The organism is Marinobacterium sp. xm-d-579 (assembly GCF_013282935.1).
GTDB lineage: Bacteria > Pseudomonadota > Gammaproteobacteria > Pseudomonadales > Balneatricaceae > Marinobacterium_E.
In genome coordinates this window covers 1-57,671 of sequence record NZ_WBYP01000001.1, presented here as the reverse complement: position 1 = coordinate 57,671, position 57,671 = coordinate 1, and the positions used below count along the sequence as shown (strand labels likewise).

The 57,671-nt window shown below is 48.8% G+C and carries 60 protein-coding genes (1 of these 60 running past the window's edge); 40 read left to right on the top strand and 20 right to left on the bottom strand.

The features are described 5' to 3' along the window. The 7 genes from XMD579_RS00300 to XMD579_RS00270 form a co-directional block, all read right to left on the bottom strand. Positions 1-472, bottom strand: the 5' end (the start) of a protein-coding gene (locus XMD579_RS00300) for a valine--tRNA ligase (protein WP_173505619.1). The gene continues 2,384 nt to the left of window position 1, outside the view; the window shows 472 of its 2,856 coding nt (coding positions 1-472); the start codon lies at positions 470-472; its stop codon lies off the left edge, out of view. 125 nt (positions 473-597) lie between these two features. Continuing rightward, entirely contained in the window at positions 598-1,794 is a 1,197-nt protein-coding gene (locus XMD579_RS00295; RefSeq protein WP_173480672.1) for an ABC transporter permease, read from the bottom strand. Next, a complete protein-coding gene (locus XMD579_RS00290; protein ID WP_371731409.1) occupies positions 1,781-3,001 on the bottom strand; it encodes an ABC transporter permease in 1,221 nt (406 codons plus the stop codon). The genes XMD579_RS00295 and XMD579_RS00290 overlap by 14 nt, the downstream gene beginning before the upstream one ends. A 2-nt stretch (positions 3,002-3,003) precedes the next feature. Further along, a complete protein-coding gene (locus XMD579_RS00285; RefSeq protein WP_254443720.1) occupies positions 3,004-3,645 on the bottom strand; it encodes an ABC transporter ATP-binding protein in 642 nt (213 codons plus the stop codon). 32 nt (positions 3,646-3,677) lie between these two features. Then, complete coding sequence (locus XMD579_RS00280; protein WP_173483557.1) at positions 3,678-4,805, bottom strand: efflux RND transporter periplasmic adaptor subunit; 1,128 nt, start codon at positions 4,803-4,805, stop codon at positions 3,678-3,680. A gap of 23 nt (positions 4,806-4,828) precedes the next feature. After that, the gene (locus XMD579_RS00275) at positions 4,829-5,260 is read right to left on the bottom strand and encodes a DNA polymerase III subunit chi (RefSeq protein WP_173483558.1); all 432 of its coding nucleotides are present in this window, start codon (positions 5,258-5,260) and stop codon (positions 4,829-4,831) included. Between the two features lie 2 nt (positions 5,261-5,262). After that, positions 5,263-6,762, bottom strand: a complete 1,500-nt coding sequence (locus XMD579_RS00270; RefSeq protein WP_173505618.1) for a leucyl aminopeptidase — start codon at positions 6,760-6,762, stop codon at positions 5,263-5,265. 100 nt (positions 6,763-6,862) lie between these two features. Here XMD579_RS00270 and lptF point away from each other — a divergent pair, with 100 nt between their 5' ends. Both lptF and lptG read left to right on the top strand, forming a co-directional pair. Next, a complete protein-coding gene (gene lptF / locus XMD579_RS00265; RefSeq protein WP_173495062.1) occupies positions 6,863-7,975 on the top strand; it encodes an LPS export ABC transporter permease LptF in 1,113 nt (370 codons plus the stop codon). After that, positions 7,972-9,045, top strand: a complete 1,074-nt coding sequence (gene lptG, locus XMD579_RS00260) for an LPS export ABC transporter permease LptG (RefSeq protein WP_173498537.1) — start codon at positions 7,972-7,974, stop codon at positions 9,043-9,045. The genes lptF and lptG overlap by 4 nt, the downstream gene beginning before the upstream one ends. Here lptG and XMD579_RS00255 read toward each other — a convergent pair. The 3 genes from XMD579_RS00255 to XMD579_RS00245 form a co-directional block, all read right to left on the bottom strand. Further along, complete coding sequence (locus XMD579_RS00255; RefSeq protein ID WP_173495252.1) at positions 9,042-9,506, bottom strand: RDD family protein; 465 nt, start codon at positions 9,504-9,506, stop codon at positions 9,042-9,044. The two genes, lptG and XMD579_RS00255, sit on opposite strands and share 4 nt — an antisense overlap. A gap of 39 nt (positions 9,507-9,545) precedes the next feature. Then, on the bottom strand, positions 9,546-10,760 hold the full coding sequence (locus XMD579_RS00250; protein WP_173498924.1) for a YeeE/YedE family protein: 1,215 nt from the start codon (positions 10,758-10,760) through the stop codon (positions 9,546-9,548). Positions 10,761-10,910: 150 nt separating this feature from the next. After that, positions 10,911-11,705: a tetratricopeptide repeat protein gene (locus XMD579_RS00245; RefSeq protein WP_173495254.1), complete on the bottom strand. Its 795-nt coding sequence runs from the start codon at positions 11,703-11,705 to the stop codon at positions 10,911-10,913. A 188-nt stretch (positions 11,706-11,893) separates the two neighbouring features. Between XMD579_RS00245 and XMD579_RS00240 the strand changes: the two genes are divergently transcribed. The 3 genes from XMD579_RS00240 to XMD579_RS00230 are packed head-to-tail and all read left to right on the top strand — an operon-like array spanning position 11,894 to position 13,198. Then, positions 11,894-12,211, top strand: a complete 318-nt coding sequence (locus XMD579_RS00240) for a phasin family protein (RefSeq protein ID WP_173480682.1) — start codon at positions 11,894-11,896, stop codon at positions 12,209-12,211. Between the two features lie 3 nt (positions 12,212-12,214). After that, positions 12,215-12,721 carry a flavodoxin gene (locus XMD579_RS00235; RefSeq protein ID WP_173495063.1) on the top strand — a complete coding sequence of 169 codons (507 nt, stop codon included), beginning with the start codon at positions 12,215-12,217 and terminating at the stop codon, positions 12,719-12,721. A gap of 27 nt (positions 12,722-12,748) precedes the next feature. Then, entirely contained in the window at positions 12,749-13,198 is a 450-nt protein-coding gene (locus tag XMD579_RS00230; protein WP_173483564.1) for a cytochrome c, read from the top strand. Positions 13,199-13,206: 8 nt separating this feature from the next. Here the strand turns inward: XMD579_RS00230 and XMD579_RS00225 are convergent, their stop codons facing one another. Further along, positions 13,207-13,851, bottom strand: coding sequence for a cytochrome b/b6 domain-containing protein (locus XMD579_RS00225; protein ID WP_173505617.1), 645 nt, complete (start codon positions 13,849-13,851; stop codon positions 13,207-13,209). A gap of 28 nt (positions 13,852-13,879) precedes the next feature. Continuing rightward, on the bottom strand, positions 13,880-15,241 hold the full coding sequence (gene nhaD / locus XMD579_RS00220; RefSeq protein WP_254443719.1) for a sodium:proton antiporter NhaD: 1,362 nt from the start codon (positions 15,239-15,241) through the stop codon (positions 13,880-13,882). 147 nt (positions 15,242-15,388) lie between these two features. Between nhaD and prfB the strand changes: the two genes are divergently transcribed. From prfB to ung, 4 genes are read left to right on the top strand one after another with little or no spacing between them, the layout of a single operon-like run. Next, complete coding sequence (gene prfB, locus XMD579_RS00215) at positions 15,389-16,483, top strand: peptide chain release factor 2 (protein WP_173480687.1); 1,095 nt, start codon at positions 15,389-15,391, stop codon at positions 16,481-16,483. Positions 16,484-16,507: 24 nt separating this feature from the next. Then, entirely contained in the window at positions 16,508-18,007 is a 1,500-nt protein-coding gene (gene lysS, locus XMD579_RS00210) for a lysine--tRNA ligase (protein WP_173483567.1), read from the top strand. A 30-nt stretch (positions 18,008-18,037) separates the two neighbouring features. Beyond that, positions 18,038-18,472: a hypothetical protein gene (locus XMD579_RS00205; RefSeq protein WP_371739792.1), complete on the top strand. Its 435-nt coding sequence runs from the start codon at positions 18,038-18,040 to the stop codon at positions 18,470-18,472. Positions 18,473-18,478: 6 nt separating this feature from the next. Next, entirely contained in the window at positions 18,479-19,171 is a 693-nt protein-coding gene (gene ung, locus XMD579_RS00200) for a uracil-DNA glycosylase (RefSeq protein ID WP_173505615.1), read from the top strand. A gap of 3 nt (positions 19,172-19,174) precedes the next feature. Here ung and XMD579_RS00195 read toward each other — a convergent pair whose 3' ends face one another. The 3 genes from XMD579_RS00195 to rsgA form a co-directional block, all read right to left on the bottom strand. Beyond that, positions 19,175-20,044 carry a folate-binding protein YgfZ gene (locus XMD579_RS00195; RefSeq protein ID WP_173505614.1) on the bottom strand — a complete coding sequence of 290 codons (870 nt, stop codon included), beginning with the start codon at positions 20,042-20,044 and terminating at the stop codon, positions 19,175-19,177. A 33-nt stretch (positions 20,045-20,077) separates the two neighbouring features. Then, positions 20,078-20,938, bottom strand: coding sequence for an archaetidylserine decarboxylase (gene asd, locus XMD579_RS00190; protein WP_173480692.1), 861 nt, complete (start codon positions 20,936-20,938; stop codon positions 20,078-20,080). A 65-nt stretch (positions 20,939-21,003) separates the two neighbouring features. After that, complete coding sequence (gene rsgA, locus XMD579_RS00185) at positions 21,004-22,041, bottom strand: small ribosomal subunit biogenesis GTPase RsgA (protein ID WP_173483569.1); 1,038 nt, start codon at positions 22,039-22,041, stop codon at positions 21,004-21,006. A gap of 89 nt (positions 22,042-22,130) precedes the next feature. Between rsgA and orn the strand changes: the two genes are divergently transcribed. Next, positions 22,131-22,673 (top strand): oligoribonuclease, encoded by a 543-nt coding sequence (gene orn / locus XMD579_RS00180; RefSeq protein ID WP_173505613.1) that lies wholly within the window; start codon positions 22,131-22,133, stop codon positions 22,671-22,673. Here orn and queG read toward each other — a convergent pair. After that, entirely contained in the window at positions 22,662-23,795 is a 1,134-nt protein-coding gene (gene queG, locus XMD579_RS00175) for a tRNA epoxyqueuosine(34) reductase QueG (RefSeq protein WP_173505612.1), read from the bottom strand. The genes orn and queG overlap by 12 nt on opposite strands. Before the next feature lie 66 nt (positions 23,796-23,861). Here queG and XMD579_RS00170 point away from each other — a divergent pair, with 66 nt between their 5' ends. The 12 genes from XMD579_RS00170 (at position 23,862) to XMD579_RS00115 (ending at position 36,603) form a co-directional block, all read left to right on the top strand. Continuing rightward, entirely contained in the window at positions 23,862-25,337 is a 1,476-nt protein-coding gene (locus XMD579_RS00170) for an NAD(P)H-hydrate dehydratase (protein WP_173495067.1), read from the top strand. A 7-nt stretch (positions 25,338-25,344) separates the two neighbouring features. After that, on the top strand, positions 25,345-25,824 hold the full coding sequence (gene tsaE / locus XMD579_RS00165; RefSeq protein ID WP_173483573.1) for a tRNA (adenosine(37)-N6)-threonylcarbamoyltransferase complex ATPase subunit type 1 TsaE: 480 nt from the start codon (positions 25,345-25,347) through the stop codon (positions 25,822-25,824). Positions 25,825-25,850: 26 nt separating this feature from the next. Beyond that, positions 25,851-27,191: an N-acetylmuramoyl-L-alanine amidase gene (locus XMD579_RS00160; protein WP_254442794.1), complete on the top strand. Its 1,341-nt coding sequence runs from the start codon at positions 25,851-25,853 to the stop codon at positions 27,189-27,191. Between the two features lies 1 nt (position 27,192). Then, entirely contained in the window at positions 27,193-29,070 is a 1,878-nt protein-coding gene (gene mutL / locus XMD579_RS00155) for a DNA mismatch repair endonuclease MutL (RefSeq protein ID WP_173505611.1), read from the top strand. After that, positions 29,070-29,999: a tRNA (adenosine(37)-N6)-dimethylallyltransferase MiaA gene (gene miaA / locus XMD579_RS00150; RefSeq protein WP_371739797.1), complete on the top strand. Its 930-nt coding sequence runs from the start codon at positions 29,070-29,072 to the stop codon at positions 29,997-29,999. The genes mutL and miaA overlap by 1 nt, the downstream gene beginning before the upstream one ends. Positions 30,000-30,105: 106 nt before the next feature. Further along, complete coding sequence (hfq, locus tag XMD579_RS00145) at positions 30,106-30,345, top strand: RNA chaperone Hfq (RefSeq protein WP_173480700.1); 240 nt, start codon at positions 30,106-30,108, stop codon at positions 30,343-30,345. 9 nt (positions 30,346-30,354) lie between these two features. Beyond that, positions 30,355-31,659 (top strand): ribosome rescue GTPase HflX, encoded by a 1,305-nt coding sequence (gene hflX, locus XMD579_RS00140; protein ID WP_173483576.1) that lies wholly within the window; start codon positions 30,355-30,357, stop codon positions 31,657-31,659. A gap of 44 nt (positions 31,660-31,703) precedes the next feature. Beyond that, positions 31,704-32,906, top strand: coding sequence for an FtsH protease activity modulator HflK (hflK, locus tag XMD579_RS00135; RefSeq protein WP_173480702.1), 1,203 nt, complete (start codon positions 31,704-31,706; stop codon positions 32,904-32,906). A gap of 1 nt (position 32,907) precedes the next feature. Further along, positions 32,908-33,789 (top strand): protease modulator HflC, encoded by an 882-nt coding sequence (gene hflC, locus XMD579_RS00130; protein ID WP_173483577.1) that lies wholly within the window; start codon positions 32,908-32,910, stop codon positions 33,787-33,789. A gap of 103 nt (positions 33,790-33,892) precedes the next feature. Beyond that, positions 33,893-34,087, top strand: a complete 195-nt coding sequence (locus XMD579_RS00125; RefSeq protein ID WP_173480704.1) for a DUF2065 domain-containing protein — start codon at positions 33,893-33,895, stop codon at positions 34,085-34,087. 21 nt (positions 34,088-34,108) lie between these two features. Continuing rightward, entirely contained in the window at positions 34,109-35,284 is a 1,176-nt protein-coding gene (locus tag XMD579_RS00120) for an ATP phosphoribosyltransferase regulatory subunit (protein ID WP_173483579.1), read from the top strand. Positions 35,285-35,307: 23 nt separating this feature from the next. Next, positions 35,308-36,603 (top strand): adenylosuccinate synthase, encoded by a 1,296-nt coding sequence (locus tag XMD579_RS00115; RefSeq protein ID WP_173483580.1) that lies wholly within the window; start codon positions 35,308-35,310, stop codon positions 36,601-36,603. Positions 36,604-36,810: 207 nt separating this feature from the next. On the opposite strand, the gene XMD579_RS00110 is transcribed toward XMD579_RS00115, so the two are convergent. Further along, positions 36,811-38,331, bottom strand: a complete 1,521-nt coding sequence (locus tag XMD579_RS00110; RefSeq protein ID WP_173480707.1) for an aldehyde dehydrogenase family protein — start codon at positions 38,329-38,331, stop codon at positions 36,811-36,813. A gap of 191 nt (positions 38,332-38,522) precedes the next feature. Between XMD579_RS00110 and XMD579_RS00105 the strand changes: the two genes are divergently transcribed. Beyond that, positions 38,523-38,975 (top strand): GNAT family N-acetyltransferase, encoded by a 453-nt coding sequence (locus XMD579_RS00105; protein WP_173505610.1) that lies wholly within the window; start codon positions 38,523-38,525, stop codon positions 38,973-38,975. A 4-nt stretch (positions 38,976-38,979) separates the two neighbouring features. Then, positions 38,980-39,627: a response regulator transcription factor gene (locus XMD579_RS00100; RefSeq protein ID WP_173480709.1), complete on the top strand. Its 648-nt coding sequence runs from the start codon at positions 38,980-38,982 to the stop codon at positions 39,625-39,627. On the opposite strand, the gene XMD579_RS00095 is transcribed toward XMD579_RS00100, so the two are convergent. From XMD579_RS00095 to XMD579_RS00085, 3 genes are all read right to left on the bottom strand, one after another. After that, positions 39,624-40,958 (bottom strand): hybrid sensor histidine kinase/response regulator, encoded by a 1,335-nt coding sequence (locus XMD579_RS00095; RefSeq protein ID WP_173480710.1) that lies wholly within the window; start codon positions 40,956-40,958, stop codon positions 39,624-39,626. The genes XMD579_RS00100 and XMD579_RS00095 overlap by 4 nt on opposite strands. Then, positions 40,945-42,090 carry a nitric oxide-sensing protein NosP gene (gene nosP / locus XMD579_RS00090; RefSeq protein ID WP_173505609.1) on the bottom strand — a complete coding sequence of 382 codons (1,146 nt, stop codon included), beginning with the start codon at positions 42,088-42,090 and terminating at the stop codon, positions 40,945-40,947. The genes XMD579_RS00095 and nosP overlap by 14 nt, the downstream gene beginning before the upstream one ends. Positions 42,091-42,164: 74 nt before the next feature. Then, on the bottom strand, positions 42,165-42,965 hold the full coding sequence (locus XMD579_RS00085) for an inositol monophosphatase family protein (RefSeq protein WP_254443718.1): 801 nt from the start codon (positions 42,963-42,965) through the stop codon (positions 42,165-42,167). A 129-nt stretch (positions 42,966-43,094) separates the two neighbouring features. Between XMD579_RS00085 and XMD579_RS00080 the strand changes: the two genes are divergently transcribed. The 16 genes from XMD579_RS00080 to der all read left to right on the top strand — a co-directional run bounded on the left by XMD579_RS00080 (position 43,095) and on the right by der (position 57,365). After that, positions 43,095-43,844: an RNA methyltransferase gene (locus XMD579_RS00080; RefSeq protein WP_173480712.1), complete on the top strand. Its 750-nt coding sequence runs from the start codon at positions 43,095-43,097 to the stop codon at positions 43,842-43,844. Between the two features lie 89 nt (positions 43,845-43,933). Beyond that, positions 43,934-44,410, top strand: a complete 477-nt coding sequence (gene iscR / locus XMD579_RS00075; RefSeq protein ID WP_173480713.1) for a Fe-S cluster assembly transcriptional regulator IscR — start codon at positions 43,934-43,936, stop codon at positions 44,408-44,410. Between the two features lie 37 nt (positions 44,411-44,447). Further along, positions 44,448-45,662, top strand: a complete 1,215-nt coding sequence (locus tag XMD579_RS00070; RefSeq protein WP_173480714.1) for an IscS subfamily cysteine desulfurase — start codon at positions 44,448-44,450, stop codon at positions 45,660-45,662. A 22-nt stretch (positions 45,663-45,684) separates the two neighbouring features. After that, positions 45,685-46,065: a Fe-S cluster assembly scaffold IscU gene (gene iscU, locus XMD579_RS00065; RefSeq protein ID WP_173480715.1), complete on the top strand. Its 381-nt coding sequence runs from the start codon at positions 45,685-45,687 to the stop codon at positions 46,063-46,065. 42 nt (positions 46,066-46,107) lie between these two features. Continuing rightward, the gene (gene iscA / locus XMD579_RS00060) at positions 46,108-46,431 is read left to right on the top strand and encodes an iron-sulfur cluster assembly protein IscA (protein WP_173480716.1); all 324 of its coding nucleotides are present in this window, start codon (positions 46,108-46,110) and stop codon (positions 46,429-46,431) included. A 19-nt stretch (positions 46,432-46,450) separates the two neighbouring features. Beyond that, positions 46,451-46,984, top strand: coding sequence for a Fe-S protein assembly co-chaperone HscB (hscB, locus tag XMD579_RS00055; RefSeq protein ID WP_173505608.1), 534 nt, complete (start codon positions 46,451-46,453; stop codon positions 46,982-46,984). A gap of 2 nt (positions 46,985-46,986) precedes the next feature. Beyond that, positions 46,987-48,843, top strand: coding sequence for a Fe-S protein assembly chaperone HscA (gene hscA, locus XMD579_RS00050; protein ID WP_173480718.1), 1,857 nt, complete (start codon positions 46,987-46,989; stop codon positions 48,841-48,843). 9 nt (positions 48,844-48,852) lie between these two features. Continuing rightward, complete coding sequence (fdx, locus tag XMD579_RS00045) at positions 48,853-49,191, top strand: ISC system 2Fe-2S type ferredoxin (RefSeq protein ID WP_173480719.1); 339 nt, start codon at positions 48,853-48,855, stop codon at positions 49,189-49,191. 139 nt (positions 49,192-49,330) lie between these two features. Next, the gene (gene ndk / locus XMD579_RS00040; RefSeq protein ID WP_169450197.1) at positions 49,331-49,738 is read left to right on the top strand and encodes a nucleoside-diphosphate kinase; all 408 of its coding nucleotides are present in this window, start codon (positions 49,331-49,333) and stop codon (positions 49,736-49,738) included. Positions 49,739-49,795: 57 nt separating this feature from the next. Beyond that, positions 49,796-50,905 carry a 23S rRNA (adenine(2503)-C(2))-methyltransferase RlmN gene (gene rlmN / locus XMD579_RS00035; protein WP_173480720.1) on the top strand — a complete coding sequence of 370 codons (1,110 nt, stop codon included), beginning with the start codon at positions 49,796-49,798 and terminating at the stop codon, positions 50,903-50,905. Between the two features lie 62 nt (positions 50,906-50,967). Then, complete coding sequence (gene pilW / locus XMD579_RS00030; RefSeq protein ID WP_217363716.1) at positions 50,968-51,741, top strand: type IV pilus biogenesis/stability protein PilW; 774 nt, start codon at positions 50,968-50,970, stop codon at positions 51,739-51,741. Continuing rightward, the gene (locus tag XMD579_RS00025; RefSeq protein ID WP_173480721.1) at positions 51,738-52,724 is read left to right on the top strand and encodes a RodZ domain-containing protein; all 987 of its coding nucleotides are present in this window, start codon (positions 51,738-51,740) and stop codon (positions 52,722-52,724) included. Before pilW ends, XMD579_RS00025 begins: the two co-directional genes overlap by 4 nt. Positions 52,725-52,751: 27 nt before the next feature. After that, positions 52,752-54,029 (top strand): histidine--tRNA ligase, encoded by a 1,278-nt coding sequence (hisS, locus tag XMD579_RS00020; protein ID WP_173480722.1) that lies wholly within the window; start codon positions 52,752-52,754, stop codon positions 54,027-54,029. A gap of 13 nt (positions 54,030-54,042) precedes the next feature. Continuing rightward, a complete protein-coding gene (locus tag XMD579_RS00015) occupies positions 54,043-54,699 on the top strand; it encodes a tetratricopeptide repeat protein (RefSeq protein WP_173483754.1) in 657 nt (218 codons plus the stop codon). Beyond that, positions 54,699-55,847 carry an outer membrane protein assembly factor BamB gene (gene bamB, locus XMD579_RS00010; protein ID WP_173480724.1) on the top strand — a complete coding sequence of 383 codons (1,149 nt, stop codon included), beginning with the start codon at positions 54,699-54,701 and terminating at the stop codon, positions 55,845-55,847. The genes XMD579_RS00015 and bamB overlap by 1 nt, the downstream gene beginning before the upstream one ends. An 81-nt stretch (positions 55,848-55,928) precedes the next feature. Then, positions 55,929-57,365 (top strand): ribosome biogenesis GTPase Der, encoded by a 1,437-nt coding sequence (der, locus tag XMD579_RS00005; RefSeq protein WP_173480725.1) that lies wholly within the window; start codon positions 55,929-55,931, stop codon positions 57,363-57,365. The last annotated feature ends 306 nt before the right edge of the window (positions 57,366-57,671 follow it).

The window sequence follows — 57,671 nt, the reverse complement described above, 5'->3', positions numbered from 1 at the left end:
GGCGTACAAAGACCTCTTGAACGGCATGGTAAAAACCAGAGTCCATAGTGAAACGTTCGGTTGGCCAATCGACAGAGTTACCTAGACGACGCATTTGGCGGGTAATGGTGCCACCCGATTCGCCTTTCCACTCCCAGACTTTTTCAATGAACGCATCGCGACCAAGATCGTAACGACTCTCGCCGGTCTCAGCAGCTAGTTTGCGCTCAACTACCATCTGAGTGGCGATTCCTGCATGGTCTGTACCAACCTGCCAGAGCGTGTTGCGGCCCTGCATTCGACGGTATCGAATTAAAGTATCCATTAGGGTGTGCTGGAAGGCGTGACCCATATGCAAGCTGCCCGTGACATTTGGCGGTGGGATCATGATTGAGTAGGCATCACCTTCACCTGAAGGTGCGAAAAAGCCTTTCTCTTCCCAGTCTTGGTACCACTTTTGCTCGATTGCTTGCGGTTGATACGTCTTATCCATGAGGTGCTGTAGTCTCTGTTTTCAAGTTCGGTAGCAGAGGATAGCTCCTCTCTACTTTTGGAAAAAATTTAAAGGGTGGGAGTATACCCTTTGAGAGCCCTTATAGACAGTGGTTGAGCGGTTCTTTATTCGCTCTGCAACGCTTCTATAGGTTCGATTTTGGCGGCTTTCAGGGCGGGTATTAAGCCACTGAGTAGTCCTGTTGCTGCTGCAATCAGCAGTGAAATAACTAAGAAAAGAATATTCGGTTCAAGAGGTAAGCCTGGGAGGAGCTGCCTAAAGCCGTAAATTGCAGCATAAGCAGTCAAAATACCTCCGATTCCGCCGATGATTGAGAACATAATCGCTTCGGTCAGAAAGAGCGATGCAACTGTTTTTTTACTGGCGCCTAAAGCACGTAGCAGTCCGATCTCGCTGCGTCTCTCATCAACCAGTGTCGACATAATGGTTAGAATGCCGATTGACCCGACCAGTAGGGAAATGGCCGCTAACCCTATCAGTGCAATTTTTAATACGTCTAAAATCTTATTGAGCGTAGAGAGCATCTGATCTTGGGAGGTCAGTGTGAAATCCTCTGCGTTGTGGCGCAGGCTCAGGTGCTCCTTAATTGATTGCATCAGTTGATCCGTTTTGCTGTTGGCTGAAAACGTGACGTCAATCTCCATCACGCCATCTCTGTTGAATAGGGTGAGTGCTCTCTGGGTGTCGATATAGACAATATCATCGAGGTCAAAACCCAACATTTGTCCCTTAGATTCGAGTACACCTAACACCCGATAGCGCTCGCCACCAACCCTGATAAATTGCCCAAGTATTGGCTGGTTACCGAACAGTTCACTGGCTACTTTTGCACCAAGAACTGCGTAGGGTAGAGGGGTTCGCCCCCGGCTGTCAGGTAAGAAATGCCCCTTCTGAATGGTGAAATTCCAGGCGTCAGGCATGCTGTAACTGACGCCAAGAATATCCACATGACGGACGCGATATTGATACTCAATCGCTCCGCTACCCTGAATAACGGGCACTACCTGTCGGATACCCGATAAGGTTTTAAGTGATTGGGCGTCGTCTAGCGTGAGCGGGCGAGTATTGGCGATGAGGCCACCGACGCCCCCCGTCTGTGTACGTCCCGGTGTAATAGCGATGATTCGGGTGCCAAATTGAGAGAAGCTATTGAGCATATAGTTTTGCAGGCCACTGCCTAAGCTGGTGATCAATGTCACCATAAAGATACCGACTGTAATGCCTAAGGCGGTCAAAAAGCTCTTTCTAATATCGACGGTCAGTGTCCCCGCTGCCAGTTTGATGAGATCAGCGATAGGCATTCATCTCACCTCGCAATGCGGCAACGGGATCGACCGTTGCAGCCTTTTTGGCGGGTAGCCAGGTAAAAATCAGAGAGACCGTGAGTGATACTAAAAGAGCGGCCAGTGTTGCCATATAAGGGATAGCAAAAGGAAAGCTTGGCCAAGTCAGATGAATGGCATACAGCGAAGCTATGCCTAGACTAACACCGATTATGGCTCCGGTTGTGGCTACTAAAATGGAGTCCAAGAGGAAAATGGAAGTGACGGTGTTATGTGAGGCGCCAAGTGCTTTGAGTAACCCAATTTCTGGAACCCGTTGTGAGACACTGATCAGAGTGATGTTCATGATCAATATGCCAGCCACTAATAAACTGATGCTAGCAATCGCGATGACGACCAGGGTGAGCTTGTTCAATAGGTCACTGAAGGTGTTAAGTAGAGAGTTTTGAGTCACGATAGTGATGTCTCTTTCACCTTGATGTCGCTCCATTATCAGCTGCTCTATAAGCTGCTGACTCTCTTCAATCTGTTGATCTGATTGTAGTTTGATTAGCATCCTGAAGAGTCCGGGAGCGTTAAAAAGGGTTTGAGAAGAGGTGACAGGAATGAGGGCAGTCTCATTCATGTTGGTACCAAAGTTGATGCCGCTGGGCTCGATAATACCAATGACCCGGTAGCGTCGATCAGAAAATTTGACCCACCCACCTAAAGCGTTTCCATTAGGGAAAATCTCCTGAGCAAGCGTGCTACCTAGTAGGGTGACTGACGCTGCCGTATCAACATCCCTTTGCGTCAAATTGGTTCCGGTTTTTACGGGTATTCCAAAGATAGTAAGTAGGCTTTGGTTGGTCCCAAGTACGATGATCTCCCGATTTAAACCGTTGCTATGAGCCTCGGTAATACCTGCAATAATCGGAACGATTTCATTCACTTGTGGCAGTTTATGGATAGCCTTTGCATCATCAAGGGTTAAGTCGCGAGTTCCCTCCCCAGTCACTGGAGGGATGCCGCCTTCCGTCTCTTTGCGCCCTGGAAGAACGATTAATACCTCTTTCCCTAGCAGAGAGAACTCCTGATAGACAAACTGTCTTGCTCCCTCCGAAAGACCGGTTAATAGAACAACGGACATGACTCCGATGCTTACCGATAGAAGTATCATCAACGCTTTAAATGCCTGCCGAGAGTAGGTCGCTAGGCTGTACCGAAGATGATCAATCAAGAGCACGGCTATCCCCTCTTTTTGATCTCTAGGAGTTGACCATCAACCATAGTTATCTGGCGTTTTGCTCGGGCGCCAAGATCACTGTCATGAGTCACCACTACTAGAGTAATTCCTTGGCTGTTTAGCGTTTCAAGCAGGTTAATGACCTCCTGACCTGATGCGCGATCAAGATTACCGGTCGGCTCATCGGCGAGAAGTATTTTAGGTTGAGTGACCACAGCGCGCGCTATGGCAACACGCTGCCTCTGGCCACCAGAGAGTTGCTGTGGCTTGCGGTTAAGAAAATCTTTTAATCCCAGGGTTTTCAGTAACTCGGAGGCTTTTTCTCGGCGTTGGCTGGCAGGAATCCCTTTAAGAATTAACGGCAACTCAACGTTTTCCAACGCCGTTAGTCGATTGATGAGATGATAGGCTTGGAAAACGAAGCCGATATTGTCGTTTCGAAATCGAGCCTTTTCTGCTTCGTTTAATTCAGTCGTTGCAGTGCCATCCAGACAGTATTCACCGGAGTTTGGTGAATCGAGCAGTCCTAATTGATTGAGTAGTGTGGATTTACCTGATCCAGAAGGGCCCATGATACTGAGGTAGTCACCTGCCTCGATATCGAGTGTGAAATCCTGAAGCGCATTCACCGTTTCACTGCCCATTGGATAGCTTCTACAGAGATGCTTAAGCTCGATCATTGTGGAATAACTCGTCGATTTAGAAGGTTTTCAACATCATTGGTGTTCTTCAGGAAACGGTCATTTAAATCGAGTCCTTCCGTCACCTCGCTCCACGTCCAGTTATAGGCGCCGACTTTAATAGGTCGAATTTCAAGCTCATTGGTTTTTTCGTTGAATATCACGATTTCAGATCCGCCAATGACAGATTCGGTAGGGACCCTTAACACACTGCCTGTTGATGAGGTCACCACTTCGATATCAGCACTGTATCCCACTAAAAGCGTCATATCTTCATCAGGATTGATAAAGGCAGCCTCGACTTCAAGCGTTCTTGCCTGCTTCTCATTGTCAGAAATTCGAGAGCCTAATTTGCTGATGACACCATCAAAGATTTCACCTCTAAAAGCATCTAGGGTTATACGGGCGTATTGACCTATCTTAAGTCGGGAGGCCTCGACCTCATCAATTGGGGCGGTCACATAGAGGCAGCTGGTATCAAGCAACTCAACAGCCGCTGGCGTCATGATGCCTGGAGGTGAGGGGGTCAGGTATTCACCGACTTCACCGTTGATCTTGCTAACGGTACCGGCAAACGGAGATTTTAGAGTACGCTGGTTCTGATCAATGCTAAGAAGATTAATTTTGTCTGCCGCGAGTTTTGATAGTGAACTTTGATACTCGCAGATATGAGCACTGCTGGCTGATTCGCTATTTAGTTGATCAAATCGTTCGTTTGAAATGAGCCCTTTCTCTTTAAGGGACTGACCTCGGACGAGCTCGCGTTTTGCAAGATCCGCCAGTTCGCAGGCTCGTTCCTCTTCGATCTTAGCGGCTTGATACTCCCCTTTGGATAGTTTTATTTGAGCCCTTTGAACATCACTGTTTAATGTGAGTAGGGTCTGATCTTTTTCGACCACCTCGCCCTCAGCAACATTGATTGACTCTATGATGCCCCCAATGGTTAGGGATAAGCTCGACTGACGGCAGGGGGTGATGGATCCCGAACGACTGTTAGCGGCGATCTGCTCGACTGCGCCCTGTTCAACTTGGACTAACTCAACGCTGATTGGAGGCTCTGGCCAAAAGAGCGAGTAGCTGATCACCGCAGCAGCAAGAATGAGGAGAATAAGCAGTTTTTTCATTGAATATCCTCCAAAGGACAAATTTAAGATCGATCTCTAAGATCTTGCCTCTGTAACTCCCAGCCGGCTGCTTTTCGCATGGCCCATGAGTGTCGTGTGGCCGCTAGTACCGTTTCGGATTGAGTGACAATCTCGATGCAGCGAGAAGCTGATTGACAACCCTCTGGTGCGGTTAAACCTAGATTGATAAACAGATCAATAGGTTCTGAGGGCAATTCACCACAGGCTATAGAGACAGGCGATTTAAGTTCAGTACCCAGTATGGCATGCGGTACAAAGCTGTCCGATCGAAAATTCCACAAAGTCTGATCTAGCTGATGTAGATCAGCTTCATTTTCAGTGTGTATATGGATGCGTTGGCCAAGGGATAAGGCTTTTTCACAGAGTTTACACGCCAGCAGTTCACGACTGTCGTGATCACTGCTGGGGAGTATGTAGTAGTCTGCGCGAGGCACGTTTAGGCCTCAATCTGCTCAGCAATATCGAGAAGATATTGCGTCAGCATAGGAACACAACGTCCCGTTGCCCCTTTGGCTTTGCCGCTATTCCAAGCAACACCGGCTATATCTAGGTGAGCCCAGCTAACCTCTTTGGTAAAGCGTGATAGGAAGCAGGCCGCGGTAATGGTCCCTGCAGGTCGACCTCCGATGTTAGCCATATCGGCAAAATTGCTATCCAGTTGTGATTGGTACTCGTCCCATAAAGGTAGCTGCCAGCCACGATCGCCAGCAAATTCACCTGCATCAAGCAACTTAGCTGCAAGCTCATTATCGTTCGCAAGAACTCCCGTTGCTTGATGTCCAAGTGCAATAATACAGGCGCCTGTCAGGGTCGCGACATCGATGACGGCTTGAGGATTGAACTGTTGCACATAGGTCAAAGCATCACAAAGTACCAATCGGCCTTCAGCGTCGGTGTTAAGGATCTCTACTGTTTGACCTGACATGGTCGTTACCACGTCACCTGGTTTAGAGGCTTCACCTGAAGGCATGTTCTCAGCCGCAGCAACGATCGTAATAAGGTTCAATGGCAAGTTCATCTCTGCCACTGATTCGAAGGCACCTAACACGCTGGCTGCACCACACATGTCGAATTTCATCTCGTCCATCTCAGGGCCTGGTTTCAATGAGATGCCGCCGGTATCGAAGGTGATGCCTTTACCAACCAGAGCATACGGAGCCTCATTAGCATCCTCTGCACCTTGGTATTTCAATACAATGAGGCGAGGCGGAATGACACTGCCTTTGCCGACGCTTAGAAGCGCACCCATACCCAGCTCTTCTATCTGTTTCTCATCTAGAATGTCACAGGTGACACTGTCGAACTCTTCCGCAAGATTTTGAGCATGCTCTGCCAAGTAGAGAGGTGTACAGATATTGCCTGGCAAATTACCCAGCTCACGAGCAGTTGATACCCCATTGGCGATAGCAACGCCATCCAGAAGGGCACCCTCTCCAAATTCAGTATCTTCCTCAGGTAGGTGGATATGAATGTGCTCAAGTGTTAATGCAGGTGCAGACTTGGATTTGGTGGTGTCGTATTGGTAGAGCGCGGCCGACGAAGCTTCTACTAGAGTTCGTGTGTCACGGTAGATGTCGTCGCTATTGCCGCTGATCCGATCCAGGGCAAAGCAGAGTGTTTTAACACCCAGAGTTTTGATGGTATCCACCGCGCTTTTAATCAGTTGCTGCTGTTTGATGATGGTTCGTTCACTCTGTGCCCCTACACCAGCTAACAGGATGCGCTTAGTGTTGATACCAGGAAGGCTGCGCAATAGAAGCAGAGAGCCCTGTTTGCCGGAAAAATCACCCGATGCAACAACATCGCTTATGGCCCCTGAACTGGCTTTATCAATCGCTTTAGCCGAGTCCGAAAGTTCACCGTCTGCCGCAATCGCAATAACGATACAATCTGCTTCTACACTCTCAATCGATCCGTTAACGATCTCAAAATCCATTTCTGTTTCCTCTAACAAGACAAGCACTTAGGTTTAGGTGATAATGTGCCCTACAGTATCGCATCAGTTTGAAATCCATGCACCTAGTAGGAACGGCCGTTTGATTGTTTTTCGTTATCTTTCCCGTGAAGTGTTGACGACAACCTTTGCAGTAACGGCGATTTTGCTTCTTATCATTGTCAGCACCCGTTTAATTGGCTACTTAACCGACGCCGCTACGGGGGAGTTGGATACTGCTGTTATTCTGGATTTGGTTGTTAACCGAATCCCGCTCATCCTAGAACTTCTGCTTCCGCTTGGCTTCTTTTTGGGCATTTTGCTGGCCTATGGTCGTCTCTATCTTGAAAGTGAAATGGTGGTTCTTAAGGCCTGTGGCGCTGGGCCCTGGAAACTGATCGGGTATGCGATGGGGCCGGCTCTATTGGTCGCTGCAATCGTTGCTTCAATCAGTCTCTACCTGACCCCTACAGGCATGCATGAGGCGAAGCGTATCGTTGCCGAACAGCGCTCGAGAAGCGAACTCGATATGTTGGTACCCGGCGTATTCCAAGTGTCGAACTCTAACACTCAGGTCTCTTATGCTCGCAAAATTGATGAGGCTGGTAACCTGGTTGATCTGTTTGTCTCTGGTCGTGATCAACAGGGCCGATCCTACCTTCTGGTTGCCGGTGAAGGTCAGCAGCAGTTCATTGAGGATCAGGGCCGCTTTTTGGTATTTAACGAAGGATACCGTTACAACTTCCCTGAAAATTTCGCTTTAGAAGAGATAGGCTTTGAGCAGTACGGGCTGAAGATTGATGATCCAGAACTGTCGGTCAGGGTTGATCATCTAGATGCTATCCCTACGCTCGATTTGATAGGCAGTGATCGACCGGCGTATGTGAGCCGACTGCACTGGCGCCTCTCTCTGCCTTTTATCCCGATCATTGTGGTGTTGTTGGCCGTTCAATTGGCTAAAACCAGTCCGCGCCAAGGGCGGTACGCCAAATTAATTCCTGCAATATTGATGTATCAAATATACATCGGAAGTTTGACGGCTGCTCGATCAGCAGTAGAGCAGGGCGATGCAGGTAGTTGGATGATTTGGTTTGTGCATCTGATTGCTCTAGGTGTGGGCGTCAACATGGTGTTGTATGAGGGGGCTTGGGAGCGAGTTATGAATAAGCTACCTAAGATTCCAGCTCTCCCGTTTCGAAATAAGGAGGCATCGTGATCAGTCGAATCGATCGATACATTGCCGTTCATATTCTCTCTGCTATCGCCGTTGTTCTGTTAATTATCGTCGGTTTGATGGGAATTTCGCTCTATTTGGATGAGCTGGGAGAGGTTGATAAACACTACACATCCGGTGCGGCGTTCAGCTACACCTTATTAAGCTTACCGGGATTGGCCTATCAGCTATTACCCCTGAGTGCTCTTGTAGGGACGTTGATCGGTATGGGGGTGTTGGCCTCTAACTCCGAGTTAACGGTGATGCGAGCTGCAGGCGTTTCAATGATGCGTTTGATTCTATCGGTAGCAAAGCCGATTAGTTTGATCGCATTCATTGCTCTAATAGCAAGTCAGTTGGGCGTTCCTGAGTCTCAGCAGTCGGCTAGGGCCATTAAAGCTTCCGCTCAATCTGAGTCTGGACGAATAAATAACGGTGATGGCGGCTGGTATCGTCAACCGGGTGAATACATTCATGTCTCTGCAATCACTCCTGACGGGCAAATTTTAGGTGTCACTCGTCACCAATTTGATTCAGAGCTTAGGCTCAAACAAACCAGTTTTGCCAAGTCGGGGTATTACTCTGAAGAGCGTCAAGGTTGGTTGCTAACTGACGTTGAATTGACGGCACTGATCAATGATCAGCGTATTGAAAAAGGTCATTTAGATGAGACTTTTTGGTCAACCGAATTGACGGAAGAGATGCTGCGAGTCATTTTGGTGCCCCCTGTTGAACTCCCTATCTCAGGTCTATCTTCTTACTCTAGCTATCTGAATGATCAAGGGGTGGATTCAACCTCTTATGAGTTAGCCCTTTGGAATAAATTGCTACAACCCTTGTCAATTATCGCTTTGGTGATGATTGGCGTTGCGTTTATTTTTGGACCGCTGCGCGGTGTTACGGTAGGCCAAAGAATTATCACCGGTGTCGTGATTGGACTGGTATTTAAATTCAGTCAGGATCTTTTGGCGCCGGCCAGTCAGGTGCTAGGATTTTCTCCGTTACTGGCCGCGCTGTTACCCATTGCGATCAGCTTTGCCATCGCTTTATGGTTACTCTCTAGAGTTCGCTAACTCTTTTTGGCAGGTTTTGGTAGTCGAACGGTGACACTGTTTGACCAACGCTCATGCCAGGTTAGGCGCTCATCACTTAACAGCGTCGCCCAGTAACCGGCTCCTAGAGTGACAATAGAGATAGCGGCACCAAAAAAGCGAATCAGTGCCTGAGTCCAGGTTAACGAAAACCCCTTTTCACTCTGCGCACGCAGGCGCCAAGCCATCATGCCGATCGTCTGACCGGAGCGTGTCCAGGAGTACCCAAAGAATAGAAAGGTTGAGCAGAGCAGTGCCGACTTTAAGGCCGCTTGGCCGAGAAAGCTGTCGACCGCTTCACCTTGATTTAGGATGACTCCAATAGCACCAATTAAGAACCAAATGGCAAGAATGATCAGCGTGTCATAGACCATTGCCATCACTCTAATGATTAGAGAGGGTAGTTGATGTTGGTTAGCATCATCGTGAAACGGTTTGGGCATACTGAACTCCTTTGTCGGAGCCGTAGTGTACTGAAAAGTTTACTTTAAACGAAGCAGTGGACGAAGCTTAAGTCCGATCACTGAACCGGCAAACGCAAACAAGATCCATAGCCAGCCGTGTAAACTGCCAGAGACCACACCGCCTACAAATGCGCCAATGTTACACCCATAAGCGATGGTTGCACCGTAGCCCAATAGCACGCCACCCAGCAGAGAGGCTAAGAAGTTTTGAATCGGCATTTTCATCTTGAGTGTGAATTTGCCGGCGATCGCCGCCGCTAAGAAAGCGCCTAGGATGACACCACCATTCATCAATGATGCGGGGTCCTGGCTGAGACTGTTGTAGAGCGCCTCTTCACGGCCAGGTGACATCCAGTAGGTCCAGAAGTCGATCTCTAGATCGAGCTCTAACCATTGAGCAACTTTCGCACCCCATACAGGGTAGGCAAGGGCAACAGCCCATGGACGGCCCATTAATGCGAGTGTTGCGAAGTTTAGAATGGTGAGTCCAACCGCTCCCCAAATCAGTGGCCAGGGTCCAGCAATCAGTTTGCTTGCAAAGCTGGTCGTGCCAGTACTTTGACACTCTTCAAGCGAGCCGTGAGCTTTAATTTCAAGACGTTTAGTGAACTGATAGATAGCAGTGAATAACAGCAGGTTTAGACCGATGGCGGTGATTGGACCCAGCAGTTCGATCAATCCAATGGGCGCTAGTTGTGGCAAGGTTGTCCACCACTCATAGTCAGCTGTTGCCCATAGCGCACCGGCACTAAAGCCTGCCATGACGGGAATGGCTCTCAGTTGTCCACCGCCAAGATGGTAAAGATTACCCGAAGCACAGCCACTTGCGATCTGCATACCTACACCGAACATGAACGCGCCGGCAACAACGGAGAGGCCGAGAGGTCTAACAAATCCTGTGACCGATTGACCAAACAGCTCGCCTGAGGCCAGGGTCGGGAAAAATAGCAGTACACTCAGGGAGAGCATGATCATCTGAGCGCGGATGCCCGCACCACGACGTTTAGAGATAAGCTCTCTCCATGCGGTCGTGAAACCAAATGAAGCTTGAAGCAAACAGACACCTAGGGCTGCACCTAAAATGAGAGCAAGTAGTTCAAATGTGCCGTGCTCATTAAACACATAAACAGCGGAAGCAATCAACAAAGCAGAAGAGAGCATAAGCCAGAATAGCTTGTTTGGCTCAAGAAGCTGGGTTTTAAAGTCTGTAGATGTCGTGTTTAAAGTATTCATGCTCGACTCCTTTTAGGAGTGGCAATACTAATGATCTTTTAATAACTCTTCCAAGAATGTTTGGTGATTTTATATACAAATAAGTTATCAAAAATATTCCACTTATAAAAAAGAGCGCCGTAGCGCTCTTCATGGCCCATCTGATATTGGTTATTTTATGTACTGCTGTGAGAGCTTGTCAGCAAGTGCTTTGGCTTCGCTCTGTTCGGTATCAGACAGTTTCATCAGCAGGCGTGCCTCAATGGTTTGAGCCGTTGTTGAGCCAGCATTGGCTGCCGCTTTCATCCATGCGTAAGCAGTAATGTCTGGATTTACTGAAAGGTCATTACCATTACCCGTAGCGTACAGCGTGCCTAAGAAGAACATCGATTCAGTGTATCCCGATTCCGCAGCTTGCAGGTACAGCTTCTCAGCCTGTGCAAAGTTTTGCTCGGTCCCGCTTCCGAAGTTGTAGCTTCTAGCCAAGTTGTGAAGCCCGATCAGTGAGCCATTGTGAGAGGCTTTATCAAACCATTGCAGGGCAAGATTTAGGTCGCGTTCTACGCCTTGGCCAAATTCGTACATTTCACCAATTCGGTTTTGTGCATCGGCATCACCCGCTTCCGCTTTAGGAAGAAGTTGTGTGAACTCGGCAAGGTATACCTCATTTCGCATGACGCGAAGGGCGTTGATACTCTTTAGGTGGCCCTGGCGAGCGGCACTGCTGAAGTACTGCTTGGCATCCTCTTTGCTCTTTTCAACACCTTGGCCATCACGGTACAGCGTACCCATTAGATAGAGAGCATCTAAATCACCCTCTTTGGCTAGAGGCTTAAGCTCTTCAAGGGCTTTGGTGTAATCGGCTGACTGAATGGCGCGCTCAGCTGCGATGATGGATGCGGCTTCAACAGACATGACTGGAAGAGCCAATGCAAAGGCTAGTGATAATAGACGAGCTTTGGTCAAACCTGACCTCCTATTCTATTCCAACAAATTAATGGTCAATAACCGTTAGTGTTATCAAAGTGGCGCTATCATAACCTTTTCACTGCATAATCCACAGCGCTTGCTCTGAATTTCTATTATGAGTAACGTAATGTTTGATGTAGCGCAGGTTAAACCTGTCAATTTAAATGGACATTGAGGATTATCAAATGTTTCAAGATATGACAAAGCTGTTCGAACAGAGTGTTGAATCATTTCAAGAGTTGGCGAAGGTTCAGCAAGAGATGCTACAGCGCATTACCAATCAGCAGATTGAGTACACCCAGCAGTGTATCCAAGCGACCATGAATCAGGCTAATTCACTTCAGGGTCTAAAATCACCTGAAGAGTTCATCGAAGCGCAAAAAGAGTATACACAGCGCTTAGAGGCTGCACTTAAAGCGGCTGCTGAGCAGAATATGAAAACGGTTCAAAACGCCCAAGAGGAGATTCAAAAAATTGCCTCTCAATCGATGGGTGGCAAATAGTTTTTGATCCCTCTCATTTACGGAAGTACTACAGGCAATACTGAACGCGTAGCGCAACTCATGGTTGAGTGCTGGCCAGGGGAGGTGCCTCTAAAGCTAATTTCAATCGATAGCATGATTAATGCCGATGTTGAACAGGCTTCGTCACTGATTATTGGTGTGCCCACTTGGAACTTTGGTGAGTTACAAGAAGATTTCGAAGAAGTTTGGTCGAGTTTTTGTGAAATCGACTTCAGTGGCAAACGCGTAGCACTGTTTGGATTGGGTGATCAATTGGGATATGGCGATTGGTTTCTTGATGCGATGGGTACAGTTGCCGCACAGATTTCACAAAAGGGTGCTAAGCTGATAGGTGAATGGCCTGTCGAAGGTTACGATTTTGAGTCCTCAAAAGCGCTAATCCCTTGTGAAACGGCCTTCGTGGGTTTGGCCTTGGATGAGGATACACAGTCCTTTGAAACAAGAGATCGTGTGGAGCGTTGGTTCAATCTGATCTATCCACAATTGTAAATTGAAGTGTTAACTCGGAGAGAGATTATGTCTTTGAAGAAAGTTGTTTTAACGACTTTGTCTTGTGCTTTATTGGCTGCGCCTTTGGCACAGGCTGATCGAGCGGAAGATGCTATTGAATATCGCCAAGGGATCTTTAAAGCCTACGGTTGGCACTTTGGTGCTATGGGTGCCATGGTTCGCGGTAAGGTTGATTATGATGCAGAGCAATTTGCTCATCACGCTAAGTCGTTCTTAGCGGTTGCGCCGCTTGCTGCTGAGGGGTTTATCGAAGGTTCTGATTTTGGTGAGACGTCTGCTAAAGATGAGCTTTGGGAGAATTTAGATGATGTCAATCAGCGCTTTGTTACTATGACTGAAGCCGCTGAAAAGCTAGTCGCCGTATCTGGTGGTGAATTGGCGGATGCCAAAGCAGCCTTTGGTGCTGTCGCGAAATCCTGCAAAGGGTGTCACGACAACTACCGCGAGAAACGTTAACCCTTTAATCAGATCCAAAATAGGAGTGCGCTGACAGTCGCTCCTACTAGGATTGCTACAAAGAGAGGAATGCCGCCTCGAATCTTAGGTGCTTCCTCTTCACTCTCCTTTCTACCATGCAGCATGGCTTGCACCAGTTTTTCACCTTTGAAACGTTGATACCAAATAATGGCAGCCAGATGCAGGGCGACAAACAAAATCAATAGATTAAAAATCGCCTCATGCAGTTCCGTCATCGCTAGTTGAGCGTCGTAAGAGATTAGATAGGCTAATGGCCCTTCAATAAAAATGTCATCGTTACTAAACAGCCCCGTCGTCATCTGTAGAAACATTAAGCCTAGCAGGGCTATGACACTGAGTGCGCCAGCAGGATTATGTGTGTTGTAGTCTCTTTGCCCCTCTCCCTTGAGGTAGCCTATGACGCTGCTTGGACGTTTCACGAATTGGGAGAATCGAGAGGAGTCGCTGCCAATCACTCCCCAAATAATGCGGAATGTGATTAAGCCTGCAGCTACAAATCCAAAGCGAGTGTGCCAGATCATCCAGTTGCCACCTAATTCTGCACTCAGCCAGCTTAAGCCAAATAGCATGACTAGAAGCCAGTGAAAGAGTCGAGTGCTTAGATCCCAGACGGTGACAATTTTTTTCTGCATGTTGATAAGCTCGCTAATGAATACAAAATCACAATGTAAAAACTATATGGTATCCGGTTGATAGTGCATACCCAAGGAGTATCGCCCAACTCCATTTGAGGTGGGCTCTGAAAGTGTAGATGCCATTCGCCTGGCCCATCAGAGCCACACCTGCCGCTGAGCCAATCGATAGCAGAGAGCCACCAATGCCAATACAGAGGGTCGCCAATAGCCATTGGTTAGTCGACATCGACATATCCATGCTCAGAATGGCGTACATCACGGGTATGTTATCGATCAATGAGGAGCTTAGGCCGATGATTAGATGGGTGGTGGTCTCTCCAAAGTTGCCGTAAAGCGACGTTGAGATCAGGGCTAAATAGCCCAGGGCAGCTAAACCACCAACGCTCAGTACAACGCCATAGAAGAACATTAATGTATCCCAGCTGGCGCGTTCAACCACTCGGAAATTATCAAAACGCATGACGACTTCACCGTGATCCCCTTTGAGGTGTTTTGTCATCGCACCCATGTGGTGTCCACGCAATTCACTCTCTTGCAACAGAGGATCCTGTTTTGACAATAGGTATCCATAAATCTTTAACGCGCCTAGCCCCGTCATCATTCCAATTACCGGGGGTAATTTCAGAAGTGAATGGATTAACACTGACGCCGTTATCGTGGCTAAAAAGAGTATCAGCATGCCGATCGCTCCAGGCTTCATGGATTGTTGTTCATGCGGGAGTTGCGCTGGGCCTGTCGGAAGATAATGGTTAAGCACTAAAGCAGGCACGAACCAGCTGATCAGTGCGGGAACAATAAGATGGGTAAATTCAAGGAATTTTAGTTTCTCCTGCTGCCAAACCATCAGTGAAGTAATATCGCCGAAGGGGGAGAAAACGCCCCCTGCATTGGCGGCAATAACCACGTTGATCAAGCCGAGCACTACGAACGACGCTGTTCTGGTGCCAACAGCCATCACTACTGAGCCCATCAGTAGCGCTGTCGAGAGGTTGTCAGCAATGGGGGATAGGACAAAGGTCAACCCACCCGTGACCCAGAACACGGTTCTTAGGGAAAAGTCTCTAGCAATCAGCCAGCTACGCAATGCCAAAAATAGGTGGCGCTCCTCAAGGGCGTGGATAAATGTCATGGCGCTGAGCAGGAACAGAAAAAGCTCTGCGTACTCAAGCAGGGTCTGTTCCAGTAGTGCGCCAGCTTGCTCTGGTTGGCCATTGATGGAATAGCTAAGGCCGACTAATAACCAGATTAAACCAGCGGCCACCATCATCGGCTTGGATTTGGCTAGGTGAGTGCGGTCTTCGCTGATCACAAAATAGTACCCGACAAGGAAGGTGAGTACCGCTAGGTAGCCATATAGGGTGCCTGTTAAATCGATAAAATTTGTCATTCCCATACGATGGACTAGCTTGTCCGTTATCTCAATAGAGGTGCATGAAAAACGTTGAAATAAAGGCCGAGACGGTGATTTAAAGGTGAGGATAAATCCTGTAAAATGTGCCCCCTTTTTTAAGACCTTTTGGACATTTGCTCGACTATGGAAATTAATCCGATTGTTAACAGCCTTAAAGAGTATGCCGAACGCACTAAAGAGTTGCGTGGCTATCTCGAATATGACGAGAAGCTTGAGCGCTTTGAAGAGGTTGAGCGTGAGCTTGAAGATCCCAATATTTGGAATGATCAAGAGCATGCACAAAAGCTAGGTCGCGAACGATCAAGCCTTGAGTCTGTGATTAAGACCATCGATGAGCTGACTGAGGGGACTGCTGATTGCCTGGAGCTGCTGGAGATGGCAGTTGAAGAGGATGACGAAGATACCGTTGAAGAGGTTCGCAGTGAAGTTGAGCGTCTAGGCGGCATGTTATCGCAACTTGAGTTTCGCCGTATGTTCTCGGGTGAAGCGGATTCAAGTAACGCCTTCTTGGATATCCAGGCGGGTTCGGGTGGTACCGAGGCTCAGGATTGGGCCAATATGATGCTTCGAATGTTCCTTCGTTGGGGTGAGAGCAAAGGCTTTAAAACCGAGTTGATGGAAGTGTCTGACGGTGACGTGGCCGGTATTAAATCTGCAACGATTCGTTTTGAGGGTGAGTACGCCTTCGGTTGGTTAAGAACAGAAACGGGTGTTCACCGTCTCGTTCGTAAGAGCCCATTCGATTCTGGTGGTCGCCGCCATACCTCTTTCTCATCTGTCTTCGTCTCTCCTGAGATCGACGACAATGTTGAGATCGACATTAACCCGGCTGATCTTCGTGTCGATGTTTATCGTGCATCCGGTGCGGGTGGTCAGCACGTCAACCGAACTGAGTCGGCGGTCCGTATTACCCACGGTCCATCTGGAATCGTTGTACAGAGTCAGTCGCAGCGTTCGCAGCACCAGAATAAAGATAACTGTATGAAGCAGTTACGCTCCAAGCTTTACGAAATGGAGATGCTGAAACGTCGTGAGGCTGCCCAAGAGGTTGAAGATACTAAAGCCGATATAGGTTGGGGCAGTCAGATTCGCAGTTACGTACTGGATGATCAGCGTATCAAAGATCTTCGCACCGGCGTTCAATCGTCGAATTGTGATCGCGTGCTCGACGGCGATCTGGATATGTTTATTGAAGCTAGCTTAAAAGCTGGTCTCTAAAAGTTAACACAGGAAATAGACACCATGTCTGATAACACACAGCTTGATGAAAACCGCTTGATTGCAGAGCGCCGTGAAAAACTCTCTGCACTGCGTGAGCAGGGCCAAGCCTTCCCGAACACTTTTCGTCGCGACAGCTACGCAGAGGATCTGCAGTCTGAACACGGTGAGAAGAGCAAAGAGGAGCTAGAAGCTGCAGGCATTAAGGTCTCTATTGCCGGTCGAGTGATGCTCAATCGTGGCGCGTTCATGGTGATCCAAGATATGTCTGGCCGCATCCAGGCGTACGTTAACAAAGAGGCTCGTAGCTTTGCTAAGCAACTAGACCTTGGTGATATCGTCGGCATTAGCGGTGAATTGCACAAGTCAGGCAAGGGTGATCTCTACGTTGATATGGCAGAGTACCAGTTGCTGACAAAGAGCTTGCGCCCACTGCCAGATAAACACAAAGGGCTTCAAGATACTGAAATGCGCTACCGTCAGCGTTATGTTGATCTGATTACTAACCCTGAATCCCGTGATGTGTTTGAGACGCGTTTTAAGGTGATTGCCGCGATTCGTCAGTTCTTAAGCGAGCGCCGTTTCCTTGAAGCGGAAACGCCAATGCTTCAAGCGATTCCTGGTGGTGCATCGGCTCGTCCTTTTGTGACACACCACAACGCACTTGATATCGATATGTATCTTCGCATCGCGCCAGAGCTCTACCTGAAACGCCTGGTTGTCGGTGGTTTCGAGCGCGTATTTGAGATCAACCGTAACTTCCGTAATGAGGGTCTCTCAACACGTCACAACCCAGAGTTCACCATGATCGAGTTCTATCAGGCGTATGCTGATTACAAAGATCTAATGGACCTAACGGAAGAGATGCTTCGTACCGTTGCACAGCAGGTGCTAGGCACAACAACCATCATCAATACGGTTCGTAATGAAGAGGGTGAGGTGCTAGAGACGTTTGAGTACGACCTTGCTAAGCCGTTTACCCGATTGTCAGTATTTGATGCCATTCTGCAGTACAACCCTGATATCACAGCGGAAGCATTGGCGAATGAACATGCCGCTCGTCAGATTGCCGAGCGTCTGGACATCGACGTAAAAGATAGCTGGGGTCTGGGTAAAATCCAGATTGAGATTTTTGAAGAGACCGTTGAACACCTTCTGCAGCAACCAACCTTCATTACAGAATACCCTACCGAGGTCTCTCCTCTCGCTCGTCGAAGTGACGACAACCCATTTGTGACCGATCGATTCGAGTTCTTCGTCGCTGGTCGTGAGCTAGCAAATGGCTTCTCGGAGTTGAATGACGCTGAAGATCAAGCGGAACGTTTCCGCAAACAGGTCGCTGAGAAAGATGCAGGTGATGATGAGGCGATGCACTTTGATGCTGACTTCGTTGCAGCACTTGAGTATGGACTGCCACCCACAGCAGGCGAGGGGATCGGTATCGACCGTTTGGTGATGCTACTGACTGACTCACCATCGATTCGTGACGTCATTCTATTCCCTGCAATGCGTCCACGCGCTTAAGCGCGATTAAGCGTACAGAAGAGTTTCACTGTGTTGTCTTGGCTGTTTCCAAAACAGAAACGTGACTTCACAGCGAAGCGCTATCTCAGCATAAGCCTGCGAACTCTGCACCTTTTTGGTATTGCAGGTTTTGCGGGCTTTTTCTTATATGACTTACCGGAATCGCTTTGGCGGCCCTATGCCATACTAGCGCTGACGACTGGCTCCTTAATGCTACTGGTCGAACTCTACGTTGATGCAATTTGGTTGATTCAACTGCGGGGTTTGGCGGTTATTACTAAAATTTTTCTACTGTTGTTAGCGATGAACGCTCCTCACCTAACAACGGTGCTGTTCTGTCTGATCGTCATCATTTCAGGCTACTTCTCACACGCGCCTGGCAAGGTTCGATACTACTCACCCTTTTTCGGGCGAGTCATAAAAAGCTCAGCTGAACTCAGCTTTAATCAGTCGGATTCAAGGTAGGTGCCGATGCTTTCGAAGGGTTGGCAGCAGCTGCTGAAAGAGATATCCGAGACGCCAAACTATCAATCTCTTATGGCGTTTCTGGATCAACGAACAGCTGAGGGTGTCACAATATACCCACCTCAAGATCAGTGGTTTCGTGCTTTGGAGTTGACCCCGCTAGAGTCGACACGCGTCGTCATTCTTGGCCAAGACCCTTATCATCAGGCAGGCCAGGCGCATGGTTTAAGTTTCTCTGTCTTACCTGGTATTCAAGTGCCACCATCGCTGAGGAATATCTACAAAGAGTTGAGTAGTGATTTAGGGATCGCTGCCCCAGAACATGGTTTTCTTGAAGCCTGGGCAGAGCAGGGAGTCCTTTTACTCAATGCGGTCCTTACGGTAGAGGATAGCAACGCCAATGCACACCAAGGCAAGGGTTGGGAGAGTGTCACCGATCGTATCATTCAGCAGGTTAACGAACACTCCACGGGCACGGTGTTTATCCTCTGGGGAAGCTATGCTCAGAAAAAGACGAGCATGATCGATCAGGCAAAGCATTTGGTGATTCAATCACCTCACCCTTCGCCTCTATCAGCACACCGAGGCTTTTTTGGTAGTCAGCCGTTTTCTAAAGCCAACAGTTGGCTCGCTGAGAAGGGATTTTCTGAGATCAACTGGGAGCTGCCGGTGATAGGACAAGCAGATCTGTTCGGTTGATGGCTAACGCTTGGATTCAAATAGCTTTGGATCTAAGGTGTAAGGTAGTTCCAAAGCGTTTAGGGCTGCGCCACTCTCTGTAAAAATCGCACCCTCTTTTTCTGACTGTTGAATGACAGCAAGTAGAGAGGTTTGATCAGTTGAGCTAGTCAGTACTACGCTGCCGACCTCAACTTGGTCAGCATTAAACAGTGGCTCCCCAATGCTGATGGAATGGCCCTGCGGTAGCGTGAACCCGTACATCGCTTTTTTCAAAATACCGCGATGCTGTAGACGGGTTACTATCTCCTGACCGGTGTAACACCCCTTACTGAAGCTGACGCCATCAATGGCTTGTAAATTACACATCTGAGGAATGAATGTCTCTTGGGTGGCCTCTCTTAAATCGAAGATGCCAGCGCGGACATTGATCTCATACCAAGCCTCTAATGAGCCGGTAGCATCCTTGGCCAATCTATTTTGTACTTCAAGATCGGTGGTCCAGAACTCAACGTGCTCGGCATCGATTTGAGCCGCAAAGGATCGGTCACTTTCAGAACTTTTAACAGGCTCTAAATAGTCGCTCGATAGGCAAAACCCATTGGCGCTATCTATGAAATTAAGCTGCACCTTGGAAAAGATGCTGTATTTCTTTAGGTTGTTAAAGGCGCTCTCGGCGATCTCTTGATGGACCCGCAGCCAAAAACATTCGTCACTGATGCGCATGACTCTGAAAAGCCCAACCATGCTTCCCTTAATTGAGCAGTGTGCGGCGATGAGGTGCTCACCGATGTTAAGTGCAGCCACATCGGCGGTTAGCTGGCCTTGTAAAAAAGAGGCTGCATCAACGCCTTCGACGGAGAACAGTTTGGCATCCGTTATCGCAATGTTCATAGCTCAGCTCACTAAAAAGGGTTGTGGTATCACTTAAGACTCTGTTTGATGGGCAATGACTTCACCCATCTTGACCGGTGCGCCGGCCGCTAGATGGTCGCGCCAATTGATTACGCCTTCAGGGTAGAGAAGGATCACCGTTGAACCGAGTTTGAATCGGCCCATTTCTGCACCTTTCTCCAGTAGAAGAGGGGCGTCAGCTTCTGTGCTAAACAGTTTCATAGCCTCTTTTTTGAGAGGGGCTACCTGGCCACTCCAGACGGTCTCTATACCGGCAACAATCATTGCGCCGACGAGTACCATCGCCATTGGGCCACGCTCTGTCTCAAATAGACAGACTAGGCGTTCATTACGAGCAAACAGGCTGTCAACATTGTTGGCTGTGGTTTGGTTGACCGAGAAAAGATCACCAGGAACGTAGTAGGCCTCTTTAAGTGCACCGGCTACTGGCATGTGTACGCGGTGGTAATCTTTTGGTGATAGGTAGATGGTCGCGAACTCGCCATTGATGAAGGGTTTTGCTCGCTCGGTACAACCACCCAGCAGAGAAACGGCGCTGTAACTATGTCCCTTTGCTTGCAAAATACGCCCATATTGAAGGGTACCCATCTCTGAGATAGCCCCGTCAGCAGGCGACACCACGACATCTTCGCCCTCTGCAATCGGTCTAGCTCCCTCTTTAAGGGCGCGAGTGAAGAAGTCATTGAAGTTGATAAATTGTTCCGGTTGCTGGCGCTCCGCTTCACTCATATCGACGTTAAACTGTTTTATAAATCGCTGAATAATCCAGTTCTTAATACGGCTATTTGTGCACTCAGCTAGGCGGCCAACGGCACGTGATAACAAGTGCTGTGGCACGATGTATTGAAACAGAATGAACAGTTTATCTTTCACTAAAAACTCCGCCTGAGTGATTCTTTAAGTTGGGTTGTGATGATACCTGAGCTAGTGCTTTTTCACTATCGCACCGTGAAGTCAGATTCCAACATGGAGTCCAAAATCTGTTTGTAACTGAAAAAGCGCTGCTCGCTGATGACGCCCATATCGATCGCATCATAGAAGGCACAGCCAGGCTCCTGTTCGTGCTTGCAGTCTCTGAACTTGCAGTGGCCTGTGACCTGGCGAAACTCCTTAAATCCGTCAATCAGATCGTTGGGATCAATGTGCCATAGACCAAATTCACGGATGCCAGGAGAGTCGATGAGATCGCCCCCTTCGGGTATGTGGAATAGACGCGCGGTGGTTGTTGTGTGTTTACCGGTTCGATTCGACTCAGACAGGGCTCCCACTTTTAGATCAACGCCAGGAAGCAGCGCATTGACCAGTGACGATTTCCCTACACCAGACTGTCCAACAAAGACGGTCGTGCGATCTTTTAAGAATTCGTGCAGCTCATCTAAGCCGTTGGAGTTCTCTGTGGATGCATAGATAGTGCGGTAGCCAATTTCAGCATAGCTATCCAGAAGAGGTATCAATCGTTCACGATGCTTGTCATCGAGTAGATCGGTCTTGTTTAAGACAATAATAGGCTCTATGCCAGAGAGTTCAGAGGCAACTAAGTAACGATCAATCAGGTTGGCGTGCGCATGGGGTTCGACGGCGATGACTATTAATATTGCATCGATGTTGGCTGCGACTGGCTTCAACTCACCATGATTGTTTGGGCGCTTAAGTTCAGAGTGGCGATCCTCAACAGCGACGACCACACCCGCATCGGGGGAGGGGCGCCAGATCACCCTATCCCCGGTCACCAATTGCCCTAGGTGGGTACGCATATGGCAGCGAATGATTTCACCGCGACGATCGCCATCTAAGGCTTCAATATCGACCTGTTTTCCGTAGTGCGAGATGATCAGGCCACGCTGTTCGGCACCTAAATCGCCCCCTTCGAGTTGTGAGTCGATTTGAGTGTCACGTTTATTGGCTCGAGCGGCACGCTCTTCTTGAATCTTCTTAATACGCCATGCTTGGCGGCGATTAACTTTACGTTGCGCCATTCAATCTCTGCTAAATCGCTGTGTTAGTCGGTATACTGTGCATCATACTTTGTTCATAAAAGATTAGACACTTTAAAGGGAGCTTTGGCATGTCACGACAAGATAATCTTATCTGGATCGATCTAGAGATGACGGGGCTGGATGTCGAGCGTGAGCGCATCATTGAGATGGCTGCGATTGTGACCGACTCTGAATTGAACACCCTTGCCGAAGGTCCTGTGATTACTGTTCATCAATCCGATGCACTGCTTGATGCCATGGATGAGTGGAATACCAAGCAGCATGGTGGCTCAGGTTTGATTGAACGAGTTAAACAGAGCCGTACCAGTGAATCCGAAGCAGAACAGCAGATGTTGGCGTTTTTGAGAGAGCATGTCGACCAGGGTGCTTCGCCGATTTGTGGAAACTCTATCCATCAAGATCGTAAGTTTTTGCATCGTTACATGCCCGAACTAGAAGCCTTCTTCCACTACCGTAATTTGGATGTCAGCACGCTGAAAGAGCTGGCACGCCGCTGGCGCCCTGATGTGACTAAAAAGGTGGTTAAAAAGGGGGCTCATTTAGCCCTGGATGATATTCGTGACTCCATTGAAGAGTTAAAAGTCTATCGTGAGCACTTTTTACAGGTCTAAACGTTGAGCAAGTGGGAAATCGATAATTTTCAGTGCGTTCGCATCGGCCGTTCGATTTCTTAAATGCTCAACCGCCCATTGAGCGTGCTCTTTAATTAGCTCGCTCTCGTCAGAGGCTAAACAAGCTTCAAGCAGTTCAATGACTCTGTCACCACCCTTGCTGTTGCCTAGGGCTACCGCAATGTTTCGTTTAAATCCCTGGTAGCCCGTTCTGCGAATGGCTGACCCTTCAGTTTTTTGTAGAAAGGTCTCTTCGCTCCACTGAAACAGCTCAATCAGATCGATATCGTCGAGTTGATGGCGTGGCGAGAAATCACTTTCCTGGGTGTGTTGGGCAAAACGGTTCCACGGGCAGACCAGTTGGCAATCGTCACAGCCAAAGATGCGATTGCCCATCAGCGGGCGCAACTCTTCTGGAATACTGCCAGAGTACTCTATGGTCAAATAGGAGATGCATCGTCGAGCATCTAGCTCATAGGGTTTGGGAAATGCATTGGTGGGGCAGACATCCAAACAAGCGGTGCATGACCCGCAGTGTGAAGCCGTTTCGGGTGGGTCGATGGGCAGCTCGACATCGGTAAACAGTGAGCCTAAAAAAAACCAAGACCCTGCGGTTTGATTTAATAGCAGAGTGTTTTTGCCGACCCAGCCCAGCCCAGCGTCACGAGCAAGAGGGCGCTCTAATATCGGGGCGCTGTCGACAAAAGGGCGGAAGTTAATCGAGGTCTGGCACTGCTCTTCCAACCACTGTCCAAGCTGTTTAATGCGTTTTCGAATCAACTTGTGATAATCACGCCCCAATGCGTAACGTGCTATGTAACCCTTGTCGGCATTGGTCAACGTTTTGAACAGGCTGACATCGGCGGGAAGGTAATCCATGCGTAGTAGAACCACTCGCTGAGTGCCTTCAACCAGCAGGGTTGGATCGATTCGTTTTTCGAAATGCTCGGCAAGAAACCCCATTTCGCCCTGGTAGTGCTTATCCAACCAGCTGCGCAGGTGGCTCGCTTCATGGTGTAGATCTGGCAGGGTGATGGCGCACTGCTGAAATCCAAGCTGCTTCGCTCTCTCTTTTAAACCTTCGGCAATATTGGACAGTTCGATCTTGTGCACGCGAGTCATTATCAGCTTGTTTTCATGATGAGGTGTTACTATACGTCAAATAAGTCAGCATCAGGAGTGCCTCGAATGAATGAGTCCCCAATTGGCTCTTCGCTCTTTACTGCCGCTCAATGCAAAGTGATTGATCGTTTGGCCATTGAGTCTATGCCGATACCGGGTTATCAATTGATGTGTCGTGCTGCACGATCGGCGCAACACTGGATCACACGACTCTATCCGAAGGCCAGCTCGTTTAATCTTGTATGTGGTGCCGGCAATAATGGTGGAGATGGACTGGCGTTAGCCAAACTGCTGTTTAAGTCAGGTCACGCTGTGACAATCACTCTGGCTAGCACTGATTTTGAAGTTCAGCTAAGCGGTGAAGCTTTAGAGGCTTGGAATGACCTGCCTGCTGACCTTCCAAAACGTCCCTTTGATCCGGCTGTTAATGACGAGTCAGATCTCATCGTGGATGCTCTGCTAGGGATTGGTCTGAATGGCGAGGTTCGCTCAGACTCAGCTGCTGTTATTCATTGGATCAACCGGCAGCAAAGGCCTGTTTTTTCATTGGATATCCCATCAGGTCTGTCGGCTGATACAGGATCAGTGCTGGGTTCTGCCGTTAAGGCCGATGCGACCTTGACCTTTATCGCTCCCAAGCAGGGGATGTTTATCAATCAAGCGCGTGACTATGTTGGTCGTGTGATGGTGGATAGCTTGGGCGTGCCAGCAGAGCTCTTCCCAGAGTCACAGAGTCAATTGATCTCTGAACCATTGAGCCAAATGGCTCCACTGAATCGCGCTGCGCACAAAGGCAGTCAAGGGTCCCTCGTAGTAATTGGCGGTGATTTTGGGTTTGGCGGAGCACCGATGCTATCGAGTGAAGCTGCGCTCAGAACAGGGGCGGGGCGGGTCACGCTACTGACCAATAGTGAATCGGCGGTCACAGCGATGCTCTCTCGTACGCCAGAGGTGATGGTGCGTTTAGCCAGTGACATTGCGGCCTTTGAGTCGATGATTCAATCCATGGATGCCATCGCGATAGGGCCCGGTTTGGGGCAGAGCGATTGGGCTCTCAGCTGTTTAGAAAGGGTCAACTCTTTAGATAAACCGACTGTGGTGGATGCGGATGCACTGAACCTTATTGCACAGAATAAAGTTGGTTTTCATCCTCATGCTGTCTTTACGCCACACCCCGGTGAGGCTGCTAGATTGTTGGGCTGTTCTATAGCAGAAGTCCAGTCTGACCCTGTCGGGAGTGCATTTGCGCTTCAGAGCCAGTTGGGTGGTGTCATCGTGTTAAAAGGTGCCGGCAGCATTGTCTGCAATGGTCATAAAGCCTTTATCTGCAACCTAGGCAATCCAGGTATGGCAACGGCTGGGATGGGGGATCTGCTTTCTGGTATCATCGCAACGTTTTTGGCGCAGGGCTACTCTCTGTTAGATTCTGCGCAGATAGGTGTTTGGCTCCATGCTAAAGCGGGTGATATGGCCAGTGCCGAGGGTGAAAGAGGGTTGATTGCGACAGACCTTCTTCCTCATATCAGAAGTTTATTAGGGTAATGAATTCGTGACACAATCGATCTCATGGTCTCTTGCAGATGAGGCTGAAACAATCGCTGCTGGTGCATTGATTTCCCGTGCAATGAGTTCGGGGGTCCTCTTTCTGCATGGCAACCTTGGCATGGGTAAGACGACCCTCGCACGTGGTGTAATTCAGTCGTTAGGCCATCAAGGCGCAGTGAAGAGTCCTACCTACACGTTGGTAGAACCTTATGAGTTTGATGATCGTAGGGTCTATCACTTCGACCTTTACCGCTTGGGTGATCCTGAAGAGCTCGAGTATATGGGGATTCGCGACTATTTTGAGAACAGTTCGCTCTGTTTGGTGGAGTGGTCAGAGAAGGGCGAAGGTTTCTTGCCGGCAGCTGATCTAGATCTCTTCCTTGAACCCGAAGCATTGGGACGTAAAATAACAATCTACGCTCGCACCGAGTTAGGTCAATCCATTGTGCAGAGGCTCCAAGAGTTGAGGTCTGTTAAGGCTTAATGATGTTATTAAGGAATCAATCAGCGTTGAATCAGTTTAAGAGACTCTTCTTTGGTTGCGCTCTGTTAGTGCTTCCTCTGCTCTCTTGGGCTGCTTCGGTTGATAGTTTGCGCTTGTGGCAGTCGCCTGACAGCACTCGATTGGTCTTTGATCTGGATAGCTCCACCGAACACTCCCTGTTTACCCTCGATAATCCGGATCGAATTGTTATTGATATACCCAAGGGTCGAGCGAAATCCAATTTTAGTACCGTTGATTTGACGGGAAGTCCTATCAGTCGCATTCGAACCGGTGAACAGAGTGATAAGTTGCGTATCGTTCTAGATCTATCGCAACCGGTAAAACCCTCGAGTTTTACGTTAGCGCCAAATGAGAAGTATGGGGATCGATTGGTAATCGACCTGGCACATCAAGGTGGAGCGCAATTAAAACCCACTGCGCCGCCTAAGCCTGTGACACTGCCTATAGGACAGCGCGAAATTGTTGTTGTATTAGATGCGGGGCATGGTGGCGAAGATCCGGGTGCGCTTGGCCCCGGACGCCTTAAAGAGAAGCAGGTTGTTCTCGCCATCACCAAAGAGGTTAAAAAGCTGATTGATCAGCAGCCGGGCTTTCGTGCTGAGCTAACACGAACCGGTGATTACTTTATCCGCCTTCGTGATCGTACCAAGAAAGCGCGCCAAAAAAATGCCGACCTGTTTGTATCGATTCATGCAGACGCCGCACAAAATAAGCGGGCACGTGGAGCCTCTGTCTGGGTTCTTTCAAACCGCGGTGCCACCAGTGAGATGGGTCGTTGGCTGGCGAAAAAAGAGAACGCAGCTGATTTAATCGGCGGTGTCGGTAGTGTCAGTCTTGAAGATAAAGATGAGACGCTCGCCAGTGTGCTGCTGGATATGTCGATGACCTATGCGCGTACCAGTAGCTCAGAGGTGGCGCTAGCGGTTCATCAGAACATCGCGCGCTTTGCCAAAATGCACAAAAGCTACGTGGAGAAAGCGGGGTTTGTGGTGCTTAAATCTCCTGACATCCCCTCCATTCTTGTTGAAACGGGCTTCATTTCGAATTCACAAGAGGCTAAAAAGCTTCGTGATCCTAAGTACCAAAAGCGGATGGCGAAAGCGATTGCGGACGGCATTATTAGTCATTTTTGGAAGCGCCCGCCCGCGGCTACGCTTGTCGCCTCTTTGAAGGCTCAGGGGAAAATGCCTAAGGATATTAATCGTAGCCATAAAGTGGTTCCGGGTGACAGTCTCTCAATGATTGCCGAGCGTAATGGCGTCAGTTTGGACGCACTGCGTCGTTATAATAATTTGAAGTCTGATCGTATTAGAGTAGGTCAGGTTCTAAAGATACCTGCAGGTTAATATGAGCAGTCGAATACATCTTTTATCGCCGCAGTTAGCCAACCAGATCGCTGCCGGTGAAGTGGTAGAACGCCCCGCATCCGTCGTCAAGGAGGTTTTGGAAAATGCCATCGATGCGGGTGCAGAAAAGATCTCGGTCGAGGTTGAACAGGGCGGTGTGAAGCTGATCCGTATTCGTGATGATGGTAAGGGGATCGATAAAGAGGATCTGCCACTGGCGTTGAGTCGTCATGCGACTTCAAAGATCACAGCGCTTGAGGATCTTGAAGCGGTGGTAAGCCTCGGCTTTCGCGGTGAGGCACTGGCCAGTATCAGTTCGGTCTCTCGTTTAACTCTCACGTCGCGCTCAGTCGATGATAATAGCGCCTGGCAGGTCAAGGCGGAGGGGCGGGACATGGTCGCTGAGGTATCACCTGCAGCTCATCCGCAAGGGACAACCGTTGAGATGCGCGACCTGTTCTTTAATACCCCTGCGCGCCGTAAATTTTTGAAGACAGAGAATACTGAGTATCGACACCTTGAAGAGGTGGTTAAACGTCTAGCATTGAGTCGTTTCGATCTTCAGTTTCAGCTCAGCAATAACAACCGTGTGGTGCATCAACTGAAGCCGGCCAACAGTGAGCAGATGCGAGAGCGCCGTATAGCCTCACTGTTAGGATCTGGCTTTATTGATAATGCACTCAGCTTAGACATCAGTGCAGAAGCTTCAGGTCTCAGATTGTGGGGTTGGATCGGTTTGCCAACCTATTCACGCTCGCAAGCTGATCAGCAATATTTCTTTGTTAATGGACGTATCATTCGTGACAAACTGGTGACTCATGCTATTCGCCAAGCCTATGCAGACGTTCTCTATAACGGTCGACACCCTTGTTATGTTCTCTATCTAGAGCTCGATCCGGCGCTGGTCGATGTCAACGTACACCCAACCAAACATGAAGTTCGATTCCGAGAAGGGCGCTTAGTTCACGATTTCATATTCCGTACCATTCACCGGGTGATCGCGGAAACGCGTCCCGGTGAACAGAACAGCGATACCTCTGTGTCATCCCTTTTGCAGGGGCAGGCTCAACCGATTCAGCAGCAGTTTGATCAGCAGCGCATCTCACTTCAGTCAACCGGTTCAGGTACTGGGCTAGGTAGTAGCACTTCAGGGATTAACTTCTCTAATTACGTTCGACCTGCAACGCCATCAGCCGGTGAGGTGAAGCAGCAGCTAGCCGGTTATGGGGCTCTTCATCCTACCTCTACACTGAATCAGGATGGTTCATTGAACCCGTCGTCAGAGACTCAAGATATTCCCCCAATGGGTTTTGCATTGGCGCAACTGCATGGCATCTACATTTTGTCCCAAACTGCAGAAGGACTCATCTTGGTCGATATGCACGCCGCGCATGAACGTATTGTTTACGAGCGAATGAAGAGTGCATGGGAATCTGATGGATTGCGCAGTCAGCCGCTATTGGTTCCGGTTACTCTGAATTTAAGTGAAGCCGAAGTGGATATTGCTGAAGAGCGCTCCGAGGTGTTTGCTAAGTTAGGCTTCTCTGTTGAGCGAATGGGCCAAGAGTCTGTTGTGATTCGTGAAGTGCCTGTTGCACTGGCTCGATCGGATGTTTCGCTCTTGGTTCGTGATGTTCTATCCGATATGAAGGTTTATGGCAGTAGCAGCCGTATTGAAGAGAGCATTAATGAGCTGTTGGCGACCATGGCATGCCATGGCTCGGTTCGGGCCAACCGCCAGCTTACGCTACCAGAGATGAATGCTCTATTGCGTGATATGGAAGCGACTGAACGAAGTGGTCAGTGCAACCACGGCCGTCCTACCTATGTGCAGATGACCATGAATGAGCTGGATAAGCTCTTCCTAAGGGGGCAGTAGTGGCCGAAAAGTTGCCAGTACTCTTTTTGATGGGGCCAACAGCCTCAGGCAAAACGGACCTTGCCCTTAATCTGTTTGATCATATGGACGTTGAGATTATCAGTGTTGATAGTGCTCTTATATACCGAGAGATGGATATTGGTACGGCCAAACCTGATCGCGAGACATTGGAAAAGTACCCGCATGCGTTGGTGGATATTTTAGATGCAACAGAGGTCTATTCAGCCTCAGACTTTGCTGAGGATGCACGTCAATTAATCGATCAAGCACACGCGCAGGGCAAGTTGCCTGTTCTTGTGGGGGGGAGCATTCTCTACTTTAAGGCGTTGGCAGAAGGGTTGGCAAAACTCCCCGAAGCCAATGCAGAGATCAGAGCGGAGATTGAGGCTCAGGCTGAGCAGGAGGGTTGGCCGGCCGTTCACGCTCGCTTAGCTCAGTTAGATCCGGCTTCGGGTGAGCGTTTGGGGCCCAACGATCAACAGCGAATCCAGCGTGCATTGGAAGTCTTTCTGATGACAGGCCGAAGTATTGATAGCCACTGGCAGGAACAGAAAGCCCTAGAGTTGCCGTGGAACCTCATTCCCGTCGCGTTAATGCCAGAAGATCGCGCTCAACTGCATCAGCGTATTGAGCTGCGTTTCAAGCTGATGTTGGAGCAAGGCTTTGAGGCGGAAGTGGTTAGGCTTCGTCAGCGTGGGGATCTGAATCTGAATCTGCCTTCAATGCGTTGTGTTGGTTATCGCCAAATGTGGCAGTATTTGGAGGGTGAGTTGGATTGGCAAGAGATGCACCATAAAGGAGTGGTAGCGACACGTCAGCTAGCTAAACGTCAGATGACATGGTTGCGCAGCTGGCAGGGTGCAGAGGTGATTGATCCCTTTGGTGAAAATCTTTTTAAGAAAACTTTGGCATTGATTCCACGAATCTAATATCATTTTCTCTCTACGTAATGGCTGTATCGAGGATTGTCTCGAGCCTGAAATATTGGGCGGCGGTCGTAGAGTCTTAATAACGATTACTCTAAAGGTGATGACTATGTCAAAAGGGCAAACCCTACAAGACCCTTACTTGAACGTTTTGCGCAAAGAGCGCGTTCCAGTATCAATCTTCCTAGTAAACGGCATCAAGCTACAAGGCCAAATTGAGTCTTTCGATCAATTTGTCATTCTGCTTAAAAACACCGTTAGCCAGATGGTTTACAAACACGCTGTTTCGACAGTGGTTCCATCTCGTCCTGTAAAACTACCTCAGGTTGACGAAAAGCCAGCTGACTGAGGTTTCTAATTGTTTTTCGATCGTCCCGAATCGGGCGAGACAGCGATTCTCGTCCACATTGATTTTCCTGGACCTAATGCGAATGACAATCCTAGAGAACTAGAAGAGCTGGCTCTCTCTGCCGGTGCTGATCCCGTTGAGTATCTCTTCGGGACTCGCTCCGAACCCAGTTCAAAATTCTTTTTAGGCAAAGGTAAGGTTGAAGAGCTTGCAGAGCTCGTGCGGCTGCATGATGCCAAGCTGGTTATCTTTGATCATTCTCTAACCCCCGGCCAAGAACGAAATATCGAACGTGAAATTGAGTGTCGAGTGCTTGATCGTACAGGCCTGATTCTTGATATTTTCGCGCAACGCGCTCGAACCCATGAGGGTAAGCTGCAGGTTGAGTTGGCTCAGCTTGAACATATGTCGACTCGCCTAATCAGAGGTTGGACCCACCTTGAGCGTCAAAAGGGTGGTATCGGTCTGCGTGGCCCTGGTGAAACCCAGCTTGAAACCGACCGACGCTTACTGCGCGCCAGAATTAAAGCGATTACCGGTCGCCTAGAGAAGGTTCGTAAGCAGCGAGAACAGGGCCGTAGAGCACGTGCCCGTGCAGAGATTCCGACGCTCTCTCTGGTTGGTTACACCAACGCAGGTAAATCGACACTGTTTAATCGAATTACCGAAGCGGACGTCTATGCGGCCGACCAGCTGTTTGCGACACTCGATCCAACCTTAAGAAAGCTAGAGCTAAGTGATATTGGTTCAGTTATTTTGGCTGACACGGTTGGATTTATCCGAGACCTCCCCCATAAACTAGTAGAGTCCTTTCGTGCGACCCTTCAAGAGACGGTTGAAGCTACACTGCTTCTTCATGTCATTGATGCGGTAGATGAAGAGCGTCGTGAGCACATTGCACAAGTTAATAATGTGTTACACGAGATAGGAGCGGATGAAGTTCCTACACTGGAGGTCTACAATAAAATTGATGGACTCGAGGGTGTAGAGCCTCGTATCGATCGAGATGATCAAGGCGTGCCTGTTCGGGTTTGGTTATCGGCTAGAACCGGTGTAGGTACTGATCTTCTTGTTCAAGCGCTGCGCGAGCGTCTGGCCAATGATATGTTCCACGAGATTGTGGAGCTTGATCATAATCAGGGGCAGTTCAGAGCCATGTTGTTTGCACAAAACGCGGTGGTCGATGAACAGTTTACCGATGAGGGTCGTATTAGGTTAGAGGTAAGGCTCCAAGAGAAGGAGCTGAGAAAGATTTTAAGCCGTTTAGATATTCCGCATGAGCGCTATCTGCCGGCTGAAGAAGAGCAGTGGTAACAAGTTTATCTTGTTTTAGATTTTTAAAGTAATGGAGCAATACTATGGCTTGGAATGAGCCCGGTGGTCGTAAAGACAACCAGGATCCATGGAACTCAGGTGGCAATAATGGCCGCCGTGGTGGATCAGGCGGCCCTGAACAGGGACCACCCGATCTAGATGAAGCGTTGCAGAAGCTGCAAGAACGCTTGAACTCTATCTTTGGCGGTAAACGCTCTGGGGGTTCTGGTGGTTCTAATGGTGGTGATGTTAAAGGACCTGGTGCAGGTTTCTTCGGCATCATTGCTCTGGTTGTAGTGGTTGCTTGGGCTGGCTTTGGTTTCTACACAGTCGATCAACAGGAACGTGGTGTTGTTCTTCGCCTTGGTAAGTACCATGAAACTGTACAGCCAGGGCTGCAGTGGAACCCGCCACTACTGGATGAAGTCACTAAGGTGAATGTGACTCGAGTTCGTACCCACGACCACGGCTCTTTGATGCTGACTCGTGATGAGAACATCGTAAATGTAGAGATGACGGTTCAGTATGTGATCAGTGATCCACGTGCATTTGTTCTTAATGTTCGTGACCCTGAAACCAGTCTGTCACATGCATCTGAATCATCACTTCGCCATACGGTTGGTTCGACTAACCTGGACGGCATCTTGACCGAAGGTCGTGAGATTCTCGCGACACAGGTTCAGGCACGTCTACAAAGCTACATGGACAGTTACGGCACAGGTCTTGCTCTTTCACGTGTCAATATCAAAAACGCAACCGCACCACAGCAGGTTCAAGATGCGTTTGATGACGTGATCAAAGCGCGTGAGGATGAGCAGCGTGTTAAAAACGAGGCGGAAACTTACGCTAACGGTATTGTTCCGGAAGCTCGTGGTACCGCTCAGCGTGTGATCGAAGAAGCGAATGCTTACAAAGAGGAAGTCGTTGCTCGAGCAAGCGGTGAAGCTGATCGTTTCACATCACTTCTGCAAGCATATCAGATGGCTCCTGGTGTCACCCGTGAACGTCTCTACATCGATATGATGCAAGAGGTGTTGGGCAAAACGCCTAAGGTGATGGTGGATGTCGATGGTGGTAATAACATGATGTACCTACCGCTGGATCAATTGATGAAGCGCCAAGCAGATACCATTGCTAACACGCCACGCTCTGTGCGTTTAGATGACTCCAGCATGCGTGAGTTAACGCAGCAGGTGATTAACCGCATCGGCAGCTCAAGCACTAGTACACTACGGGAGGGTCGTTAATATGAAACCGACTTCGATGTTTACATCGGTACTTGCCGTATTGGTGTTGTTGATTGTTAGTAACTCGGTCTACATCGTTAAAGAGACCGAGCGTGGCGTGAAGCTGCAGTTTGGTGAAGTGGTCGAAAGCGATCTAAAACCCGGTCTGCACTTTAAAATTCCATTTGTGAACACCGTTCGTAAGTTCGATGCTCGTGTTCAAACCTTGGATACTCGCCCACAGTCGTTCCTTACACTAGAGAAAAAACGTCTAGTGGTAGACTCTTACGTTAAGTGGATTATCTCGGATGTAGAGAAGTACTACACCGCAACCTCTGGTGACTCGTTCCGTGCGGCAGATCTTTTGTCGACGCGTATTGAAACCAGTCTGCGTAACCAGTTTGGTACTCGTACACTAACTGAGGTTGTCTCTGGTGAGCGTGAAGAGGTGATGGATACCGTCGTTTCATCACTGACAGAGCTGAGTGAAAAAGAGCTAGGCTTAAGCGTGATTGATGTTCGTGTTAAACGAATCGATCTACCGTCTGAAGTGTCAAACTCGGTCTACCAACGTATGCGCACAGAGCGTGAGCGTCTGGCACGTGAGCTTCGTTCACGTGGTCAAGAGCTTGCAGAAGGTATCCGTGCAGATGCTGACCGTCAGAGCACCGTTATCCTAGCGAACGCTTATCGTGAGTCGGAGGTGACTCGAGGTGAGGGTGATGCAGAAGCGGCACGTATCTATGCAGAAGCATTTAACAAGGACAGTGAATTCTACTCTTTCTACCGCAGTCTTCTTGCCTACAAAGAGTCATTCAATAATGGATCTGATGTACTGCTGCTGAAGCCGGATAGTGAGTTCTTCCGTTACCTGCAGAACGCATCTCCAAACGCGACCAACTAAACCAAGGTCGTGTTAAAAAGCGGGTGCCATTGGCACCCGTTTTCGTGTTAAAATTGATTAACCGGGCGTGCCCCGGTTTTTTTGTGATTTAGCAGTACTTAAGATGTCTGAACTTTGGCACGAGCTTTGGCTCGCATTTTGTTTGGTTTTAGTGATAGAAGGGATCATTCCTTTTCTCTATCCACACCGCTGGCGCTCTATGGTGAGTCAACTGGCGATGGTGAATGATAAGACCCTTCGTGCTTTTGGCCTGGCCTCTATGTTAATAGGCACTGCACTACTCATACTTTCTAAATAAAGAGTATCGGAGTTTTTTATAATGGCGTTGGCTGATCGCTGGCTACTTCCTGACGGTATGAAAGAGTTGCTCCCTCCCGTTGCGCGCGAGGTTGAGCTGGTTCGTCGTCGAGTGTTGGATCTGTTTCATGGCTGGGGGTACGAGTTAGTGATGCCTCCGGTTGCTGAGCACCTTGAGTCACTGTTGACCGGTGTGGGTGGTGACTTAGGTCTGCGTACCTTCAAAGTGACCGATGAGACTTCTGGTCACATGCTCGGTATTCGAGCGGATATTACGCCACAGGTCGCGCGTATTGATGCCCATCGTCTGCGTTCAGATGGCGTGAGCCGTCTCTGTTACTGTGGTTCAGTACTTCACACTCGTGCGGTGAATATGTTGGCATCGCGCAACCCCATGCAGATTGGCGCTGAGTTGTTCGGGCACGAAGGCGTTGACAGTGATGCAGAAGTCATCGCTCTGATGCTCGACACTTTGGTTCAGGTCGGTGTCAAAGGAGCAATCAATCTGGATCTAGGCCATGTAGGTGTATTCACTGAATTGGTTGCCGAAGCGGGTCTTTCTGAAGCGGAGATTGCCAGCTACATCGATATTCTAGAGCGTAAGGCGTTGCCTGAGCTGTCGCAATTTGTTGATCAGCTTGATCAATCAGACTCGATCAAAAACAAGCTTGCCGCCTTGGGTACCTTAAATGGCTCAGAGCAGGCGCTGGAGCGTGCACGCGAACTCTTTGCGGATAACGCGGCCATTCTTGCTGCTGTCGATCACGTTGCTGCGATTGCTGATCGTGTTAAAACAGCGCACCCATCAATCGGTATCTACATTGACCTGGGTGAGCTGCGCGGTTACAGCTACCATACAGGTGTTGTTTTCGCAGCCTACTCGCCTAAGTTTGGCCAAGCGCTGGCAAAAGGTGGTCGCTATGACCAGATCGGTGCGGACTTTGGTCGTGCGCGTCCCGCTACTGGCTTCAGTGCCGATCTGAAAACACTGGTTACATTGGCGTTGGATGAAGTGCCAGAGCCAAGTTTGGCGATTTTGGCGCCGAAAATGGAAGATTCATCGTTGGTCCTAGCTGTCGCAGCACTGCGTGCGCAGGGCGAACGAGTGGTTTATGAGCTAGACAATGCAGCAGTGCCAACGCACTGCGATCGTCGTCTGGTAAAAGAAAATTCTGAGTGGACTGTTACCACTCTCTAAGTAAACGAATAGTTGAGATACTAATGGGCAAAAATGTCGTAGTTCTCGGTACCCAATGGGGTGACGAGGGCAAGGGTAAAATCGTTGACCTTCTAACGGATAAAGCATCAGCGGTTGTTCGCTTTCAAGGCGGACACAATGCGGGCCACACTCTGGTAATCGATGGTGAAAAGACCGTCCTTCACCTGATTCCTTCAGGCATTCTTCGTGAAAACGTTCAGTGTTTGATTGGTAACGGTGTGGTGTTGTCTCCGCACGCTCTGTTAAAAGAGATGAAGCAGCTTGAAGAGACCGGTGTTCCTGTTCGTGAACGTCTACGTCTTAGCCCAGCTTGCCCCCTGATTCTGCCTTACCACATTGCGCTGGATCAGGCGCGTGAGATCGCTCGCGGTAATGCCAAGATCGGTACTACAGGTCGTGGTATTGGACCAGCATACGAAGACAAAGTATCTCGCCGTGGTCTACGTCTTGGTGATCTTCAGGATCGCGAGATGTTCGCTAAGAAACTAGAAGAGGTGATGGCGTACCATAACTTCATGCTAGAGAATTACTACAAAGTAGAACCGGTAAGCTACGAAGCGGTCCTTAAAGAGTGTTTCGAAATGGCAGAAGAGTTGCTTCCGCTTGTCGTGGATGTGACCGCTAAACTGCACGAAATGCGTAAAGCGGGTCAAAATATCATGTTTGAAGGGGCGCAGGGCTCTCTTCTTGATATCGACCACGGTACTTACCCATACGTAACCTCTTCGAATACAACGGCGGGTGGTACTTCTACGGGTTCTGGTTTTGGTCCACTCTACCTAGATTACATCCTAGGTATTACTAAAGCTTACACGACACGTGTTGGTGGTGGTCCTTTCCCAACTGAATTGGATTGTGAAATCGGCCAGCGCCTTGCTGAACGTGGCCATGAATTTGGCTCGACTACAGGTCGTGCTCGTCGTTGTGGTTGGTTCGACGCAGTTGCACTGAAACATGCGATTCAAGTGAACTCTGTGTCTGGTATCTGTCTGACTAAACTGGACGTATTGGATGGCCTGGAAGAGATCAAGATCTGTACCGGCTATAAAGATGCTGAAGGTAACGACGTATACTCTTTGAACGGCAGTGAAGATTACGAAAAAGTGACTCCACAGTACCTGTCAGTGCCTGGTTGGAGTGAGTCGACAATCGGTGCTCAAACTCTAGAACAGTTGCCAGAGAATGCGCGTGCATACATCGCTAAGCTCGAAGAGCTAATGGAAGCGCCTATCGACATCGTTTCGACGGGTCCAGACCGTGTTGAAACCATCGTTTTACGTGATCCCTACGACGCGTAATTCGTTGCTTGATACTAGAAAGCCGGCTTAATAAGCCGGCTTTTTTTTGCCAGCAAAGCTGGTATTCCCAGCTCCATTTCATCCGTGAAACCGCTGGATACATCCCATCCTGGATATGCCCAGCTCTATTTCATCCCTGAAACCGCTGGATACATCCCATCCTGGGAATAAAAAAGCCCCCTGGCGGGGGCAAGCACTTTGGAAGCGTTAGAAGAAACCCAGTGGGTTAATGTCGTAACTGATAAGCATGTTCTTGGTCTGTTGGTAGTGATCCAGCATCATCTTGTGCGTTTCACGGCCAACACCTGATTTCTTGTATCCACCAAATGCTGCGTGAGCAGGGTAGAGGTGGTAACAGTTCATCCATACACGACCGGCTTGAATGCCGCGACCCATACGGTATTGAACGTTGCTATCGCGTGTCCATACACCAGCACCAAGACCGAAAGTGGTATCGTTAGCGATTGCCAGTGCTTCCGCTTCGTCTTTGAAGGTACAGACTGAGACAACCGGTCCAAAGATCTCCTCTTGGAAGACGCGCATGTCATTGCTGCCTTTAAGAAGAGTTGGTTGGATGTAGTAGCCTTTGGATAGATCGCCATCCACTGCGTGAACGTCACCACCCATCAATACCTCTGCACCCTCATCACGACCGATCTGTAGGTAGTTAAGAATGCGATCGAACTGCTCTTGTGATGCCTGAGCACCCACCATGGTGTCAGTATCCAGTGGGTTACCACGTTTGATCTGTTTAGCGCGTTCAACCACCATCGCAAGGAACTCGTCTGCAATATCTTCTTGTACAAGAAGACGTGATGGACAGGTACACACTTCACCCTGGTTAAAGAAGGCTAGTACCGCACCCTCAACGGCTTTGCTGACAAATTCAGGTTCAGCGTTCATAACATCCGAGAAGTAGATGTTAGGTGATTTGCCGCCTAGCTCAGTGGTTGATGGAATAATGTTTTCGGCTGCACACTTCATGATGTGTGAGCCAACAGGCGTAGAGCCTGTGAAGGCAATCTTCGCAATGCGTTTGCTGCTAGCCAATGCCTGACCGGCCTCTTCACCAAAGCCGTTTACAATATTAAGTACGCCCGCTGGTAGAAGATCGCCAATCAGCTCCATTAGAACCAAAATTGAGGCAGGAGTCTGCTCTGCAGGCTTAAGAACCACACAGTTACCGGCGGCAAGAGCTGGTGCCAGTTTCCAGGCAGCCATCAGTAGTGGGAAGTTCCATGGGATAATCTGTCCAACCACGCCCAGTGGCTCGTGGAAGTGGTAGGCAACCGTTTTATTATCAATTTCACCAATGCTTCCCTCTTGTGCACGAATACAGCCGGCAAAGTAACGGAAGTGGTCAGAAGAGAGTGGGATATCGGCTGCTAGGGTTTCACGAACGGCTTTACCGTTGTCCCAAGTTTCAGCAACCGCCAGCATTTCACTGTTTGCATCGATAACGTCAGCAATTTTTAACAGTAGGTTAGAGCGTTCTGTAACAGAGGTTGTGCCCCATGCATCTTTAGCTGCTTCAGCAGCATCAATCGCTAGGTTGATATCCTCTTCAGTCGAACGTGGGATTTCACAAATCGCTTCACCGTTTACAGGAGTGTGGTTTGTGAAGTATTGGCCTTTAACTGGTTCTACCCATTGGCCGCCGATGTAGTTGCCGTATTTTGCTTTGAAAGAGACAACAGCGCCTGCGCTGCCTGGATTTGCATAGATCATCGAAGAATCCTCATTTGTTTTTTTTAGTCGAGGGGCTATTGATTAGCCTGACCTCACTATGAAGAGTTTCGATAAGATCCCCTATCGGCCATAAGGCTCTTTTTAATTGGTACTAAAGTACCGTTTTTGAAAGAGCAATGTGGTGTGCGGGAAAGTAGTGATAGAATCGAACTACTTTCAAGGAGTAGTCAGTGACCACAAAACGTTTTCTCAAAACTTTTGACGAGCTATCGATTGATCAGCTTTACAAGATCATGAAACACCGCTCGAACGTTTTTTTCTTAGAGCAGAGCTGTCAATGTGAAGATCTGGATGATAAAGATCAGATTGCGCAGCACCTCTGGTTAGAAAACAGTGCCGGTGAACTGGTTGCTTATGCACGACTATTCTTACCCAACCAAGTCTATGCTGAATCCTCGATCGGTAGGGTCCTAGTTCCCAAAGTCGAACGGGGAAAAGGGTTTGCAAACACCCTAACAGAAGAGGCGATTCATATACTGGAGACCCTCGCGCCGGGTGTCGCTATTCGCTTGTCGGCACAACTACCCGTCGAGGCGTTTTATCAGCGCTTTGGTTTTCAATCCTATGGTGAAGTCTACGATGAGTGCGGTATTGCTCACATTGGCATGATTCGAGACGCTTAAACCTATGCCTTCTTACCAGTTCCTAGTCGTTGATGATCACCCCCTCTATAGAGAGGCGGTCGTTAATGTTTTAATCGACCTCTACCCCGATGAGCAAGTCGCCGAGTGCGGTCAATTCAGCGAGGTTGATCAACTCATTGAAGCGCAGCAGCCGGACCTGGTTCTATTGGATCTTAATATGCCTGGGGTTCAAGGTTTATCAGGACTGCAACACATTCGATCTCACCATCCCGATGTTGCGGTTGCCATTGTCTCCGCAGAGGAGAATAAACAACTAGTACTGCAAGCTTTAGCACTTGGAGCCGTGGGTTATGTGCCCAAGTCTCTGCCTAAGCAGGCCCTCGGTAAGGCGATAGAGCAAATACTGGCGGGTGATCTCTACATGCCTGCAGAGCTGTTGCGCCAAGCGTCACCTCAGCAGAATAGTAGTCATCAGCTTCACGATACGCTGAGGGCGCTGACTCGAAAACAGCTTTTGGTGTTAGAGCAGCTTGCCCAAGGGCGCTCAAACAAACAGATTGGTGATGAGTTAAACCTTTCAGAGAGCACAATTAAAACGCACGTCTCTGAAATACTGCGTCGATTGGGTGTCGATAACCGTGTTCAGGCGGCTAATCAAGCCTCTTCCATAGACTTTTCGATCTATCTCTAGCCCAACAGCTGTCGCAAGCGCTGCCTAAAGAGTAAAGGCTTTAGCGGTTTGTGCAGCAGGCTAAAACCCTCTTGTCGAATCGTCTCATTGAGACTCTGGCTATGGTTGGCCGTCACGACCAGTACAGGAATATCGATGGAGCTCTGCTCAAGTAAACGCTTCGCGAGATCGATGCCGGTACCCTGATCCAGATGGTAATCTACGATTAACAGATCAACGCTTCCCAGATCGATCTTATCCCCTAAGGCTTCACCGTTCAGTGAGGTCGCGACATTAGCCCCCCAGTGTGTGAGAAGCTGACTCATGGCTTCACAAATGGTCGCATCGTTATCGACCACGAGGATCTGTTTACCCTGAAGGGATGAGGAGAGAGAAGGATGGAGGGGGGATGGATCGTTAGCCGGCTCCTGTGCTCTATTTAAAATTGGGATCTCAAGGCTGAAGACTGATCCTTTGCCCAGTGTCGATGTCACAGTCAACGTATGGTTTAACACCTTTGCAATTTTATCGACGATCGATAGGCCAAGCCCTAACCCTTTATCGTGCGCTTTGTCCGCATTGGGTAGTCGTTTGAACTCATCAAAGATGCTCTTCTGATCCTCTTGGCTAATTCCCTCACCAGTGTCCCATACCTGTATCAGCAATTTGTCACCACGTTGCCTTGCGGAGAGTAGGACGCCGCCTGTTTTGGTATAGCGGATCGCGTTGGTCAGAAGATTGCGCAGTAATCGAATCAGTAGCAGCGAGTCACTGTGTACCCAAGCGTTACAGGTTCGATGTTTAAACTTCAGTCCGGCATGTTGAGCCGCAGCCTCAAACTCCGTTGAGAGTTGCTCCAAAATCGGTGCAACTCTGATATTGGTTTTATCCGCATGGACAACGCCTGCATCCAACTTGGAGATATCGACCAGCGTTCTCAAAAGGTTCTCTACATCGTTGAGTGAACGAGTCATCGAATCTACCAGTGACTTTGGACGATCATCCAAGGGTTGCTCGGCGAGAGTGGTGGCGAACAGTCTGGCGGCATTCAGAGGTTGCAGTAGATCATGGCTAACGGCCGCTAGGAATTTCGTTTTTGAGAGATTGGCTTGCTCGGCGACTTGGTTGGCTTGACTCAGCTCTCTATGGCTTAGGTTAAGCTTTTCCAGCGCTTGGTTCAGTGCATCGGTGCGCTCTCTGACCTGTTCAGCAAGCGTAACGGAATGCTCAAAGGCGGAGTAGGGGTTTGCCAGTTGAACGGCGCCTGACTCCAGTCGCTCTATCAGCGCTTGGTTGATCTTGCGCAGCTTTGCGTTCTCTTTCTGCGCAGCGTCTAACTCAGACTGACTCATTCAACCGTCTCTGTCCGATGGCGACTGCAGTAAAAGTTTGGTTAATATGCATGCCTGAGAATTGCTCACCGTAGGTGTTCAAACCAATCACATTAAAGGCTTTTAGAAGTTCTGAAACCTGCTGATCTTCACCTTTAAGTTCGGCTTCCCTGCGTCGTAAAAAACAGTCGCAGCCAATCACTATCTGTGGTTTTCCAATGCGACTCTCAATGCCATTGAATAGATCGATCAGATTCTCTTTTAAATCCTTGGGCTGCATCACTGTTAACGCGATGCCATTCTCCATTGCGCAAAAGAACGTCAGGCTGGAATCGGGCTCAATGGATTGGATGGAGCGAATAAAATACTGCTCACCAATTTTGACAGCCAAGGGGTTGAGCGTGCAGATATCGTTATTTAACTGATCGACTGATAGCTCAAGTGCATCGGCATACTCGGTCGCCGCTAGGTCGGCATTGAGTTCATTGACTTTTCTGTTTTGCGGTTCAGCGTCCGTCACCACAAACTTGTTATCGGTTGGGAGTAGGTGGTGGGTTGTAAAAACCTCAAACTCAAATCGTGTATTGACCATCAAAACGGCCGCCGCGTCGGTATGGAAATCACCGTCAAAAAAGACATGGGTGGTGGCTAGATTGACGTCATCACCCGCCGATCCGCCAAAGCTGGGGATTGAGCCAAGTGCAGAGTTGAGGGTGGCAAGAAAGATCTCTTCGTCAATTGAAAGGCCATCAACCAAAGTAATGGCAAAGCCGTTCAGTGCAGCGCTTGAAAGGGTGCACTGTGACCGCAACTGATCCAGCATGGTTTGAGCATTGCCTAGAGTGAAGCGTTTCAGGTTCTTCACGGAGCCGACTTGAACACAAAAATCCTGGTTAGAGAAACCAATGGCTGTAATCGACCCGCGCTCATAGCCGTTAGGGGTTATCTCTCCGGCTGTCGTGCAGCCTGAAATGCCAATGTCATGAAACTGTTCGTTTAATGCATAGCCCAACTTCGCAAGATTGAAAGAGGCTGAACAGAAGAACAGTACAAATTGAATTGAGGGATCGTTGAGCTGATGTTTCAGCTCTTTCACGGCCAGTTCGGGATCGCTGTTGCTGGACGAAGCGGTAAATATCGATTGAGCGTTCACTGTTGTGTTCTTTTTGTTTTTAGAACACCCAGTATAGAAAAAACAGAGGCGGGATCAACCCGCCTTTAGAATGATTATTTAAGGCTATGAACCTTGGTAACCAGTGCTTTAAACAGTTTCGGGTTAGCGGCGATCAGCTCACCTTTGCCGCGGATGTCAGTTCCGCCTGTAAAATCAGCCGATAGGCCACCCGCTTCGCGAAGAATGAGTAGGCCTGCATCGATCTCTTCTGCCACCACGCCTTTCTGAACAACGCCGTCAATTCGACCGGCTGCAGTGTAAGCTAGATTCAGTGCGACAGAACCGGTGCTGAAAATGTCAGCGTTCGCTTCAATCAATGCGCGGTTAATGTTCAGTTGTAGATCAAGGTTGCTCTTGTCTGAAGGACGACCCAAGAAACCGGTTCCGATCAGAGTGCTATCAAGCGCTTTGCTGTTGCTGACACGAAGGCGTTTGCCGTTTAGCTGTGCGCCTTGACCGTTGCTCGCAGTAAACTCTTCACCGGTAATGGGGTTAAGAATCAGTGCGTGTTCAACTTTACCGCGGATAGTTCCAGTAATGCACAGCGCAAAACAGGGGATTGCGTTTGAAAAGTGAACAACACTGTCGATAGGGTGTACTCGCCACTCACAAGGGTTAGGGCCCTCTTCTTGAGCTGGGTACTCACCTGAATACTCACCGAAGATGCTGTGGTGTGGGTTCGCTTTTTGGATGTTAAACGCAATAGTGCGTTCAACGTTTTTGCACGTATCGCTTAAAAAAGTAGCGACACTCGACTGCTCGCTTTTAATGAGGTCGAGACGTTCTAAAGCGTGAGTGATCTGTTCACTAGCCTGACGGGCAGCCCGTAGGGCGATGTTAACCATTGGTTGCATCAGTAAGTATCCGGAATTGTTAAAAGAGCGAATTTCATTATACCTCAGACCGCTACAAAACCGCTACTATCGAGCAGATGTGATTCATGGCGTCATCTGTTAGAATCACGCCCGCTCAGGGAGAGACAGATGTTAGATAAAATCCGAATCGTGTTAGTTAATACCACCCACCCAGGGAACATTGGTGCTGCTGCGCGTGCTATGAAGAATATGGGGCTGTCTGAACTCTGTCTGGTAGAGCCCAAACTCTTTCCTCACCCTGAAGCCAATGCTCGCTCTTCGAGAGCGGATGATATTCTTGAATCTGCACTGGTCGTTGAGTCGTTACAGGAAGCAGTTGCGGATTGTCAGTTGGTGGTGGGCACCAGTGCTCGAGGTCGTCACATCCCTTGGCCGATCGTTAACCCTAGAGAGTTATCAGCTCAAGTTTCAGAGCGACTCTCCCACTCTTCAGATGATTTCAAAGTAGCTATTCTGTTTGGTCGTGAAGATCGTGGCTTAACCAATGAAGAGCTGCACGCTTGTCATCTGCATGTTCATATTCCGACCAATCCCGATTTTAGCTCATTAAATGTCGGCGCAGCTGTGCAGGTGATCGCGTATGAACTGCGCATGGCGCTGCAAGAGTCGGTGGTTGAAGAAGCGCCGCAATGGGGTGTGGATTGGGATATTGAGTTGGCAGATCAAAAAGAGATTGAGCTGATGTTTAATCATCTTGAGCAGACACTGATCGATATTAAGTTTCTCGAGCCTGATAATCCAAGACAGTTAATGACTCGGTTAAGAAGACTGCTACTAAGGGCGGTACCAGACAAAGTAGAGGTCAATATTTTGCGTGGCATTTTGACCAAGATAAATCGCTCAATCCGTAAAGATTAATAGTTGACTAAAATTGTAGGATTAATAGTTGACTGTTTTTGTAGGGTTTTAGATAATACCTTTAACACAATAGGGTGTAGGAAGGTCTTATGCGACTTACAACCAAAGGGCGATATGCCGTAACCGCGATGCTTGATTTGGCGCTCAACAAAGAGAAAGGACCAGTCAGTTTGGCGGATATTTCTGAAAGACAGGGTATCTCTTTATCCTATCTTGAGCAGCTTTTTGCCAAGTTGCGTAAGTGCGCACTGGTGACCAGTGTGCGGGGGCCAGGTGGAGGCTACCTGCTCAATCTGGAGTGCGAACAGATTACTGTAGCATCTATCATCGATGCGGTTAATGAATCGATTGATGCTACAGGCTGTAACAGCCAAGGTAACTGTCAGGCCGGTGAGACCTGTTTGACGCACCATCTGTGGAGCGATCTTAGCGATCAGATCCACAACTTTCTTAGTGATATTAGCCTTGCAGATCTTTTGAAACGCAGGGATGTAATGGCTGTTGCAGATCGTCAAAGCCAAAGTACGGCAGCTGACGGGTTAATTCCCTCTGTTGCCAGCGCATAAGAGCCATAACTCAGTTTAACGTTTTTGGAGAGAGAGTATGAAACTGCCGATCTATCTAGATTACTCAGCGACAACACCGGTGGACCCTCGTGTTGCTGAAAAGATGATGGCGTGCCTTACCCCAGATGGTAACTTTGGTAACCCAGCGTCACGTTCGCACCTGTTTGGTTGGAAGGCGGAAGAGGCGGCTGAGACTGCCCGTCGCCAGGTAGCAGAGTTGATTGGTGCAGACCCTCGTGAAATCGTCTGGACCTCAGGCGCTACCGAATCGGATAACTTGGCCATTAAAGGTGTTGCGCACTTCTACCATAAGAAGGGTAAGCACATCATTACCTCTAAGATTGAGCACAAAGCGGTCCTCGACACCTGTCGCCAATTAGAGCGTGAAGGGTATGAAGTGACCTACCTAACACCGGGTAGCGACGGTCTGATTACGCCACAGATGGTGGCAGATGCGCTTCGCGATGACACCATTCTTGTCTCTCTGATGCACGTCAACAATGAGATTGGCACGATTACTGATATTGCGGCGATCGGTGAATTGACTCGTAAGCACGGTGTGCTGTTCCACGTAGATGCTGCGCAAAGTGCTGGCAAGTTACCAATCGATATGGCCGAGATGAAGGTCGATCTAATGTCACTTTGTGGCCACAAAATGTATGGCCCGAAAGGTGTCGGTGCACTGTATGTGCGTCGTAAGCCACGTGTACGTATTGAAGCTCAAATACATGGTGGTGGCCATGAGCGCGGTATGCGCTCAGGTACTTTGGCAACTCACCAGTTGGTTGGTATGGGTGAAGCCTGCGCGATTGCTCAAGCATCGATGGAGCAAGAGCATAAGCGTTTGGCTGAACTTCGTGATCGTTTCTGGTCACAAATCAGCGATATGGAAGAGGTTCATATCAATGGTTCTGTTGAGCAGCGCTACCCAGGCAACCTGAATGTGAGTTTTGCCTTTGTTGAGGGTGAATCACTTCTGATGTCTCTGAAAGATTTGGCGGTCTCTTCTGGTTCTGCTTGTACATCAGCAAGCCTTGAGCCCTCTTACGTGCTACGTGCATTGGGCCTCAATGATGAGATGGCGCACAGCTCGATCCGTTTCTCTTTTGGTCGATTTACGACCGATGAAGAGGTGGATTACGCAGCGGCACAAGCACGTGTGGCCGTAGAAAAACTTCGTGAATTATCGCCTTTGTGGGATATGTACAAGGACGGTGTGGATTTAACTAAGGTTGAGTGGGTACATCACTAATACTCAGTGAGAGGAGATCAGCATGGCTTACAGCGATAAAGTAATTGATCACTACGAGAATCCTCGTAATGTTGGCAAAATGGAAAGTGATGATCCACACGTAGGTACCGGCATGGTCGGTGCACCTGCATGTGGTGACGTAATGAGACTTCAAATCAAAGTCAGTGATGACGGCGTGATTGAGGATGCAAAGTTTAAAACCTATGGTTGTGGCTCTGCCATTGCATCTAGCTCATTAGTGACTGAATGGGTCAAAGGTATGACACTGGACGAGGCGGCTGAGCTGAAAAATGCTAAAATCGCTGAAGAGCTAGCGCTTCCTCCCGTTAAGATTCACTGTTCAGTTTTGGCAGAAGATGCAATCAAAGCAGCCATTGAAGATTACCGCGGCAAGCAGAAGTAATCGCATTTAACCTCTGGTAGACAGTTTAGGTAGAAGGTTTTTATGTCAATTTCGATGACGTCAGCAGCTGCTAACCATGTGGCTAAGTATTTAGAAAAACGCGGCAAGGGCATTGGTATCCGTTTAGGGGTTAAGACCTCAGGATGTTCAGGCATGGCGTACGTTCTGGAGTATGTTGACGAACTTAACAGTGAAGACTCTGTATACGAGTTTGAGGGCGTTAAGGTTGTTGTTGATCCAAAAAGCCTTGTCTATCTAGAGGGTACAGAGCTCGACTTCGTCAAAGAGGGGCTCAACGAAGGCTTTCAGTTCAATAACCCGAACGTCGCCAGTGAGTGTGGTTGCGGCGAAAGTTTCCATGTTTAAACCGGTTAAGGCTTAATTCTTGAATCTTTCTCAAAACTATTTCGAACTCTTCGGTCTTGAAGCAGGTTTTGTTCTTGATCGTACACTCCTCGATACAGCGTTTCGAGAGCTGCAAAAAGAGTATCACCCAGACCGATTTGCTCACAAAGGTGATGCTGAACAGCGCCAGGCTGTGCAGAACAGTACTCACCTCAACACCGCCTATGAAACGCTTAAGTCACCACTCTCGCGTGCACAGTACCTTCTCTCATTACAAGGTGTGCTGACCGGTGAAGAGTCCAGAAAGCAGCTGCCAATGGACTTTTTAATGCAGCAGATGGAGCTTCGCGAAACCTTAGCTGAAGCGCCCGAAGCAGCAGACCCTTTCGCTACTCTAGAAGCTTTAGAGTCACAAACTGTGGCGTTGGAAAAAGCCTGCTTTGATCATTTTCAGGTGGCTTATGCGGGTGGTGATTTGGAGTCGGCTGAAGAGTCTGTTCGCAAGCTGCAATTTTTAAAGAAACTACTGTCTGAGATAGAGGCCATGGAAGATCGCCTCGATGAGGAGTTTTAGTCATGGCGCTTTTGCAAATTGCAGAGCCCGGAATGAGTTTGGATCCCCATCAACGTAAGTTGGCGGTAGGGATCGATTTAGGCACCACTAATTCACTGGTGGCGTCGGTTAGAAATGGTGTTGCAGAGACACTTTCTGATGAGGCAGGGCGCCATTTGCTGCCCTCGGTTGTCCACTACTCAGAGGCTGGTGCCATCGTCGGTGCTGAAGCGCTGTCGAGAGTAAGCGACGATCCATTTAACACGATTCAATCCATTAAGCGCTTAATGGGTCGCTCCTCAAATGAAGTGTTAACTTTAGGCGATCAACTTCCTTATCAGTTTTCAGAAGGCGAGGGGGGGATGCCCTACCTCAAAACAGCCTTGGGTGATTTGAGTCCGGTTCAAATCTCTGCGGATATTCTTAAAGCGCTTTCAGCTCGTGCTGCCGAATCTTTGGGTGGTGAGCTTGAAGGGGCTGTTATTACGGTTCCAGCCTACTTTGATGATGCACAGCGTCAGGCCACCAAAGATGCGGCCACGCTGGCCGGCTTGAAAGTTCTTCGCCTTCTGAATGAGCCTACTGCGGCAGCGGTCGCTTACGGTTTAGATCAACAGGATAAAGGCGTCGTAGCGGTTTACGATTTAGGTGGCGGTACCTTTGATATCTCTATACTGCGCCTGACTAAGGGTGTGTTTGAGGTGCTGGCTACGGGTGGAGATTCGGCGCTTGGGGGTGATGATTTTGATCACGCTTTAGCTGAATGGTTGCTAGAGCAAGCGCCTGAGCTAGAGCGTACACCTGCGGTTATGCGATCTCTTATGGTTCAAGCGCGCCGTGCAAAAGAGTCACTGACGGATTCAGATTCAGTCACTCTAACCTTGGCTAATGATCAAGAAGTTTTGGTGACGCGTCAGCAGTTTGAACAGTTGACGGCACCCCTTGTGTCGAAAACGCTTCGTGCCTGCAAACGTACCTTAAAAGATGCTGGCATCAAGCCAGATGAGATCAACGATGTTGTGATGGTGGGTGGTTCAACTCGTGTACCAGCCGTTGTTGCTGGGGTCGAGGCGTTCTTTAATCGCCAGCCTCATACCGATATCGATCCTGATCGTGTGGTGGCGGTGGGTGCAGCACTTCAGGCTGATATTTTAGCGGGCAATAAACCGGATGCAGAGTTGTTGCTGTTAGATGTGCTCCCTCTCTCTTTAGGGTTAGAGACTATGGGTGGTTTGGTTGAGAAGGTAATTCATCGCAATACGCCAATCCCTGTTGCTCGCGCTCAAGAGTTTACAACCTACCAAGATGGTCAAACGGCTATGTTGGTGCATGTATTGCAAGGTGAGCGTGAGTTGGTAGATGACTGCCGATCACTGGCTCAGTTTACTCTGCGCGGTATTCCCCCTATGGCGGCTGGCGCCGCTAAAATCCGAGTCACCTTTCAGGTTGATGCGGATGGTCTATTAAATGTCTCAGCCAAAGAGCTATCGACCGGTATTGAGAGTGCGGTTCAAGTGAAACCCTCTTACGGTTTGAGTGACTCTGAAATTACTCAGATGCTAACGGATTCTTATCAGTTTGCTGCAGATGATAAAGAGCGGCGCGCCTTGCGTGAACAGCAGGTTGAGGCAGATCGTTTAATCGTATCGCTTGAAGCGGCGATTGCTGAAGATGGCGAGCAGTTGCTGAACGATCAGGAGCGACAGGATCTTCTTTCAGAAATTGACGTTCTGCGTTCGCTTCGTGATGGTGCGAGCTCTAAAGCGATAGAGTCCGGCGTAGAGCATCTCGCCCAAGTGAGTGACTTCTTCGCAGCCCGCAGAATGGATCAATCAATTCAAAAAGCGTTGCAAGGCCAGCGCGTTGATCAATTAGATTAGGTAAATGTAATGACTCAAGTGATCTTCCTACCCCATGAAGAGTTGTGCCCAGACGGCAAAGTGATCGATGTGGAACCGGGTGTTACGATCTGTGATGCAGCACTGGCGAACGATATTCATATTGAGCACGCTTGTGAAAAATCCTGTGCTTGCACTACTTGTCATGTCGTCGTCCGTGAGGGTTTTGATAGCCTCGAGGAGTCCGACGAGTTAGAAGATGACATGCTCGATAAGGCCTGGGGTCTTGAGCCTGAATCTAGACTGAGTTGTCAGGCCGTTGTTGGTGATGAAGATCTGGTTGTCGAGATTCCTAAATACACCATCAATCAGGTATCAGAAGGGCATTGATTCTTCTATAGCATCTCTGAAAAGGGTCCGCACAGCGGGCCTTTTTTGTTGTGGTTGAAGGGCTATTTATCTTTCGTCGCATAACGTATAATCCGCGCACAAATTTTAACCCATAATTTAATTAAAGGATTACACAGTCATGGCTACTGAACGTACTCTATCTATCATCAAACCTGATGCTGTTGCTAAAAACGTTATCGGTGAGATCGTTTCTCGTTTCGAAAAAGCAGGCCTAAAAGTTTCTGCTATGCAGATGAAACAGCTTTCACAAGCAGATGCTGAAGGTTTCTACGCAGAGCACAAAGAGCGTCCTTTCTTTGGCGACCTAGTCTCTTTCATGACGTCTGGTCCAGTTGTTGTTCAGGTTCTTGAAGGTGAAAACGCTATCGCTAAAAACCGTGAACTAATGGGTGCAACTAACCCACAAGAAGCAGCTGAAGGCACTATCCGTCGTGACTTTGCTGAGTCTATCGATGCGAACGCAGTACACGGTTCTGACTCTGCTACTTCTGCAGCACGCGAAATCGAATACTTCTTCGGCGCATAATGACGCCCAAGGTGCTCTCCGTTGATCGGAGGGCGCCTTTTTTTTGGTCCAAAGCTCATGGCAGAACAGAAAGTAAACCTTATCGGTCTATCACCTACTAAGCTTGAAGATTTCTTTGAGGAGATGGGTGAGAAGCGTTTTCGTGCAACTCAAGTCCTAAAGTGGATTCACCAGCAGGGTGCCAGTTCGTTTGATGAGATGACGAACATCAGCAAAGCCCTACGTGAACGCCTATCTGAGGTTGCTGAAATTCGTGAGCCAGAGGTGTTACTGGATAAAACGTCCAAAGATGGTACCCGTAAATGGGTCATCCAGATGGATGGTGGTTCAGCGATTGAGATGGTCTTGATTCCTGAAGGGGATCGCCGCACGCTCTGTGTCTCTTCACAGGTGGGTTGTTCTTTGGACTGCAGCTTCTGTTCAACAGGCAAGCAAGGCTTCAACCGAAACCTTAGCGCTGCCGAAATCATCGCTCAGCTTCGTGTTGCTATCCGTTCCTTTGGGCCGTTTGACCCAAGTGGTGAACGACGCGTATCCAACGTCGTGTTAATGGGTATGGGTGAGCCGCTGATGAACTTTGATGCTGTGTTTGATGCAGTACAGTTGATGATGGAAGATAACGCCTATGGTCTCTCTAAGCGTCGTGTGACCCTGAGTACGGCCGGTGTGGTTCCTAAAATCGACAAGCTTGCTGAGTTAGGTGCTGATGTCTCATTAGCGATCTCTCTGCATGCTCCAAACAATGAACTGCGTGATCAGTTAGTGCCTATCAATAAGCGCTACCCGATCGAAGAGCTAATGGCTTCGGTCAAACGCTATTTCGATAAGCTGTCGGATCGACGTGTAGCAACGATCGAGTACACACTGATTGCTGGTGTGAACGATCAGCGTGAGCATGCTCGTCAGCTGGTTAAGTTGCTTCGTCAGGTGCCTTGTAAGCTTAACCTGATTCCATTTAATCCTTTTCCAAATTCTGGATACGATCGCCCCTCTGAGCAGGCAATTCAGGCATTTAAGTCTGAGATGTTGAAAGGGAATATCCTTACGACCGTTCGCCGTACTCGTGGCGATGATGTGGATGCGGCTTGTGGTCAGCTCGTCGGTCAGGTTGAGGATAAGACTCGTCGCAGTGCGAAGTACATCGAACTTCACAATCAAACGAGCTAGATTTATTGACACTATTCTACTATCGTTAATGAAACTAACTTTAAGTTTCTAAACGGTATTTTGTGTCCCTATTCAAAGCAGTAACTCTTTTTTGCTCTATTACTTTGGCAGGCTGTTCCGCTTTTTCATCGAGTGAACAACCTAAAGGGCGAATAGATCAATCTGCCCTAGCAGCCTACACCAAGCTGGGTATGCAATATCTCCAGGCGGGTGATACGGCATCGGCAAAAGAGTCTCTTCAACAGGCTGCTTTGGCCGACCCTGGCTATGCCCCAGCGTTGAATGGTTTGGCAATGGTGTTTCAAGCCGAGCGTGAACCAGAACTGGCCGATCAATATTTTCAAAGAGCCACTCAAGCAGACCCTAACTCTGCCATGATCTTTAACAACTATGGCGCCTTTCTTTTTTCTCAGCAGCGGTTTGAAGAGGCCTGTAAAGCCTTAGCAAGATCAACTGAAGATCCTTTCTATACACAGCGAGCACAAGCATTTGAAAACTTGGGTCGCTGCTACCGTCTGATCGATCGTGATTCCGCTGCGGAGCACGTCTTTAATCGTTCAGTGACACTGTCACCACTTCGGGTGACGGCTCATATTGAGCTTGCAGATCTTTACTTAGATAAAGGACAGGCTTCACTGGCCGCTCAACACTATGCAATCTTTCAACAGCAACTTGATGCTCAAGAGACCCAGCACTTTGCCAAAAGTCTTTGGGTTGGTGTAAGGTTAGCCAGACATAGTGGGAACCCATCAAAAGCGGCAAGTTATGCGCTGCTTTTGAAGAACCTTTATCCGAATTCCGAAGAGTATAATAAATTTAAGGATACTGGCCTGTGACAGACCATGATCTATTGGGCGACAGCCTCTCAGGATTTGAAAACCACAAGCTGATTGCTGCCCGTGAATCATTGGGTATCTCTGCTGGTGCGCTGCAGCGAGATCTGAAGCTAACCAGTGCTGTTTTTTCTGCGATTGAAGCGGGTGACCTTGATCAATTGGGTCAGCCGGTGTTTGCGCGTGGTTATATTCGTAACTACTGTAATCGAGTTGGGTTGGATCCCGAGACCTTTGTTGAACAGTACAATGCGGCTATTGGTCAGCGGCCTGTTAAACGCCGCTCAGCCATTAAATCAGCGGGTTCAGCGACCGCCGGTACGGTGATGAAACTCAACCCGCGTCGTGCAAGTTCGCTATTAACACTCCTCTTTCGGTTGGTCATCATTGCGGCTCTTTTAGCAGGTCTTGCTTTTGGGGCTTCTCAAATTAATTGGCCGACACTTGGGCTGTCCGGTTTGTTTGGTGGTTCTGAACCTGAAGAGCAGCAGAGCAGTCAGGCGCTTCCGCCATTGGCAGGAGAGTCTGAGGGTCTTTCAATACCTATCAAAACAATGACTCAAGAGTCTAATGAAGATGCGGTGGTTGAAGCGCCCAAAGCGATTGAGCTACCTAAGCCTGCTGAAACGCCTGATCTCGAATCTAAAACGGCGGCCGTTCCAGTCAAAACAGAGCAGCCCAAACCGGCGGAAAAGTCCGAGCCTAACGAACCCTTGACCGCTTCACCTGTTAATACGAGTGGTTCAGATGGTGTGACGATTAAATTTAGCGATGTCAGTTGGCTGAATATCAAAGATGCTACCGGTGAAGCGCTGTTTAACGGGCTATCAAAAAAAGGACAGGATCTGACAATCAAAGGTAAAGCCCCGTTTTCAATTGTCATTGGACGTGCGAATGCAGTCAGTTCTGTAACTTTTGATGGCTCAACAGTTGATTTAGAACCTCATACCAGAAAGAATGTAGCCCGTTTAACATTATCGCGATAATTAGATCGCACATTACGGGTTATAAAATTGGCAAAGCTACAAGCCATTCGTGGTATGAATGATCTTCTGCCAGACCAGTCACCGGTCTGGCAGTATCTAGAAACTCAAGTAAAAACGGTCCTGCAGGCTTATGGCTATGCTGAGATTCGTACCCCTATCGTAGAACAAACTGAGTTATTCAAACGCTCAATTGGTGAAGTAACCGATATCGTTGAGAAGGAAATGTACACCTTCGAAGATCGTAACGGTGATAGTTTGACACTTCGCCCGGAAGGGACTGCAAGTTGTGTTCGTGCAGCAGAACAGCACGGCCTTCTTTACAATCAAGTCCAACGCCTTTGGTACACTGGTCCAATGTTTCGTCATGAGCGCCCGCAGAAAGGTCGCTATCGTCAGTTCCACCAGGTAGGTGCTGAAGCTTTCGGTATGGATGGTCCTGATATTGACGCAGAAGTGATCATCATGAGTGCTCAACTTTGGAAGCGCTTAGGGTTGATCAACTCCGTTGAGCTTCAATTAAATACCTTGGGTTCAGCTGAAGCTCGTGCACGGTTTAAAGAGGACCTTGTCAGCTATCTGTCGGCTCGTAAAGATCAGCTAGATGCTGACAGTCAGCGTCGCCTTGAGTCTAATCCACTCAGAATATTGGACTCTAAAGATCAAAACACCCAGCAGCTATTGAACGATGCACCTCATTTTCATGATTACATCGACGAAGAGTCCAAAGCACACTTTGAACAGTTGAAGTCACTGCTCGAGGCTGCGGGTATCGAATACCGTGTTAATTCTCGCTTGGTGCGTGGTCTAGACTACTACGGTAAGACCGTATTTGAGTGGGTGACCGATGCGTTAGGCGCCCAAGGTACTGTCTGTGCCGGTGGCCGATACGATGGACTGGTGAGTCAATTAGGTGGCAAGCCAACCCCGGCTGTCGGTTTCGCAATGGGTGTCGAGCGTCTGGTTCTTCTCCTTGAAGAGCTGCAACTGGTTCCTGAGAGTGTTCGTCAACGTATCGATGTCTATGTCATCGGAATGGGGGATGATAATCTAGCGACCGCGATGAGTGTTGCTGAAACGCTTCGTCACGAGGCGGGTCTTCGAGTTCAGTTGCATTGCGGCGGCGGTGGATTTAAAAGTCAGATGAAAAAGGCTGATAAGAGTGGAGCAGATTTTGCCATTCTTATCGGTGACGATGAGCGTGCTGCGTCCGAAGTGAGTTTAAAACCGCTGCGTGGTAATGGCGATCAAGTTCGAGTTGCTCAAGATTCACTGGTCAGTGAATTGAAAGGTAAATTTAGTCTTTAGGTTGGAGAGTATAGTGGCTGAGCTACGTACAGAAGAAGAGCAGGTTGAAGCGCTCAAAAGTTGGTGGAAAGAGAACGGTAAATCCCTAATCATGGGTGTCGTAATTGCTGTGGCTGCTGTGTTTGGGTGGCGTGGCTGGAATCAGTATCAAGATGACTTTGCTGCAAACGCTTCCGCTATGTATGAGTCGATTCTCAATCCTGTCGCAACCGCTTTGCCACTGGATGATGCCGCGGTTACGTCCTTGATACAGGTTGGGAAAGATCTTCGCGCAGATTATGCATCGAGCGCTTATGCCCCTATGGCGGCAATGGTGTTAGCTCGTGTATCAGTGAATGCTGGCGATTTAGAAGGTGCGCTTGAGCAGCTCGATTATGTGATTACGAGTGAAGTCTCGCCATTAGATATGAAGTCTTTGGCTACAATCCGTAAAGCGAAAGTGCAATTAGGATTAGGGCAAGCTGAAGCAGCTAAAGCGTCATTAGCACAGTTAAGTGGCTCAGATTTCCCATCACTATTTGCTGAGGTTCAGGGAGATGTGGCTGCTGCAATGGGTAACGCTTCGGAAGCGAGAGCTTCGTATGAAGCGGCAATGGCGTCGGCCGATCCTCAGCGCAAGCAGGTGATTAAACTGAAATATGATGATTTAGCGACTGGAGATGCATCGTAATGAATCTCATTAGACGTGCCTTTGTTGTAGCAGCTGCAACCAGTCTTTTGTCTGGTTGCGGTATTTTTTCTGGTGAAAAAGAGTCCGGCCCACAAGAGTTGGTCGCGTTTGAACAAGAGAAAGCCTTCAACCTTGTTTGGAGTGCAGATGTGGGTGCGTCGTTTGGGGATGAGTTTCACCAGTTTAAGCCAGGTGTGACAAACGATTCGTTACTGATCTCTGATAAGCAAGGACGAATCTCATCCTATGCGCTGGAATCGGGTGCGCTGAACTGGAGCGTTGACCTGGATGCCGAAATCAGTGCAGGTGTCGGTGCAGGGTTTGATCTAGCGTTAGTGGTTCTTGATAGCGCTGAACTGGTGGCGCTATCTGCAAAAGATGGTTCGGAACAGTGGCGAGCTCAGCTGAAGTCCGAAGTGACGGCTCAGCCACAAGTGGGCACGTCACTGGTTGTTGTTCAGCAGGTGAATGGTCAGCTAGCCGCCTTTGATCGCATTACCGGTGAATCTCGTTGGGTCTATGATGCTCAAGAGCCTGCACTGACGCTTCGTGGTACCGGTACTCCCCTCATGCTGAGTGATGGTGTCGTAGCTGGATTTGCTAACGGTAAGGTAGTCGCACTGGCGGGCGAAACAGGTATTCCAGCCTGGGAGATTCGTGCTGCTGATGCGATGGGTCGTTCCGAGTTTGAGCGTCTAATGGATTTGGATGGTGGCTTTGCAATAGCAAACGATCTTATTCTGACCGGCGGGTATCAAGGTCGTGTTGTAGCGATCAACCCGCGCACGGCGTCAACAGTCTGGACTCAATCTTTCTCTACTTATCAAGAGCTGGCGGTCGGTTTTGGTAATGTCTATGCGGTAGATGCAAAGGGAGCGGTTGAGGCCTTTGATGTCTCGTCGTCAGCCAGTGTTTGGCGCAACTCTGATTTTGCTAATCGAGGCTTATCGGCACCGGTAGTGGTCGGTAACGAAGTAATTTTTGGGGATGCTCTGGGCTACCTACATGCCCTGTCGCAAATCGACGGGCGTCCTATCGCTCGAGTCAATTTGGGTAGTTCACCTGTCACGGCGGATCCAGTCGTGGTAGGGGATACAACATTTGTACTCAGTAACTCGGGTAAATTGAGTGCTTTAACGCTAAAATAGCAAAAGCCTTTTAATTTTATATAAGGCGGTGACCTGACTTGCGGGTTGCCGCCTTCTGTTTTTTGGAATCAGGTGAGCAATATGCTTCCGGTAATTGCCCTAATTGGGCGCCCTAATGTCGGTAAATCGACCCTGTTTAACCGCTTGACCAGATCGCGTGATGCGCTGGTTGCCGATCTTCCTGGATTGACACGTGACCGTAAGTACGGTGAAGGTGATCTAGGGGAGCGAGACTATATTGTCATAGATACTGGTGGTATCACGGGTGACGAGAGCGGTATTGACCGTGAAATGGCACAGCAGTCTTTTCAAGCAGTTGATGAAGCCGATATCGTTCTGTTCCTTGTGGATGCTCGTGCAGGTATCAACCCAGCTGACGAAATGATTGCAGATCATCTGCGTCGTCACGAGAAAAAAGTCTACCTTGTAGTCAATAAGACCGATGGATTGGATCCTGATATCGCTCGCTCTGACTTCTATGCGCTGGGTATTGGGGATCCGCTCTCCATTGCAGCGGCTCATGGTCGCGGTGTTCGTCAGTTGATTGATATGACATTAGATGAAGCCGGTGTGCCATACCCTGAAGAGGGCGCAGAGCCGGAAGAGGAAGATGATGGCAATATTCGTATCGCCATTGTTGGTCGCCCTAATGTGGGTAAATCTACGCTGGTAAACCGAATGCTTGGTGAAGAGCGCGTAGTGGTATACGACCATGCCGGGACGACTCGAGACAGTATCTACATTCCATACGAGCGAGATGGCCAGCCATACACTCTAATTGATACGGCCGGGGTTCGCCGTCGTCGTCAAGTGACAGAGGCGGTAGAGAAGTTCTCAATCATCAAAACGCTTCAGGCTATCAAAGATGCCAATGTTGTTGTCGCAATCATTGATGCGCGTGATGGTGTCACTGAGCAAGATCTAAACATGCTCGGCTTCGTGATCGACTCTGGCCGAGCTCTGGTAGTTGCACTGAATAAGTGGGACGGCATGGACTATGAAGCAAAAGAGAAGGTTAAGACTCAAGTAGAGCGCCGCATGGGGTTTGCGACCTTTGCTCGTTTCCACTTCATCTCGGCGCTGCATGGAACGGGTGTTGGCGATCTTTATCGGTCAGTGAACGAAGCCTACCGTTGTGCAATGAAAAAATGGTCGACTAATGAGCTGACTCGTCTGCTTGAAGATGTTGTAGCTGATCATCAGCCACCAGCGGTCAATAATCGCCGTATTAAGTTGCGCTTTGCTCACCAGGGTGGTTCAAACCCGCCTATCATTGTAGTGCATGGAAATCAGACCAACGCACTGCCGGGCTCTTATAAGCGCTATCTTGAGAATCGCTTTACCTCGCTTCTAAAAGTGCGCGGAACACCGATTCGCTTCCAATTTAAAACGGGCGATAACCCTTTTTCTGGCAGAGTGAATAAACTCTCCGGTCGCCAGGAGGCTAAAAAAGAGAGACATCGTCAGCACATTAAAGAGATGAAGAAGCGAGCGAAAGATAAAAAGCGTAAGCGCTAATCTTTCTCCCACTCCTACAAAAAACGCACCTTATTAAAGGTGCGTTTTTCATTACTGCAAACCCAGTAAAAATAAATGTTCAAAAAAGTGTGTTTTTTTACAAAAAAGGGGTTGAATAAAAATCGGGTGTCGGTAATATACGCACCTCGCTTGAGACGAGTACTCAAGCAGCCACCAAGAGATCGGTGGCACGCTCTTTAACAATTAATCAGGTAATGCGTGTGGGCGCTTGTTGAGGTTGAGCACAAAAGCTTAACAAGACAAGCAACCTATATGTGAATTCATTTAGCGTAATGTTTTTCTTGA

Excerpts from the sequence above, each read along its gene's own strand:
- XMD579_RS00295 (WP_173480672.1), bottom strand. The coding sequence starts at position 1,794 with ATGCCTATCGCTGATCTCATCAAACTGGCAGCGGGGACACTGACCGTC.
- XMD579_RS00285 (WP_254443720.1), bottom strand. The coding sequence starts at position 3,645 with ATGGGCAGTGAAACGGTGAATGCGCTTCAGGATTTCACACTCGATATC.
- XMD579_RS00280 (WP_173483557.1), bottom strand. The coding sequence starts at position 4,805 with ATGAAAAAACTGCTTATTCTCCTCATTCTTGCTGCTGCGGTGATCAGC.
- XMD579_RS00270 (WP_173505618.1), bottom strand. The coding sequence starts at position 6,762 with ATGGATTTTGAGATCGTTAACGGATCGATTGAGAGTGTAGAAGCAGAT.
- XMD579_RS00255 (WP_173495252.1), bottom strand. The coding sequence starts at position 9,506 with ATGCCCAAACCGTTTCACGATGATGCTAACCAACATCAACTACCCTCT.
- XMD579_RS00250 (WP_173498924.1), bottom strand. The coding sequence starts at position 10,760 with ATGAATACTTTAAACACGACATCTACAGACTTTAAAACCCAGCTTCTT.
- XMD579_RS00240 (WP_173480682.1), top strand. The coding sequence starts at position 11,894 with ATGTTTCAAGATATGACAAAGCTGTTCGAACAGAGTGTTGAATCATTT.
- XMD579_RS00230 (WP_173483564.1), top strand. The coding sequence starts at position 12,749 with ATGTCTTTGAAGAAAGTTGTTTTAACGACTTTGTCTTGTGCTTTATTG.
- XMD579_RS00225 (WP_173505617.1), bottom strand. The coding sequence starts at position 13,851 with ATGCAGAAAAAAATTGTCACCGTCTGGGATCTAAGCACTCGACTCTTT.
- nhaD (WP_254443719.1), bottom strand. The coding sequence starts at position 15,241 with ATGACAAATTTTATCGATTTAACAGGCACCCTATATGGCTACCTAGCG.
- prfB (WP_173480687.1), top strand. The coding sequence starts at position 15,389 with ATGGAAATTAATCCGATTGTTAACAGCCTTAAAGAGTATGCCGAACGC.
- lysS (WP_173483567.1), top strand. The coding sequence starts at position 16,508 with ATGTCTGATAACACACAGCTTGATGAAAACCGCTTGATTGCAGAGCGC.
- ung (WP_173505615.1), top strand. The coding sequence starts at position 18,479 with ATGCTTTCGAAGGGTTGGCAGCAGCTGCTGAAAGAGATATCCGAGACG.
- XMD579_RS00195 (WP_173505614.1), bottom strand. The coding sequence starts at position 20,044 with ATGAACATTGCGATAACGGATGCCAAACTGTTCTCCGTCGAAGGCGTT.
- rsgA (WP_173483569.1), bottom strand. The coding sequence starts at position 22,041 with ATGGCGCAACGTAAAGTTAATCGCCGCCAAGCATGGCGTATTAAGAAG.
- orn (WP_173505613.1), top strand. The coding sequence starts at position 22,131 with ATGTCACGACAAGATAATCTTATCTGGATCGATCTAGAGATGACGGGG.
- queG (WP_173505612.1), bottom strand. The coding sequence starts at position 23,795 with ATGACTCGCGTGCACAAGATCGAACTGTCCAATATTGCCGAAGGTTTA.
- XMD579_RS00170 (WP_173495067.1), top strand. The coding sequence starts at position 23,862 with ATGAATGAGTCCCCAATTGGCTCTTCGCTCTTTACTGCCGCTCAATGC.
- mutL (WP_173505611.1), top strand. The coding sequence starts at position 27,193 with ATGAGCAGTCGAATACATCTTTTATCGCCGCAGTTAGCCAACCAGATC.
- hfq (WP_173480700.1), top strand. The coding sequence starts at position 30,106 with ATGTCAAAAGGGCAAACCCTACAAGACCCTTACTTGAACGTTTTGCGC.
- hflK (WP_173480702.1), top strand. The coding sequence starts at position 31,704 with ATGGCTTGGAATGAGCCCGGTGGTCGTAAAGACAACCAGGATCCATGG.
- hflC (WP_173483577.1), top strand. The coding sequence starts at position 32,908 with ATGAAACCGACTTCGATGTTTACATCGGTACTTGCCGTATTGGTGTTG.
- XMD579_RS00125 (WP_173480704.1), top strand. The coding sequence starts at position 33,893 with ATGTCTGAACTTTGGCACGAGCTTTGGCTCGCATTTTGTTTGGTTTTA.
- XMD579_RS00120 (WP_173483579.1), top strand. The coding sequence starts at position 34,109 with ATGGCGTTGGCTGATCGCTGGCTACTTCCTGACGGTATGAAAGAGTTG.
- XMD579_RS00115 (WP_173483580.1), top strand. The coding sequence starts at position 35,308 with ATGGGCAAAAATGTCGTAGTTCTCGGTACCCAATGGGGTGACGAGGGC.
- XMD579_RS00110 (WP_173480707.1), bottom strand. The coding sequence starts at position 38,331 with ATGATCTATGCAAATCCAGGCAGCGCAGGCGCTGTTGTCTCTTTCAAA.
- XMD579_RS00100 (WP_173480709.1), top strand. The coding sequence starts at position 38,980 with ATGCCTTCTTACCAGTTCCTAGTCGTTGATGATCACCCCCTCTATAGA.
- XMD579_RS00095 (WP_173480710.1), bottom strand. The coding sequence starts at position 40,958 with ATGAGTCAGTCTGAGTTAGACGCTGCGCAGAAAGAGAACGCAAAGCTG.
- XMD579_RS00085 (WP_254443718.1), bottom strand. The coding sequence starts at position 42,965 with ATGCAACCAATGGTTAACATCGCCCTACGGGCTGCCCGTCAGGCTAGT.
- XMD579_RS00080 (WP_173480712.1), top strand. The coding sequence starts at position 43,095 with ATGTTAGATAAAATCCGAATCGTGTTAGTTAATACCACCCACCCAGGG.
- iscR (WP_173480713.1), top strand. The coding sequence starts at position 43,934 with ATGCGACTTACAACCAAAGGGCGATATGCCGTAACCGCGATGCTTGAT.
- XMD579_RS00070 (WP_173480714.1), top strand. The coding sequence starts at position 44,448 with ATGAAACTGCCGATCTATCTAGATTACTCAGCGACAACACCGGTGGAC.
- iscU (WP_173480715.1), top strand. The coding sequence starts at position 45,685 with ATGGCTTACAGCGATAAAGTAATTGATCACTACGAGAATCCTCGTAAT.
- iscA (WP_173480716.1), top strand. The coding sequence starts at position 46,108 with ATGTCAATTTCGATGACGTCAGCAGCTGCTAACCATGTGGCTAAGTAT.
- hscA (WP_173480718.1), top strand. The coding sequence starts at position 46,987 with ATGGCGCTTTTGCAAATTGCAGAGCCCGGAATGAGTTTGGATCCCCAT.
- fdx (WP_173480719.1), top strand. The coding sequence starts at position 48,853 with ATGACTCAAGTGATCTTCCTACCCCATGAAGAGTTGTGCCCAGACGGC.
- ndk (WP_169450197.1), top strand. The coding sequence starts at position 49,331 with ATGGCTACTGAACGTACTCTATCTATCATCAAACCTGATGCTGTTGCT.
- rlmN (WP_173480720.1), top strand. The coding sequence starts at position 49,796 with ATGGCAGAACAGAAAGTAAACCTTATCGGTCTATCACCTACTAAGCTT.
- bamB (WP_173480724.1), top strand. The coding sequence starts at position 54,699 with ATGAATCTCATTAGACGTGCCTTTGTTGTAGCAGCTGCAACCAGTCTT.
- der (WP_173480725.1), top strand. The coding sequence starts at position 55,929 with ATGCTTCCGGTAATTGCCCTAATTGGGCGCCCTAATGTCGGTAAATCG.